Genomic DNA, 55,643 nt, shown 5'->3' with positions numbered 1-55,643 from the left:
CATCAGCCGGTGGAAGCCGCGCCAGAAGCGGCGCACGCACATCGCGGGCGGCTCAAAGTACATCATCGGGACCGTCAGCCACTCCTGGATCGGGTCGGCCCCGCCCAGCTGCGTGCGGTAGAAGCGGTCGATCTCGACCAGCCAGCGGGGCCGGTCGCCGACCGCCAGCCGCTCGAGGGTCTCGTTGGTGGCCTGGTACTGGCGGAACGCCGAGGTCACGTCGCGCAGGCCGTCGGGGGTCCACACCCCGAAGTTGCGGAGCTCGGGGATCGGCTCGGGGTTGGTGACGTCGGCGTCGATGCCCCACATCGACAGGCCGTCCTTGGCGCCGCGGAAGAGCTGGTCGGCGGTCTGGCGGGCCCGGTTGGTGTCCGCGCAGACGAGACGGACCTGGTCACCGTGGTCGAAGCGCCGGGCCAGCTCGTGCCCGCGCCGGTGGGCCTGCCACGCGCCCATCGGCGTCAGCCCGGCGTCGGTCGAGTACCCCTGGGTGATCCCGTGCCGGATGATCGAGATCTCGCAGACGATCTTCTCGGACGCCCGGCGCTCCAGCGGCGCCGCGATCTCCTTGCCGCGGCTGGCCTCGGCCAGCGCGGGGGTGAAGCGCTGGCCGTCGTAGGCCACCGAGGTGTCGACCGCGGCCGGGTGGGTGGGGGACGACGCTGACGGGGCCGCGGGCTCGGCCGCCGTCGTCGCCCGCTCCCGGAACCGCCGCAGGTACAGCGGCGTGCCATCGCCGGGACCGTCGGGACCACCCTCGGCGTCGGGCACCGCCTGGCGTCGGGACCGGTACTTCGACAGGTAGTCCGGGGTCTCGTAGCGGTCGACGGACCGCGGGTCGCGGCCCATCAGGAGTGCACCGTGAAGAAGCGCTCGTTGACCTGCCGGTGGTAGTAGAAGATCGCCCGGCCCATCTCCTCCTCGGTCCAGGTGATCGGCTCGAAGTCCGGGTCCACCCAGTAGCCGCCGGTGAAGAGCTCGTTGCGGTTGCCGGCCGGGTCGAAGAAGTAGGTGGTGTAGCCGCGGGTCACGCCGTGCCGCGTCGGGGCCACGTCGATCGGCACCCCGTGGTAGGCGAGGGTGTCGGCCGCGTCGCGGATGCCGTTCCAGTCGTCCATCCAGAACGCGAAGTGGTGCAGCGCCCCGTTCGGCCCGGTGATCACCGCGATGTCGTGCGGGGTGTGCGAGTGCTCGAGGAACGTGGCCAGCTGGTGGCCGTCGTTCGCGAGGATCTGCTCGGTGAGCCGGAACTCGAGCAGCTCGCAGAAGAACGCGGTGAACGCCTCCACGTCCTCGGCCATGACGAACAGGTGGTCCAGCCGGGGCGGCGCGATCCCGACCAGGTCCTGCGGCCGGGGCGGCGGGTTCGTCATCGGCAGCATGTTGCCCACGCGCTCGGTGCCGTGGGTGAGCTCGACCAGGTGCCCGCTCGGCGCCTCGAACCGGATCGCGTCGCCCCAGCCCGGCCCGAGCTCGCGCGGCGCGAACCGCTTGACCGGGACGCCGGCGGCCTCGAGCTTGGCCGTGAAGTGGTCGAGGTCCTCGGGGGCGTGGAGCTTGAACGACATGTGGTCGAGGCCGTAGGTGGGCGCGGCGCGCAGGATCACCGAGTGGTGCTCGCGCTCGTCCCAGCACTTGAGGAACACGCGCTCGGCGCCGTCGCGCTCGTCGCGGGCGGTCTCGACCAGCCCGAGGACCTCGGTGTAGTAGGCGGTGGCGAGCTCGAGGTCGGGGACGCGGACCTCGACGTGCTGCAGGCGCAGGATGCGGTCGGAGGACGAGTTGTTCGGCACCGGTCGGCCCCTCACGTGTGCATGCGCAGGAAGCGCTGGCTGACGACGTTCTCGTAGTAGAAGAGGCCCTTGCCGAAGTTGTCCTCGGTCCAGGTGAGGATCTCGGTGTCGGGGTCGACCCAGTAGCCGCCGGTGAAGACCTCGTTGCGGATCCCCAGCGGGTCGAAGAAGTAGATGGTGTTGCCGCGCGTGACGCCGTGCCGCGTCGGGCCCTGGTCGATCTGCACGCCGTTGTAGGCGAGCGTGTCGGCGGCCTTGCGGACGTGGTCCCAGTCGTCGAGCCAGTAGGCCCAGTGGTGCAGGGCGCCGTTGGGGCCGTTGACGATCGCGATGTCGTGCGGGGAGTTCGTGCGTCCGGCGAGCCAGACGCCGAGCTGGTGGCCGTTGCCGTCGAGCACCTGCTCGGTCATCCGCAGCCCGAGGACCTCGGTGAAGAAGCGGTGGGCCTCGGCGACCTCCTCGGCGTTGACCAGCATGTGGTCCATGCGGGGCGGGGCGATCCCGGGGAGGTCGGGCGGCGGGACCGGCGCGGGGTTGTGCTTGCCGAGCAGGTTGCCGGTCTTCTCGACGTCCCAGACCAGCTCCATGATCTGGCCGGACGGGACCTCGAAGCGCAGCGACTCGCCCTGGCCGAGCGCCTCGCCGCGGCTGACCCGGCTGGTGGGGCAGCCGTAGGCCTCGACCTTCGACTCGAAGTCGGCGAGGTCGTCCTCGGCCTCCACGCGGAAGGTGAAGGAGTCCATCCCGGTGCGCGGGTGGTAGCGCATCCGCAGCGAGTGGTGGTCCTCCTCGTCCCAGCACTTGAGGTAGACCGCGTCCTCGGTGCGGGCGACCTGCTGGAGGCCCATGACCTCGGTGTAGTAGGCGGTCGACAGGTCCAGGTCGGGGGTCCGCACGTCCACGTGCGCGAGCCGCAGGATGCCCACGTCCGGTCCTCTCGGCAGGGTGTCGGCGGGAACGCCGGTGTGCTTGACGTCACGACGCTAACCGCCCTAGCGTTCCGGAGAGAAGAGCAACCGTTCCGGTGGTCGGAACACGCGATCGACGAGGTGGGGAGGGCGACGTGGCCGACCCGATGGCCATGCGGCGCGCGGTCGCCGGCTACGTCGAGGGCATCCACCGCGCGTACGCCCAGCAGGCGTCGACGTTCCCGCCCGCGGTCCGCGGCCGGATGCCGCTGCTCGCTGCCGGGCGGTTCACCGTCGTCGCGGCCGGCGCCCGCAACCTGCACGTCCTCGCGACGACGGAGCCCCTCGGCCCGCTGCGCGGCGAGGAGGTCGAGCTGCCGGGCTCGCTCGACGGGCTGGACTGGACGGTGCGGTTCTACGACCCGGTGGTCCTGCCCGCCCTCGGGCTGATCGACGAGGGCGAGGCGCCGCGGCCCGACGAGGTCCGGGGCACCCTCGGGATCTCGACGGTGCTCTACCACCTGGTCACCCAGCCGGGCTCGGGCCTGAGTCCGCACCACGCGGGCCACGTCGGGTCGGGCCTGGCCAGCGGGCACTCCGCGGCGGCGCGCGACTTCGACACGCTGCGCTCCCGGGCCCGTGGGCGGGAGGCGCTGGTCGACGAGATGCAGGGCGCGGCCGTGGCCGGGCTCGCCCGCGCGCAGGTCCTGCTGGCCCGCGCGATCGCGCCGCACAACGCGGCGGTGGGCGAGGCCGTGGACGCCGCGCTGCGTCCGGGCACCGCCCCCGACCCCGACGGCGTCCGCCGCGTCCTCGTCGGCGCGCTCGGGGGCACCGTCGCGAGCACGGCGGGGGCGGTCTGAGTGGACGCGACACTGCAGTCGGTCAGCAACGCCGCGCGCCTGCTCAAGGCGTTCCTCTCCCGCGAGGAGACCCTCGGGGTCTCCGAGCTCGCGCGCCGGCTCGGGCTCGGCAAGAGCGCGGTCCACCGCCTGCTCACCACGCTCGCCGCGGAGGGCCTCGTCGCGCGGGATCCCGACGGCGGGTACCGGCTCGGCCTGGTCGTGTTCGAGCTGGGCGAGGCGGTGCGCTCCCACATGGACCTGCACGGGGCCGCCGGCCCGGTGCTCGTCGAGCTGCGCGAGCAGACCGGGGAGTCCTCGCAGGTGGGCGTCCTCGACGACGACGCGGTCGTCTACGTCGACCGCCTCGAGAGCAGCCACTCGCTGCGGCTGATGCACGACGCCGGGCGCCGCGTCCCGCTGCACTGCACCAGCTCGGGGAAGGTGCTGCTCTCGGAGCTCGGGGAGGAGGACCTCGAGCGGATCCTCGCCGGCGGGCTGCGCGCCCACACCCCGCACACGATCGTCGAGCCCGCCGCGCTCCGGGCCGAGCTGGCCACCGTTCGGGAACGGGGGTGGGCGGACGCGGTGAACGAGCGCGAGCTCGGCGTCGCGTCGCTGGCCGCTCCCGTGCGCGGCCCCGGGGGGCGCATCGTCGCCGCGATCAGCGTCGGCGCCCCGATCACCCGCTTCCGCGCCATCCCGCGCCCCCGCCTCGCCCGGTGCGTGGTCGAGGCGGGGGAGGCCGTCTCGCGACGGTTGGGGTGGGTCCCCGAGGACGAACGCGACGGAGCCCGACCATCGACACCACCGGAGGGACGGGGCCGCAGCCGGCCGCCGTCGTCGGGATCCGGATCGTCGCCGTCCACCGCCCGCACGAACGGCCAGGAGGCCGCGCATGTCTGACAGTGCCGACCCCTCGGGGCAGGGACTCGACGCCCCGGGCAAGGCCCGCGCGCTCTACGAGGCGCGGCGCACCCGGGTGCCGATCGCGCCCTTCACCGACGCGGACCCCTCGCTCGGGATGGCCGAGGGCTACGCGATCCAGCGCGAGCTGGTGCCGCTGCTGCTGGCCGACGGCGACCGGGTCGTCGGGTACAAGGTCGGTCTCACCTCGACCGCGATGCAGCGCATGGTCGGCGTCGACTCACCCGACCACGGCCCCGTCCTCGCCTCGACGGTCTACCGCGACGGCGACGCGCTCCCGCTCGACCGCTTCATCGCCCCCAAGGTCGAGGCCGAGATCGTGTTCGTGATGGGGGAGCGGCTGCTCGGCCCCGGCGTGGGCCCGACCGACGCGGCCCGCGCGGTCGCGGGGGCGGCGGCGTCGATGGAGATCGTCGACTCCCGCATCGCGGACTGGCGGATCAAGCTGGCCGACACGGTCGCGGACCTGGCGTCGAACGGCGCGGTGGCGGTGTCCTCGCGGGTGGTGCCGCTGGCGGGCCTGGACACCCGGCTGATCGGGATGACGCTGACGCGCAACGGCGAGCTGATCGACACCGGGGCCGGCGCGGCCGCCCTCGGCGACCCGCTGGCGGTGGTGGCGTGGCTGGCGAACGTGCTCGGCGAGCACGGGGTGGCGCTCGAGCCGGGGCACCTGGTGATGACGGGGGCGCTGCACGCGGCGGTGCCGCTGGCGGCGGGCGAGGTGTACCGGGCGGAGTTCGACCGGCTGGGCCCGGTGTCGATCCGCGTGACGGCGGGAGCGGAGGCAGCGGCATGAGTACCGAGGAGGAGCTCGCGGCGCGGCTCTCGAAGGCCGTCGCGGAGCGCCGGGCGATCGACCCGCTGACCGACGAGTACCCGTCGCTCGACCTCGAGACCGGCTACGCGGTGCAGCGGGTGCTCCGCGACCAGGCGGGGCCGCTGGCCGGGTGGAAGCTCGGGGTGACCTCGCGGGCGAAGCAGGCGCAGGTGGGAGTGTCCGCGCCGGTGTGCGGGTTCCTCCCGGCGTCGGCGGCGCTGGACCTGGGCGAGCCGCTGTCGGCGTCGTCGCTCATCCAGCCGCGGGCCGAGCCGGAGATCGTGTTCGTCCTCGGGCGTGACCTGTCGGGCGCGCACTGCACCGCGGTGGACGTGCTGTCGGCGACGTCGGGCCTCGCCGTCGGGATCGAGGTGCTCGACTCCCGGTTCCGGGACTACCGCTTCACGATGGCCGACGTCGTCGCGGACAACACCTCGGCGGCGCGCTACCTCGTCGGCTCGCCGGTCCCGCCGGCCGGGATCGACGTGCGGCTCGTGGGCGTGGTGCTCGAGAAGAACGGCGAGCTGGTGGCGACGGCGTCCGGGGCGGCCTCGCTGGGGCACCCGGCGGCGGCGGTGGCGTGGCTGGTGCGCCGGCTCGCGGCGTCGGGGGAGGGCCTGCGCGCGGGGGAGGTCGTGCTCTCCGGTGGGCTCACCGCGGCGACCCCGGTGGCGCCCGGCGACGTGGTGACCGTGTCGATCGACCGGCTCGGCACGGTGGAGATGGCTGTCGCCCTGTGAACGGATGTGGTCGTCCCGGCGACCACATCCGTTCACGTGGCGCCCGACGAAGGAGGGCCCTTCCCATGCCCCTGGTCCAGATCACGCTCGCCCGCGGGCGGAGCCCCGAGCAGCTCGCCGCGCTGGGGGAGAAGGTCACCGCGGCGGTGTCCGACGCGGTCGGCGCCCCGGCGGGCAACGTGCGCGTCGTCGTCACCGAGTGCGAGCCCGAGCACTGGTTCGTCGGCGGCGAGTCGTTGGCGCAGCTGCGGGCGTCGGGTCGGCGGTGACACCGTGCTCGTCGACCTCGGCGACCCGGCGGGACGCTCCGCCTGGACGGTGAGCGCCGCCGACGGCCGGACCTTCGCCGTCTTCGTGCTCGACGACGGGTCGGTGCGGGTGACCGACGCCGCCTGCCCGCACAACGCGGGCCCGCTGGTCGAGGGGCAGGTGCGCGGCGCGGAGGTCCGCTGCCCGTGGCACTGGTACCGCTTCGACCTCGACTCCGGCGCGTGCCGCACGACGACGCTCTTCGCGCTCACCGTGTACCCCGTCATCGAGGTGGACGGCCGGCCGCACGCGGACGTCGGGGAGGCCCCGCAGCAGCGGTCGTGGTCGGAGCGGTTGCGCGCCCACGCCCAGGAAGGCTGACACCGCAGGAAAGAAGGACTTCCACCACACCTGTCACTCCTGTACCTCTTGATCTCCGGATCGTGATCCGTCCTACTGGCACCGGACCGATCACCGGGGGGCGGGAGGCGTGATGGGCGGATCGGTACGGGTCGACGGGCTCTCGGGGCCGGACCCGTCGTCGTGACCTCGACCGTGCCGCGGCAGCGTCCGGCGTTCGCGGGGGCGTGGGGCGGCCCCGGAGCCGTGACCCTCGTCCCGCTCACCGTGCGGCCCACCGTCCCGACGACGCGCCGCGTCGTCGCGCCGCCGTCCGCCGACGAGCACGCACCGCATCGGGAACCGCCCGCGCCGCGTCGCGCGCGCCGCGACCGGCGCGTCGTCCCGCTGCTCCGGTTGGGTCTGCTCCTCGTGGTGGTGGCCGCGTGCACGTCCGGTCCCCTCGCGCAGACGCTGCCCGGTCGCGCGTCCCGCCCGCCGTCCGCGGAGACGGACCGTGCCGAAACACCCGACCCGTCGGCCGTGGTCGCCTCGCTCCTCGGCCCCGACTCGCGCGGTCACGTCTCGGTCGCCGCCGTCGACCTGGTGACCGGCCGCTCGTTCGGGGCCGCCCCGCAGACCCCGGTGCACACCGCGAGCGTGGTCAAGCTGGACGTGCTCGAGGCACTCCTCCTCCAGGCGCAGGACGACGGGCGCCGGCTCGGCCCGTCCGTCGACGGCCTGGCGACCGCGATGATCGAGGACAGCGACAACGACGCCGCGACCCGGCTCTGGGACCTGGCCGGCGGTGCCGCGGGGCTGGCCCGGGCGAACACCCGCCTCGGGCTGCACGGCACCCGGCTCGACGACGTCCACTGGGGGATGAGCACGACGTGCGCGGCCGACCAGGTCGCGCTGCTCGGTGACCTCGTGCGCCCGGGTCCGCTCGCGCCGGCGGCCCGGTCCTACGCGACGGGCCTGCTCACCCACGTCGAGGCCGACCAGCGGTGGGGGATCTCGGCAGCGGCCGACCCGGGGGCGGTGACCGGCCTGAAGAACGGGTGGCTGCCCCTCGACGACGACCAGGGCCGCTGGGTGGTCGGCAGCGTGGGCGTGACCACGGTCGCCGGCGACCCGGTCGCGCTCGCGGTGCTCAGCGAGCACCAGCCCACCGAGGAGTCCGGCATCGCGCTGGTGGAGGCGCTGGCCCGGACGGCCGCGCGGGCCGTCGCCGTCGACGCGCGGTAAGCGGGAGCCAACTTTCATTTCAGGTGTACGGTCGATGGTGTCGCCGTCCTGAGGAGCCGCCACCATGTCGATCGACGCCGCCGAGCTCCCGCTCCACGTCCAGCGCGACCGGTTCGATCCGCCGGCCGCGGTCAGCGCGCTGCGCGACCGGCCCGGCCTCGAGCGGGTCACCGACAGCCTCGGCCACCCGGCCTGGCTCGTCACCCGCTACGACGACGCCCGCGAGGTCCTCGGCGACGCGACCCGCTTCTCGAACGAGCGCCTCCCCGCGCTCCGGATGCCCGGCGTCGACCCCGAGGAGATGCGGGCGGGCCAGCTCCTCGCCCTCGACCCGCCCGAGCACACGCGGCTGCGGCGCATGCTGACCGGGGAGTTCACGGTCAAGCGGATCCGGCGTCTCCAGCCGCGGATCGCCGAGATCGTCGAGGAGCACCTCGACGCGATGGCGCAGGCCGGACCGCCCACCGACCTCGTCCCGGACTTCGCCCTGCCGATCCCGAGCCTGGTCATCTGCGAGCTGCTCGGCGTCCCCTACGACGACCGCGAGGCCTTCCAGAGCCGCGCCGGGAAGCAGATCGACCTCACGCTCCCGCTCGAGGAGCGGGCCCGGGTGACGGTCGAGTCGCGGGCCTACATGGGGGAGCTGGTCGACCGGGCGTTCGCCGCGCCCGGCGACGACATGCTCGGCATGCTCGTCCGCGAGCACGGCGACGACCTCACTCGCAACGAGCTGATCGGGATCGCCTCGCTGCTGCTCATCGCGGGCCACGAGACGACGTCGAACATGCTGGCCCTCGGCACGCTCGCCCTGCTGCGCCACCCGGACCAGGCCGCGACCGTCCGGGCCGGCGGCGACGCGATCACGCCCGCCGTCGAGGAGCTGATGCGCTACCTGTCGATCGTCCACGCGGCCGTCCCGCGGGTCGCGGTCACCGACACCGAGGTCGGCGGCGAGCCGATCGCGGCCGGCGACATGGTGCTCGTCCAGCTCGCGGCCGCGGACCGCGACCGGGCGCTCGTCGAGGACCCCGACCGCCTCGACGTCGGGCGCGCCGCGGCGCCGCACGTCGCGTTCGGGCACGGCGTGCACCACTGCCTGGGGGCGCCGCTGGCCCGCATGGAGATGACGACGGCGTTCCCGGCGCTGCTCCGGCGGTTCCCGACGCTGGCCGCGACGACCGACGTCGAGCGGGCCGACTTCCGCGAGGGCACCTTCGTCTACGGGATGCGCAGCCTCCCCCTGACCTGGTAGCCGGCCTCCGGCCTCGCCGCGCACCTTTGGTCTCCTCCCCGCCCGGGTACCTGGTGGGTGGTTCACCCTCCAGCCGCCGACAGGCGCCGTGTGCGCACCCGAAGGCGGGGAGGTCCCACCATGGCCGCACCACGTCGCCCCTCCCGGGTCCTGCTCGGGGTCGCCCGGCTCGCCGCCTGCACCGTCCTGGCCGGCGTGCTGCTGGCCGGGGTGCTGTTCCCGCTGGTCGGCGGGGCGGGTCTCGTCTCGCAGGCGGCCAGCTCGTCCACCGCCACCACCACACCCGGCGTCATGGGCGGGTCGATGCCCTCGACCACCACGGTCACCGACGCCGCGGGCACCCCGATCGCGAGGCTCTTCGACCAGGACCGGCAGGTCGTGCCGTCGTCGGGCATCTCGACGGCGATGAAGGGCGCGATCGTCGCCATCGAGGACCGGCGGTTCTTCGCCGAGTCCGGGGTCGATCCCCGCAGCGTCGGGCGGGCCCTGGTCAACAACGGGTCCGGCGGCTCGACCCAGGGCGCGTCGACGCTGACCGAGCAGTACGTGAAGAACTACGACCAGTACGTCGTGGCGACGACGCCCTCCGAGCAGCTCCGCGCGACCGCGCCCTCGCTCGGCCGCAAGATCCGGGAGGCGCAGGTCGCCGAGCAGCTCGACCGGTCCCTCCCGAAGGACGAGATCCTCACCCGCTACCTGAACCTCGTCTCCTTCGGCAACGGCACCTACGGCGTCGCGGCCGCCGCCCGCACCTACTTCGGCACCACTCCCGACCACCTGACCGTGCCGCAGGGCGCGCTGCTCGCGGGGATGGTGCAGAGCCCGACGGCCTACGACCCGGTCCGCCACCCGCAGGCCGCGACCGGGCGCCGCAACGTCGTCATCGACCAGATGCGGGCCGCCGGCGAGATCGACCCGACGACGGCCCGGGCCGCGGCCGCGGCTCCGCTCGGCGTCGACCCCGCGCTCCCGCAGCCCACCGACGGGTGTCTCGGTGCCGGCGACGCCGGGTTCTTCTGCTCCTACGTGCTCGACTACCTCGACCGCGCCGGGATCCCGCCCGCGCAGCTCCGCCGGGGCGGCTACACCGTCCGCACGACGATGGACCCGGCCGCGACGAGGGCCGCGAAGGCCGCGGTCGACGGGCAGGTCACCCCGACGGCGCCGCACGTCGCCGACGTCCTCGCGACCGTGCTGCCCGGCCCGACGTCGCACCCGGTGACCGCGATGGTCGCCAACCGGACCTACGGGCTGGACTCCGCCACCCGCCAGACCACCTACGACCTGCCCGGCGACCCGGAGAACCTCGGCGCCGGCTCGGTCTACAAGATCTTCACCTCGTCGACGTACCTCGCCCAGGGCGGGGGGATCCACGACGTCCTCCCGGTCCCGCAGCCGACCTACACCTCGGCGCTCACCCCCGGCTACACGATCGGCAACGCCGAGCCGAACCCGCCCACGCTCTCGCTGCAGGACGCCCTCGCGCGCTCGCCCAACACGGCGTTCGTCAAGCTCGAGGAGTCGACCGGCATCGCGCCCGTCGTCGACACCGCCGTCCGGATGGGCCTGCGCTCCCTCGCGGAGCCGACGGCGCCCGGGAAGCCGTCCGCGGCGGACGCGATGAAGTCCGGGAACCAGGCCTCGTTCACGCTCGGCCCCACGCCGACCAGCCCGCTCGAGCTCGCCAACGTCGGCGCGACCCTCGCGAGCCACGGGGTCTGGTGCCCGCCCGACCCGATCGCCGCGGTGACCGACCTGCGTGGCCACCCGGTGCCGGTCTCGACCGAGCCGTGCTCGCAGGCGGTGTCCCCGGCGGTCGCCGACACCGAGATGACCGGCCTCTCGAAGGACGACCAGCCCGGCGGCACGTCGCAGCCGGCGGCGCAGGCCACGCACTGGTCGCGTCCCACCGCGGGGAAGACCGGGACGACCGAGACGGCCGAGTCCGGGGTGTTCGTCGGCGCCACCCCGACGCTCGCCGGGGCCTCGGTGGTCTTCGACGACTCGCCCTCGCCGCGGCCGATCTGCGACGGCACCCCGCCCACGAGCTGTTCGCAGGGCTCGCTGGCCGGCGGGAACGTGCCCGCCCGGACCTTCTACCAGGCCGCCGGCAGCGTCCTCGGGAGCACGCCGCCGCAGCCGCTCCCCGCGCCCGACCCGGCCTACGTCACCGGCGGCCGGCGGATCTCGGTGCCGTCGGTGGTGACGCAGGACCAGACGGACGCCACCGCCGCGCTCCGGCAGGCCGGGTACACGGTCCGCGCGGTCCCCGTCGCCAGCCGCGCCCGGGCCGGCGCCGTGGTGGGGCAGGACCCGCAGGGCGTCGACGCGGTGCGGGGCGAGCAGGTGACGCTCTCGGTGAGCACCGGGCAGATCACGCCGGCGCCGCCGCCGCCGGGCTGACGGTCAGGGGACGACCGTGACGGGCCACTTCCCGGCCTTGATCAGCCGCCCGGCCAGCGACCCGACGAAGCGGTGCCCGGCCTTCATCGAGGCGCCGACGACGACCGCGTCCGCCCGCAGGTCGTCGGCGGCGCGGACGATCTCGAGGTAGGGGTCGCCGTGGACCATCATCAGCCGGGCCTCCATCTCCAGGAGGCGCAGGTACTCCTTGGCCTGCTCGTGGAGGTCGGCGGCGAGGTCGTGCGCGGACTCGGCCAGCACCGTGACGGCGTCGGCGGACAACGACGACATCGCCGGCGTCGTCGTCACCGTGATGACGACGAGCTCGGAGCGCTGGCGGCGTGCCAGGCCCACGGCGTAGGCACCGGCGCGGAGCGAGGTGGTCGAGCCGTCCACCGCGGCGAGGATCAGCGTCGGACCGTCGGTGCCGAGCTCGAACCCGTCCACGGGGTCCAGTCTGCGCCCGGGACCGCCCCCGCGTCGATCACGCCGACGACGACGGCCCGCCGGTCGCCACCGGCGGCAGACCCCGGGCCGCCCGGACCTCGTGCACCATCGCCTCGAGCAGCTCGACCACCTCGCGGTCGTTCCGCCGGGTGGTGCACGACCGCTCGAAGGCCCGGTCGATCCAGGCCTGCTGCTCGCCGTGGGACTCCGCGGCGGGTCGGTCGAGGACGGCGGTGCCGCCGCCCACGCCGGGGTCCACCCGGTCGGGGACCGGCAGGCGGGGCCGCGGGGCGAGCGGGGCGCCGTCGCCCTCGAGGTGACGCCGCAGCACGTCGGCCACCGCCCGCGACGCGGCGTCGGGGTCGGCGTCGGGGTCGGCGGCGCCCGCGGTGCCGATGAGGGCGGGCACCAGCAGGACGAGGGCCGCCCGGGCCTCGTCGCCGACGACGTCGTTGGCACGCCGGGACAGCTCCGCCAGGAGCGGGTGCACCGATCTCGGGTGGTCGGTGTGGGCCTCGCCGCCGAGCAGGGCCGCGTACTCCATCACGCACGCGCCGACCTCGACCGACCGGTGGCAGTTGCGGCTCGGTACCGGCAGGCCGTCCGGCCACACCTCGATCTCGTCCATCCCCGACTCCCGTGACCCATGCCTCACTCGAAAGGGCCAACGCTACCAGGGCTCAGTGCGGGGGCTCGTGGCCGATCGCCGTCTCGCCGGTGGGGGCGATCTCCCCGGTCCAGCCGCACGCCGAGCACCAGCAGTAGAACCGCCGCTGGTCGCCCTCCCAGAACTCGCTGGCGAGGTCGACCGCGGCGGCGCACGCCGGGCAGAAGCGCGGGGCGTCGCGCCGGTGCGCCTCGGCGTCGGCGGCGAACCGTCGGTCCGGGGGCGAGCTCACCCGACGGGTCCCGAGTCGACCTGGGCGTCGACGCCCGGCTCCAGAGTGGCGTCGCCGATCCCGCCGGCGGGCGTGAACGACTCGCGGCCCGCCGCCTTGTCCTTGCCGACCTGCTCGGCGGCGGAGAGGTGGACCTTGCGGATGGTGTCGAGCATCGGCGAGTAGCGGGTCGAGCCCATGTCGCAGAAGTCCAGCGCGAACTGGGCGCCGCCCGCGTGGAACTTGTCCTTCTCGCACGGCAGGTCGATGCGCTCGTGCGGGGTGCGGATCACCCCGAGCGGGTCGTCGCCGTTCTCCACGGCCGCCATCTGCTGCTTGAACATCTTGCGCAGCATCGAGACGCCGATGTCGGAGCGGCCCAGGTGCTCGGTCGTGCGGTCCGTGATCGGACCCTGGGTGCACCAGGCCATGATGTCCTGGCCCTCGACGTAGTTCACGACGTGACGACCGCGCTCGTCGAACACCGGGATCTCGTAGTCGGGGATCGTGGGCTGCTCGAGCGGCTCGTAGCCCTCGGGCGCGTGGACGGTGTAGAGCATGAACCGCGTCGTGGTGCGGTTGATCGGCACCCGGATCTGCATCTGGTGGATGCCGCCGCCGCCGACGCGCATGTTGTAGGGGAAGACCAGCGGGTGGCCGACCTTCCAGTCGTCGTTGTCCTCGCTCGCCCCCGCGAGGATCCGGCGCTTGATGATGCCCCACTCGAACGCGTCGAAGCCGATGCGCTGGTGCTGCTTGCCGAACGACGGCGGGGCGGTGAATCCCTCGTGGTTGCCGATGAACTCGAAGTACCGGCCGTGCAGGTGCTCGACGTGGTGCGGGTCGACCGCGTTCTCCATGACCTGCACGTAGTTGCAGGGGATGTCGGCCCAGCCGATGTCGCGGTAGCCGTCCATCACGTAGACGTCGAAGCGCGGCAGCAGGGGAGCGGGGTCGGGGCCGAGGTAGGCCCACACCAGCCCGCCGAGCTCCTCGACCTTCCCGGCGGTCGCGCGGACGCGGCTCTGGAAGTTGGTGTTGTCCTTCTCGGCGGGCTGGTCGGTGCACGCGCCGTCGGTGTCGAACTTCCACCCGTGGTACGGGCAGCGCAGGCCGTCGCCCTCGACGACGCCGTAGGCCATCGACGCCTTCCGGTGCGGGCAGGGCTCCGGGATGATCCCGTACCGGCCCGACGGCGAGCGCCACAGCGCGAAGAACTCACCGAGCAGCTCGATGCGCTTGACGGGGAACTCGGTCATCTCGCGGGTGAACGCGACGGGGTACCAGTAGCGGCGCAGGACCTCGCCCATGCGGGTCCCGGGCTCGACGGCGGTCAGCTCGTCGTTCTGCTCGGCGGTCAGCACGGCGCCTCCCGGATCGTGGTGGTGCTCACCACGCTAGGGAGCCGACGAATCACGGGGAAGCGCGCTGTGCCGGTGTGCGGGACAGCGGCCCTCCGGGCTACCCGTGGTCGCGGTGCAGGCGGGCGAGCATCCGGTTGTAGGCGGCGAGGGCCTCGTCGTCGTCGTCGAGGTCGTCGTCCCCGGCCCGCGCGTCCCCGGTCTGCTCCGAGTACGCCGAGCGGCGCGCGGACTCCAGCCACGGCCCGAAGTCGACCCGCCCGCTGGGGTCGGAGACCCACAGCCGGCCGAGCAGGACCATGATCACCATCATCAGGCCGTCCCCGCCGACCCACATGATGGCGCCGCCGAGGTGCACGCCCTCGAGGTCGTAGGCGGGGAACATCGACGCGGGCGCGAGCATCAGCACGACGCCGACCAGCGTGTCCACGCCCATCGCGACGAGCATCAGCACGAACCGCGCGAAGTAGGCGGGACGGTGCGGGAGCACGTCCACGCCGATCGCGGTGTGGAAGAAGAGCAGCCCGGCGACCAGGTAGAGCGCCTGCTCGGTGTGGTGCAGGGCCATCGAGGACGCCATCGCCTCCATGAACCCGGTCAGGTGGGTCAGGACGACGACCGCGGCGTAGACCACGAGCACCGTCGCCGGGAACGTCAGCCCGCGCACCACGCGGCTGCCGACCACGGCGTCGAACCGCCGGGCCGCGCCCCCGCGCAGGTGGTGGCGCAGCAGCTCCAGCGGGTGGCCGGCGACCCAGAGGGCCGGCACCACCATGATCAGCATCAGGTGCATGACCATGTGCACGGCGAACGCGCCGTGCCCGAACACCGCGATCCCGGAGTTCCAGGTGAGGACGGCGGCCGCGAGCGCGCCGAGGAACGAGGCGGTGCGCCGGACCGGCCACGAGCCGTGCCGGACCGCCCCGGTGAGGTAGAGCGCGCCGAGCACGAGCAGGACGGCGTCGACCCCCCACGCGATCTCCCACGTGGTGAGCACGTCCACCCACGCCGGCCCCGGCGCGGGCCCCATCGGCCCCATCGTCTGTCCAGCTCCAGCCACGGACACCATGGTGCTCCGCCCGCCCGGCCCCGGCAGCACACCGGCCTGCGCCGGTGGCCACACCCCGGGGCTCGCGGCGCGCCCGGGACCGCGATCGTCGAATTCCCGGTGTCGAATTCCCTCTCGCCCCGAATGGTCCGTTGCGCTTCCGGCGGGCGGCAATGCTCCGTTGTCGGACGGTTCTGCGCGGGGCCGCGGAGTGGTCGAGGTCCGTTGTGTCCAGATCGTGTCGGAACGGTGCGCTGTGCGCGCTCCCGCAGGTCGGACCGCTCTCGGCTTCCTGTGGAGGAGGTGTGAGAGAACTGTGCGCGGTAACGACTCCGCTCTCGATCACGACCAGATCACCGCGACCTCGGGCCGGTGCGCGAGCATTCTCGACCCCGGTCTATGGTCGCCATTCTTCGATGTCGTCGCCGTGCCGAGTGTCGCCGTCCCGGCGATGCGCGACCGCTGTCAGGAGGCCACGTTTTGACCGAAGATTCCGGCCGGCTCCGGCTCGCCACCGACCCGCGCGAGCACGCTGCCCCGTCGCACCCGCCGTTCCCGGCGCCCCCGGAGCACGGCCACGTCCCCGGACCGGACTACCACGGTCCGATCTGGGTGGACGGCACCGGCTGGGTGGTGCCGCGCGGCTGGCACCCGCCGCACGGCTGGCACCCGCCGCAGGGCTGGCACGAGCCGCGCCACTGGGACCACGACGCCTTCCGGCACTGGGTGCACGAGCACTACCGCAGCGACCACGACTGGCGCGGCTGGGAGCGGCACGACGGCCACCACGACCGTCACCACGACGGCCACCACGACCGTCACCACGACGGCCACCACGACGGCCGCGGCCATGAGCGCCCGTGGGAGCACCGCGACGAGCACCGGGCGAGCTGGGAGCACCGCGAGGAGCACCACGACGGCCGCGGCCACGACCGCCCGTGGGAGCACCGCGACGAGCACCGGGCGAGCTGGGAGCACCGCGAGGAGCACCACGACGGCCGCGGCCACGAGCGCCCGTGGGAGCACCGCGACGAGCACCGCGCGAGCTGGGAGCACCGCGACGACCACCGCGGGCCCGACCACCGCGGGGACGAGCACCGCGGGGACGAGCACCGCGGCGGCCACCCGCAGGACCGTGCCTGGGAGCACCGGGACGACCACGGACGTCCGGACCCCCGCGGTCCGCAGCGGCCCGGCCCGGAGCACCGCGGGTCCGAGCATCGCGGGTCCGAGCACCGAGGCTCCGAGCACCACGGCCCGGAGCACCGCGGCTCCGAGCACCGCGGCTCCGAGCACCGCGGCTCCGAGCACCCGCACGGCCGCCCGGGCGAGCACCGGCCGGGTCACCACGAGCCGGGTCGGGGCGAGCCCGGTGAGCACGGGCAGTCCTTCGGCCAGCCACCCGCCGGCCCGCTGGCACCGGGGCTCGCGCCGGCCGCGGCGTTCGGCGGCAGCTCGTTCGGCTCGGCGCCGGGAGCACCGGCGGCCGAGCGGGGTCCGGTCGCGCAGACCGGCGCGGCCGGTGGCGGCGCCGCCGCTCCCGGCGGTGCCACCCCGTTCGACCCGAAGTCGCCGGGGCCGGTCGCGTCCCAGCCGCTCGGTCACAACATCACCCAGGCCGCGGCCGTGAACACGCCCGGGTACCAGCAGGTCGCGGCGCAGGGCACCAGCGCGGCGGCCGGCCACGGCGGCGCTTCCGGCGCCCCGCAGGCCGACCTCGGCGGGCAGTCGGGTGCGGGTGCCGCCGGCAGCTCGGGCACCGGGCCCGGCGCCGGCGCGACGGCGTCGGGTGCGCACGGTGCGACGCCGGGCACGGTCGCGACGCCCGGCACCGGCGCGACGCCGGGGACGGCCACGGGCACGGGCACGGGAACGGCGCCGGGGACCAACCCGGCCGGCGCCGGTGGTGCGGCCGACCCCAACCACGTCCCGACCACCAACAGCACGGCGCCGAGCGGCGCCATCCACTCCGGGACCACGGGCACGACCGGTGCCGTGACGCCGGACAGCCACGCGGGTCTCGGGAGCGGGCTGACCACCCAGGACCCTGCGGCGCACGTGACGCCGACCACGCAGGACCCGGCGCACCACAACCCGGCGACCGACCACACCACGACGCCGCACTGACCGCCCGACCACCCATCGAACGGGAAGGGGATCCGCCCTGTCCGTGATGATCCGTTCCACGGTGAGCGGCAGCGGTGATCTCTCCCGCCTGCTGGAACGGGCCGACCGGCTGGCCACGGCGGCCGGTCGGCCCGACCTGGTGGAGCGGCTCGGGGTGGTCCGGTCGTGGCTGGCCGGTCGCCCGGTGTGCGTCGCCGTCAGTGCCGGTGCGGGGTCGGGCAGCGCGATGGCCCGGTCCCTGGCCCGCGTGTCGGCCCGGACGTTGCCGGGGGCGTCCTACGTGGACGCGCCCGGCTCGTCCGGGGCCGGCCGGTCGGTACCGCCGACCGCCGTCGACGTGGTGCTGTTCGTGACCGATGCCCGGCGCGAGTACGGGCGGGTCGAGCTGGACGCGCTCGCCCGCCTCCGGGCCCAGTACTCCCAGGTCGTCGCCGTGCTGACCAACTACGAGGCCTGCCCGGACCTGGCCACGGTCCAGGCGGTCGACCGGCAGCGGCTCCAGGGCGCCGGGCTCGACGACCCGGCGATCCCGCTCCTGCCGGTGTCGACGGTGATGTGCGACGACGCCTGGCTGCGCAACGACGACGCGTCGCTGGTCGCCTCGGGCGTGCCGCAGCTGGTGGAGTACCTCCGCGACCACGTCGACAGCGGGGTCGACGCCCGGCTCCGCGACGCCGCCCTGGCCGAGATCCGCGGTGTGGTCGAGGCGCTGCTGCCGGGGTGGTCGGCCGAGCTGACCCGGCTGCAGGGCGAGGCCGCGGCGCCGGGCGGACGCCAGCAGGCGGCCTCGGCCGAGCTCGACCGGCGGCAGCGGCTCTCCACGGCCTGGCAGATCGCCCTCGCGGACGGTGTCACCGAGCTGGGCGCCCAGGTCGACTTCGATCTCCGCGAGCGGTTGCGCGAGGTGCTGGAGTCCGCCGACGAGCAGGTCGCCAAGGGCAACCCGTTCGGGGACTGGCCCGCGTTCGACAGGACGGTGCGCGACCAGGTCCGGGCGGCGGTCACCACCGACTACCAGGTCCTCCGCAGCCGCGCGAGCGGGCTGGCGACGACGGTGGTCGCCGAGATGACCGGCACCCCCGAGGGCTCACCGGCCGGGGTGGCGCTGCCGCGGCTGCGGGTGCAGGACCCGGACGACGCGCTGCGGCGCCTCCCCGCCATGCCGGCGCCGGAGGGGGGCGGCAGCCTGCTCTCGCGCATCGTCAACAGCGTGCGCGGCTCCTACGGCGGCATCCTCATGGTCGGCGTCCTCACCAGCCTCGCCGGCCAGCAGCTGATCAGCGTCTACTCCGTGGCCGCCGGGGTGCTGCTCGGCGTCTTCACGTTCTTCGAGGACCGCCGGAGCACCCTCGAGCGGCGGCGGGCCGAGGGGCGGGTGGCGGTGGCGAAGCTGCTCGACGCGGCCAACTTCCGGATCGGCGACGACCAGCGCACGCAGCTGCGCGCGGTCCAGCGGACGTTGCGGGACCACTTCACCGTCGTCAACGACGAGCGGCTGCGGCAGGCGGCCGAGGCGGTCCGGACCGCGGCGTCCGACGACGGCGCCGTTGCGGCGCGCGTCGTGGAGCTCGAGTCCGGCCTCGTCGAGCTCCACGAGCTCCGCACGCAGCTCTCGACCGGGCACGACGGCCAGGGCGGGCGCCGCCTGGCCGCCGTCCGGTCACCGTGACCGGACCGGGTCACACCGGCAGGGCCGACAGCGACTGCCACTCCTGCCAGGTGAGCGACCAGTCGTAGATGTCGGTGCGCGGCATCGGCACCGGCGAGCCCGTGACCTCCACCGGGTCCCCGAAGATCGCGGTGTTGAAGTAGTTCTCCGCGTCCTGGGTGGAGAGGTTGACGCAGCCGTGGGTCACGTTCTCGTTCCCCTGCGCGCCCTCGGAGAGCGGGTTGGCGTGGATGAACTCGCCGTTGTTGGAGATCCGGACCGCCCAGTGCTCCGGCACGTTGTTGTAGCCGTACGCCGGGTTCGACATGAGCACCGTCTGCTGCTTGCTCATCACGACGTGGACGCCGTTGGTCGTGTTGCGGTTCGGATCGGCGCCCAGACCGTAGCTGGCGGGCACGTCCTGGAGGGTCTTGCCGTTCCCGTCGACCACCAGCATGTGGAACGAGTTCACGTCGGCCTTCACGATCTGCGCCCGGCCGATCGTGAAGTGCGAGGTGACGTTCTCGGTGCCCCAGGTGCCCCCGCCGACGTCGACGCCCTGCAGGTTCGCGGCCACGCTGACCTGGGTGCCGGGCTTCCAGTAGTTCTCGGGCCGCCAGTGCGCGCGGGAGCCCTGCTCGGTGTCGGGCAGCCAGGCCCAGGAGCCCGTCGTCGGGACCGAGGTCTGCACGGACAGCGCCCGCTGGGCGGCGGCCTTGTCGGTGACGGTGCCGTCGAACTGGACGATGATCGGCGCGGCGATCCCGACCGTGGCGCCGTCGCCGATGTTGAGGTTGGCGCCGATCTTCTGCTGCGGCGTCACCGTGGTGAACGAGCCGGTCAGGGGCTGCGCGGCGCCGTTGCCGTCGAGGACGAGGCCCTTCCACGTGTAGGTCGCGCCGAAGGCGAGCGTCGCCGTGCTCGTCCAGCCGTCGGGCAGCGGCCGCCCGGGCACCGCCGCACCGTCTGGCCCGACGAGGGCGATGTCGGTGAGCCGGCCGTCCGCGACGTGGACCGCGGCGGGCTGGGCGGGGGCCACCCCGGTGGCACCCGCGGCGGGCGTCGTCGTGATCCGGGCCGGGGGCGCCGATGGCGCCTCCGCCTCGGCGCTCGACCCGGACGCACCGGGCCCGGCCGTCGCGCGGTGGACGTTGCCCCAGACGGTCACGGCCGCCAGGGCCACCGCGAACGCCACCATCACCCCGAGCAGAGCCCGCCCGAGTGCCATCGACCCACACCCCCGAGTCGTCGTCGTCCGGGTACCGCGTCACGGCCCCGCCCCGTCGGACGCCTCGCGTCCGGGCCGGTTCCACCATGGTGCCCCGCGCGTGACACGGAGGTGGTGTGGCGCACCGCTCCCGGGACGATTCGTGACCTCTCCCCGGCGTCGGCGCCCTACCGGCCCGGGATGGGCCTGCCCGAGAACAGGTACTTCTGGGCGAGGGCGACCGGGTCGTAGGCCGGGCCGCCGGGAGGAGATGCCGCGGACACCGCCGGTTCCGGCTCGGCGGTGGTCACCGGGCGGGTCTGGACGATGCAGACCGGGTCGCCCGCCCGACGGTGCCGCCCGATCACCCACTCGACGTCGACCGGGTGCCCGTAGTGCTCCTCGATCGCGGTGACGGCGGCCGCGATCGCGCCGACCTGCTCGTCGTCGAGCACCCGCCGGTCGGCGAGCTTCGCGGGCATCTCGATCTCGGTGACCGCGCCGACCGCGAAGTCGAACGCGCTCACGACCTTCTTGTGGGCCACGTCGTAGCGCAGCACCCGGCCGTCGGCCTTGCCGATCTCGACGTGGTCGGGGTCCACCAGGCCCTGCACGATCGCCTCGCCCCAGCCCCAGCTGGTCTCGACGACGATGCGGTCGCGCTTGCCGGTGACCGGGTGCACCGAGAACGCCACGCCCGAGGCGCGGGCGTGGATGAGCTCGATGACCCCGACGGCGATCGGCATGTCGTGGTGGCTGATGCCGCGGCGCAGCCGGTAGGCCAGCGCCCGTGCCGTGAACAGCGATCCCCAGCAGCGCCGGACCGAGTCGAGGACCCGCTCGATGCCCGAGACGCCGAGGTAGGTGTCGAAGATGCCGGCGAACGACGCGTCGGCGGCGTCCTCGCCCGTGGCCGACGAGCGGACCGCGACCGGGACGTTGACGTCCACGCAGCGCAGGCACAGTTCCTCGTAGGCCTCGGTGAGCCGGGCGGTGAGGTGCTCGCTGATCGGGGTCGACGCGAACAGCTCCCGGACCGCCGCCGAGGCGTGCTCGACCTCGGCGTCCGACGGGTCGGGGCCGACCCGGGAGAGGATCTCGTCGATGCGGCCGTCGAGGCCGGAGTCCCGGCAGTGCCGCCGGTAGGCCTCGACGGTGACCGCGAAGCCCTGCGGCACCTGGACCCCGGAGGCGAGCAGCTCGGCGAGGCGGCCCATCTTGGCGCCGCCGCACGCCACCGCCTCCTCGGGCGCGACCTCGTCGAGCCAGGCGATCGCCTCGCAGCTGTGCCGCTCGGGGGCGGGCTCCACCCCGGCGTCCGCGGGTGCCGCCGTCATGCGGGGACCTCCGGGGACCGGACGGCCGACGCCACGTCGGCGGCCCTGGTGAGGATCGTGACGACGCCGTTGCTGCCGTCGACCTCCACCTCGTCGCCGTCGGCGATGGACAGGGTCGCGACACCGGTCGCGGTCACCGTCGGGACGCCGTACTCCCGGCCGACGATCGCGGCGTGGGAGAGCATCCCGCCGCCGTCGCAGACCGCGCCGGCGATCTTGCCGAAGGCCGGGGTCCAGTTCGGGGAGGTGGACTCGCACACCAGGACCGAGCCGGGCTCGAGGCGGTGGAGCTCGTCGGAGGACTGCAGCACCCGGGCGACGCCTCGCGCCACGCCCTTGGCTGCGGCCACCCCGGAGATCGTGGTCTGCTCGGCCGCCTCCGGGTTCTGCACCGCCTTGATCGACTGCGGGTTCAGCCCGAAGATCTCGATGAGGATCGGGTCCTCGACGGCCTCCGGGATGGTCCCCAGCACCTTCGGCATCTCGCTGCGCCGGGTGTGCCAGTGGTCGAAGTACTGCCGGCGGGCGTCGACGAGGCCGCGCAGGCCCGCGTCGTAGGGCCGGTCGCCGCTGGCGACGTCGCGCAGCTCGGGCCAGAACAGGTAGAGCATGTCGTCCTGGCGGTCCGCCTTCACGCGGTTCGCCAGCTCCTGGCAGCCCCACCGCAGCGGGAGCATGACCTTGAGGTCGATGTAGTAGTTGTGGTCGTCCTGCCACCAGGGGAAGTTGGCCTCCTGGTTGGACGCGAGCCCGGCGTCGAAGACGGCCTGCTCCTCGCGGGTCAGCCCGGCGCGGGCGTTCTCGATCGCCTCCTGCCGCTCGGCCCAGGCGTTCGACGCGGCCGCCTCGAAGTCGTGCGGGTCCCGACGCTGCAGGAACGTCTTCACGAGGTCGAGCGGGATCGTGTTGTCCTCGATCCAGCTCGGGACGCCGACGTCGCACGTCGCCTCGGCCCGCCACCCGTAGATCTGCAGGAAGTCGTCGAACTCGGTCAGCCAGAGCGACGCGGCACCGCCGTGGCGCGCGAGGGCGTCGCGCAGCTGCCCGCCGTCGTGGGCCTGGAAGACCCCCTCGAGCCCGGCCGCGCGCGCCTTGAGCGCCAGCTCGTAGAGCTTGCGGTCGGTCTCCATGATCTTGGTGTCCTCGCCCTGGAGGAACTTGCCGATCTCGTTGGGGTTGATGCCCATGTCCGCGCAGGCCCCGTAGAAGCCGAGGAAGTTCGCGAGCATCGGGTACATGACGCCGAAGTGGATCTCCATGGCCCGCTTGTGGTAGCGGCGGCCCTGGGCGAGGAGGTTCGGGAGCTCGTCGCCGCGGACCTTCGTGAAGTCGATGCCGCGGAAGTACGACCAGGTGTTCTCGAGCTCGTCGCGCCCGGACTCCCAGATGCTGCGGTAGTTCGTGAGGAAGTGGGGGAGGTTCGTCGCGATGCGCCCGGCGCGGGCCTCGATCTCCCGGGGGTCGGTCTCGGGGAGGGCGGACCCGTAGAGGTGGGTGCCGGCGAACCGGGCGGTGACGCCGCGCCCGGGCGGGAGCGGGAGCGTCTCGGCGGCGTGCTGGGTGCCCCAGCAGTAGCCGTCGCCGCTCCACAGCGTCGAGCCCAGGGGCGTCAGCCCACGGGACCAGTGGAAGTCGAGGAACCAGAACTGGTTCTCGTCACCGGGCCGGAACGGGCCCGCGGGATCGACGATCCACGGCATGTCGAAGAACTCCGGCTTGTACCCGGGGTACCACTCACCCGTGCTGTAGGCGTCGACCGGGACGACGTTCGCCATCTGACCCTCCTCGGCGATGAGATCGGGGTGACCGTCATCCAACCGGAGGAGTGACGCAAGCAACACGTTCGCGGGGACGGAACGTTGCGGCCGGGCGAACGGCGGGGCACCGCCGGCGTTCGGAGGGGTCCTAGCCTGCGGACCATGAGCACCCCCCGAGCGCTGCTGCTCGACATCGGTGGCGTCCTGCTCACGTCGGGCCACGAGAGGATGGCCGAGCTCGGGGTGCGGCGGCCCGAGCTGGCGTCCTTCACCGACGTCCGCGGGCTGCTCGGACCGGCGACCGACCCGGCGTGGGACGACGTCCTGGCCGAGCGCTCGCGGGAGCGGGGCTACTGGGCCGCGCGGGCCGCGGAGTACGCGGCGCTGGTGGGGGACTCCTCGGACCGCGGGGTGCCGGCGCTGATGGAGGTGCTCTACCCCGAGGTCGAGGGGATCGAGCACTTCCGCCCCGAGGTCGTCGCGCTCATGGACGACGCCCACGCCGGCGGGCTCGTCGTCGCCGCGCTGACCAACGACCTCGCCGCGTTCCACGGGGAGGCCGACCTCACCGACCACCCGGTGCTGAGCCGCTTCGACACGATCGTCGACGGCTCCGTCACCGGGGTCCTCAAGCCCGACCCCGGCGCCTACCGGATCGCGCTCGAGGCGCTGGGCTGCGCGGCGGACGAGGTGGTGTTCGTCGACGACATCCCCGGCAACTGCGCCGGCGCCCGGCGGGCGGGCCTGGTGACGATCGAGGTCGACCTGCGCGACCCGGGGGTGGCGTTCGGGCGGGTGCGGGACGCGCTGGGGCTGTGGGCGGCGGCGTGAGCGGGAACGTCAGCGGGAACGTCAGCGGTGTCGCATCGCAGACGCTGGACGTCCGGAAAGCCACACCGTCGGGCGGGTCCGCGGCCGCCGTGGTGGTCGGCGCCTCCGGGGCACTGGGCTCCGCCATCGCCGCCCGCCTGGTCCGCGCGGGCCTCGTCGTCGTCGGGGTCGCCCGGAAGGCCCCCGACCCCGCGACGGGCCTCGTCGGGTGTGCCGCCGACATCGGCGACGACGCCGCCGTCGACGCGATCCGCGCGGCCGTGGACGACGTCGGGCTGCCGGTGCGGATGGTCGTGCAGGCGGCCGGGCTGCCGGCGGCCGGTCCGCTGCCGACGATCGACCCGGCCGCGCTCGGCGCCGCGGTGGCGCTCAAGGTCGGCGGGATGCTGCGGCTCGTCCGCGCGGTGTCGCACCGCCTGGGCCCCGGCTCGCGGCTGGTGGCGCTCGGCGGTCACTACGGCAGCGAACCCTCGCCGCACACCTGCGCGGCCGGGGTGACCAACGCGGCGCTCGCGAACCTCGTGCGCCAGCTCGCCGACCACCACGGCCCGAGCGGGGTGACCGCCCACCTCGTCGCCCCCGGCCCGGCCGACACCGACCGGCTGCGACGGCTCTCGCAGGCCCGCGCCGACGACCGCGGCGTGGACGTCGAGGAGATCCTCGCCGAGCGCCGGGCCGAGTCGCCGCTGGGCGCGCTGGTCACCGCGGAGCAGGTCGCGTGGGCGGTCGCGACGCTGCTCGACGACGAGGCCGACGCCCTCACCGGCTCGACGCTGGCCCTCGACGTCGGGGCCCGCCGGGGGCTCTTCTAGGCCGCGGCGACCCCCGGCACATCGTGAGTCGGGATGTCACGCCTCCCGGGTGACCGCACGACCCACCCCACCTCCGGAGGCACCCGATGCCCAGCGCATCCCGTTCGACCACCCCCGTGGCCATCGACCTCGACGTCGTCGAGGGCCGCTACGCCGAGCTCGACGACCACACCGTCGCGTTCGAGACCTTCCGGCAGGACCTCGACGTCGCGCCCTACCTGCGCGGCCTGCCGGGCGACGCCTGCACCTGCCGGCACCTCGGCTACGTCACGGCCGGGCAGATCACCTTCCGCTGGCCCGGCCACGAGGAGACCTACGTCGAGGGCGACGCCTACGTCGCGCCGCCGGGGCACCGGCCCCTGATCCTGGCCGGCACCTCCGTCGTCGAGTTCAGCCGCACCGCCGCGCTGCGGCCCGTCATGGCGGTCATCGACCGCCACGTCACCGCGCTGACCGGGGCCCGGCCGTGAGCGCCGCCGCCGGCACCGCGGTCCGGATGGACGACGGGCACGCCGTGCTGGCCGACCGGCTGGTCGCCTGGCTCGAGACCGGCGGCCGGCCCGGGGATCTGTTCACCGACGACGTCTTCGTCGACCTGTCGCTCCCGCAGTGGCGGGTCCAGGGCCAGGGCGCGGACACGGCGTTCGGGATCCGCGAGGACGGCCATCCCCACCGCGGCCGCGTCCGCGTGGAGGCGCTGGACCGGACCTCCCGCGGCTTCCTGCTCCAGTTCGAGGAGCGGTGGAGCGCCGGCGCCCAGCAGTGGTACTGCCGGGAACTGATCCACGGCGTCGTCCGGGACGGCCGGATCGCCGAGCTGTCGATCTATTGCACCGGCGACTGGGACGAGGCGGTCCAGCGGCGGCACGCCGGGGACGTGTCCCTCCTGCGGCCCTGACCGTAACCTCCGACGATGGATGCGGACGCGGCCTCGGCGGCGGGCATGACCGCCCGCGCCGAGGCGGCGTGGCAGGACGGCGACGGCGAGGCCGCCATGGCCTTCTACGGCCGCGCCGCCGACCTCGCCGCGGCCGCCGACGACCTCGACGGCCGGATCGCCGCCGTGCTCGGCCTCGCGCGCGGGCAGCAGTACAACCTCACGCCCGGCCTGCTCCCCGTGCGCCTGCACGCCGCGTACGAGCTGGCGACCGACCCGGTGGCACGCATCCGGCTGGGCGCCGCCCTGGCGCGCTGCTGGGCCTACGCGAACGAGCCGCTCCGCGCCCGCCCGTTCGCCGACGAGGCCCTCGCCCGCGCCGCGGACCAGGGCGACCCGACGGTGCTCGCCGACGCCCTCGACGCGGCCCTTACCGCCCACTGGGGTCCCGACGACCTCGCCCGGCGGCGCGACTGGGCGGTCCGCCTGGGCGATGCCGCCGCCCACCTGCCCGACCCCGACACCCGGCTCCAGGCCTACCTGTGGGACCTGACGGTGGCCTGGGAGGTGCTCGACCTGCCGCGGATCCACCGCTGCGTCCGGGCGATCGAGATCCTGGGCGACGAGTCGCCGCGGGCGCGCTTCTTCGCGGCCAGCCGCCGGCTGGCCGTGGAGCTGCTCCGGGACCACCGCGAGGTCGGACCGGTGCTGATCGAGCAGGCCGAGACGGCCGCGAAGCGCGCGGCGATCCCCGACGCGGACAGCGTGCTGCACGCCATGCGCGGCTACCTGGCCTGGTGCGGCGGCGACGTCGAGGGCTGCGCGGGCGAGGCCCCGGCCTACGAGCGGTACGCCGTCGAGCACGGCGTCGCCGTCGTCCGGGCCGAGGCCGCCGTCATGTGGGCCGGAGCGGGGCGCCCGGACAAGGTCCGGGAGATGATCGGCGTCTTCACGGCCGAGACCCTGGCCGCGCTCCCGTACGACCACGACTGGCTGCTCACCCTCCAGTGCGTGCTCGAGGGCGCGCTCGCGGTCGGCGACCGCGAGGTGACCGCCGCGGCGGCCGCGCTCGTGGCCGACCATCCCGGGCGGTCCGTCCTCAACGCGGGTGCCGTGATGTGGCACGGCGTCACCGACGACACCCTGGCCCGGGCGGCCGCGCTGCGCGGCGACCACGACGCCGCGGCCCGCCACCGCGCCGCCGCCCTCGCGACCTACCGGCGGATCGGCGCGACGCGGTGGGGCGACCGGCTGCGCGCCGCGACACCGGCCGGGGAGGGGGACGCGGCCGACGTCACGGACGAGGTGGTGGTGCACCTGCACGAGCAGCCCGGCGGGCTGTGGCTCGTCGGGCGCGCGGGCGCCACCGTCGTCATGCCGCGCATGCGGGGGCTCGAACACCTGCAGGTCCTGGTGCGGCACCCCGACACCGACGTCGACGTGCGCACGCTCGCGGGCGCCGAGCTGACCGTCGGCCAGAGCGGCCTCGACGTCCTCGACGACGAGTCGCGGCGCGTCCTGCGGGGACGGCTCGCCGCGCTCGACGCCGAGCTCGCCGCCGCCGACCCCGCCGATGCCGCCGACCTGCGCGACGAGCGCGCCGCGATCGCCGACTACCTCGCGGGCGGGACCGGGCTCGCCGGACGCCGCCGCACCACCGGCTCGCACGACGAGCGCGCCCGGGTCGCCGTCCGGAAGGCGATCGTCGGCACGCTGGCGCGGATCGCCGAGGCCGACCCGTGGTTGGGCCGGCACCTGTACGACCGGGTCCGGACCGGACGCCGGTGCCGGTACCGGTCCGACCCCGACCACCCCGTCCGATGGCTCCTCCGGGGGGACTGAGGCGTGGGTCGCCGGGTCAGGCGTCCGGGACGGGCGCACCGGCCGGTACGCCGACCCCCACGTAGTCCTCGTAGTGGCGCCGCCAGGCCGGGGTGGGGCCGGTGGGCGCGATCGACGGCCGGCCGCCGAGGGCCGCGTCGAGCGCCTCCAGGCAGACCTCCCACCCGGCGGCCGTGCGCGCGGCGGTGTCGCGCTCGCCGAGCAGCGCCGTGAACGTCAGCCGGCACCCGCCGTCGTCGAGCGGGTCGAGGACCAGCCGCAGCTCGTCGGTCGCCCACGTGACCGTGAAGCGGCGCGGTGGTTCGTGGGTGACGACGCGGCCCGTGCCCCCGTCGCCGTCCGCTTCGAACGAGTACCGGACGGCCGCGCCCGGCGCCGGCGCCCCGGCGTCGGGGAAGGCGACGCGGGCGGGGAACCAGGCGGCGAGCTCCGTCGGGTCGGTGACCGCGTCCCACACCCGCTGCGGCGGGTGCGGGTAGTCACGGACGAACCGCAGGGCGGGCCGGCCGTCGATCTCGAGGTAGGTGCCGGTCGTCATCGGGTCTCCTCCGTCGTCGTGTCCAGGTGGTGGCCCAGCGCGTCGAGGGCGTCGCCCCACCGTCGGCGGTACGGGGCGAGCCATGCCTCGAGCTCGCCGAGCGGGCGCGGGTCGAGGGCGTAGACCCGGCGCTGGGCATCGACGGTCGCGCGCACGAGGCCGGCCCGGCGCAGCACCGCGAGGTGCTTCGACGCGGTGGGCTGGGCGAGGTCGAGCCGGGTGACGACCTCGCCGACGGCGTGCGGGCGTTCCCGCAGCAGGTCGAGGATCGCCCGCCGGGTGGGGTCGGCGAGGACGGTCCAGGTGGTCGACACGCCCCGCAGTATGCCTGTTGCGGCATATGCGCGTCGAGGCATGGAGGTGGGGGGCCTCGTTCGGCCCAACCCGGGAACCTGCGACCCTGGGTCCGCGTCCCGAGTGACGGGTCTCCTTGATCGAGACAGCGCCGTGCGGATGGGTCGGGCCTGCGCGGTGGAGCGGCGAGCCGGCGCAGGTGCGGGGGAACTGGCGGTGACGGACCACCGGACGACGGGCACGGACCGGGTCGCGGCGTGGATGACACGCCGTCTCGGGTCGATGGTCACCGTCTACCTGACGGTGAGCCTCTCGGCGGTGTGGATGGTGCTCGGGGCACGCAACGTCCTCGGGTTCGACCCGTACCCCTACCCGGTGCTGCTGTTCGTCGGGAACGTCGTCCAGCTGCTGCTGATCTTCGTGATCCTGGTCGGGCAGCGGACCCTGTCGGAGGCGGGGGAGCGGCGGGCCCAGCAGACCTACGACGACGCCCAGGCGATCCTCGGTGAGTGCCACCGGCTGCAGACGCTGATCGACGACCGCGCCCGGCTGCTCAACCGGGGCGCCCCGTCCGGCGACGAGCTCGACCCCTGCGACACCGCCCCGATCATGATCAGCCCGCCGCTGTCGGTGGAGCCCGCCACGTCCACCCGCAACCGCCGGATCGCCGCGTGGCTGGTGCAGCGGCTCGGGACCGCCTCGGCGATCGTGGTGACCGCGGTGGTGGTCGCCGGGTGGATGGTGCTCGCGCTCCTGGGGGTGATCCCCGACCCCTACCCCTTCTCGTTCCTGCTGTTCTGCTCGAGCCTCGCCCAGCTGGTGTTCATGTTCGTGATCATGGTGGGGCAGGACGTCATCGGCGAGGTGTCCGACCGCCGCGTCGTCGAGACCGCCAACCACACCGCCGTCGTCCTCCAGCAGTGCCGGCACCTGCGCCAGCACCTGCTCGCGCAGGACGAGCTGCTGGCCGCCGTGGTCGAGCAGGCCGTGCGGGCCGAGGAACGGGGTCCCGCCGGTGCCGGTGCCCCGGCTCCCCGCGCGTACACCGACCGGTCCTCGGACGTGGGTTCGGGCAGCCGCTGAGCGGGACTTCGCGAGGGGCACCGCAGGCAGGCCGGGACGCGGCAGGATGCGCGGCATGGACCTCGGTCTCGCGGGACGCACCGCGCTCGTCTGCGCCTCCACCTCGGGTCTCGGCGAGGCCACGGCCCGCGCCCTCGCCGCGGAGGGTGCGCGCGTGGCCGTGAGCGGCCGCCGGGCGCAGCGCGCCGAGGAGATCGCGGCGGAGCTCCCCGGGGCGCTCGGCGTGGGCGTCGACCTCACGGCGGCGGACGGGCCGGACACGCTCGTGTCCCGGACGACGGCGGCCCTCGGCCCGGTCGACGTCCTCGTGCTCAACAGCGGCGGCCCGCCCCCGAGCACGGCCGCGACGATCGACCACGACGCGATCGCCGAGGCGCTCGTCCCGCTGCTCTACGCCCAGCAACGGCTCGTCTCGCTCGTCCTGCCCGGGATGCGGGAGCGCGGGTGGGGCCGGATCGTCGGGATCGAGAGCGTCGGCGTCGTCGCGCCGATCCCCGGTCTGGCCCTGTCCAACCTCGGGCGGGCCGCGACGGCGGCCTACCTCAAGACCCTCGCGGGGGAGGTGGCCGCGGACGGCGTCACCGTGAACGTCGTCCTGCCCGGCCGCATCGCGACGGCCCGCACCGAGGGCATCGACGGGTACATCGCGGAGCGGGAGGGCATCACGCCGGCCGAGGTCGAGTCCCGCGCGGTGGCGGGAATCCCGGCCGGCCGGTACGGGACCGCCGCCGAGTTCGGCGCCGTCGCCACGTTCCTGTGCAGCGCCGCCGCCTCCTACGTGACCGGGAGCGCGGTCCGGTGCGACGGCGGGCTCGTCCAGAGCCTGTGAGCCCTACAGCCGCGAGGAGCGGGCGACGATCTCCTCGCGCCGCCGCGACGAGGCCGGCACCCCGCCGATGCCCCAGTCCTCCGGCGGGACCTGCGCGATCCGGCCGCGCACCCGCGAGCGGGTGGCCCCGAGGACCTCGCACAGCGTGTCGGTGATCTCCGCGAGAAGCCGTTGCCGCTGCTCGGCCGGTCGGCCCTCGAGCACCGCCGCGACGAAGTAGGGCGCCGGGTCGCCGTCGACGGCCGCGGTGACGCCGCCGGTGGACCACAGCTCGGGCGGGTGCATCGTGACGAAGGCGCGGATGCGGGTGATCGGCGACTCGAGCACCGCCGCGTACCGCTCGCTGACCCTCCGCAGGAGCTCCTCGATGCGGGCCGGCGGCTGCTGGCCCTCCACGAGGTGGATCTCGACGACCGGCATCGGGCCTCCTGTGTGATCTCCCGCCCCGACGGTATCCCGTCAGCCCTCCTCGCGGGCGCGCGCCAGCTCGAGGGCCACATCGATGATCATGTCCTCCTGGCCGCCGACGAGGCCGAGCTCGCCGCAGCGGCGCAGGATCTCGTGGGTGGGGACCTTGTAGCGCTCGGCCGCGTGCTCGGCGTGCAGCAGGAAGCTGGAGTAGACCCCGGCCCAGCCCTGCACGATCGCGTTGCGGTCCATCTTCGGCCAGCGGTGCAGGTAGGGGCGGACGACGTCCTCGGCGGCGTCGAGCAGGGCCATGACGTCGAGCCCCGTCGAGACGCCGAGCCGGTCGAACACCGCGGCGAGCACCTCGGTGGGGGAGTTGCCCGACCCCGCGCCCAGCGCGCACAGCGACCCGTCGATCTCCTTGACGCCCACCTCCGCGGCGATCACCGAGTTCGCGACGCCGAAGCTGAGGTTCTGGTGCCCGTGGTAGCCGACCCAGGCCTCGTCGCCGACCTCGGCCACCAGTGCCTCGAACCGTGCGCGGGCCTCGTGCATCAGCAGCGCGCCCGCCGAGTCGGTGACGTAGGGGCACTGGCACCCGGCGTCGACCATGATCCGGGCCTGCTTCGCGAGGTCCTCGGGCGGCGTCCGGTGGGCCATCATGAGGAACCCGACGGTCTCCATGCCCAGCTCGCGAGCGACCCCGAAGTGCTGCGGGCTGACGTCGGCCTCGGTGCAGTGGGTGGCCACGCGGACCACCTCGGCCCCGGCGTCGTGGGCGCGCCGCAGGTCCTCGGACGTCCCGATCCCGGGCACGAGCAGCACGGCGATGCGGGCGGTGCGGGCCTCCTCGCGGGCCGCGGCGATGAGGCGGAGCTCGTCGGTGTGGGAGAAGCCGTAGTTGAACGTCGAGCCGCCGAGCCCGTCGCCGTGGGTCACCTCGATGACCTCGACCCCGGCCCGGTCGAGCGCGCGGACGGTGTCGCGGACCTGCTGTTCGGTGAACTGGTGGGCCTGCGCGTGCGAGCCGTCGCGCAGCGTCGTGTCGGTGATGCGGACGTCGTGGCGGATCTCGGGACGGGTCATGCCGGCACCCCCGTCGTGATGAGCTCCGCCGCGATCAGCTCGCCGACCCGGACGGCCGCCGCGGTCATGATGTCGAGGTTGCCGGCGTACTCCGGCAGGAAGTCGCCCGCGCCGCGCACCTCGAGGAAGGTCGCGACCCGGCCCCGACCACCCCACTCCGGGCGCGGCGGGTCGAACTGCGGGTCGGCGCGCAGGGTGTAGCCGGGCACGTACTCCCGCACCCGGGCGACCATCGCGTGGATCGAGGCCGCCACGGCCGTCGTCGTCGCGTCGTCCCACCGCTCGGCGGGGATCGCGCAGAAGACCGTGTCGCGCATGATCATCGGCGGCTCGACCGGGTTGAGGATGATGATGGCCTTGCCCCGGCCCGCTCCGCCGACCTGTTCGACCGCCCGCGCGGTGGTCTCGGTGAACTCGTCGATGTTGGCGCGCGTGCCCGGCCCGGCCGACCGGGACGCCGTCGACGCGACGATCTCCGCGTACGGCACCTCGACGACCTGCGAGACCGCGGCGACGATCGGGATCGTCGCCTGGCCGCCGCAGGTGATCATGTTGACGTTCGGGGCGTCGAGGTGGTCGGGCATGTTCACCGGCGGGCACACCATCGGTCCGAGGTGCGCGGGCGTGAGGTCGACCGCCCGGATGCCCGCCGCCTCGTAGCGCGGCGCGTTCGCGGCGTGCGCCCGCGCGGAGGTGGCCTCGAAGACGATGCGCGGCAGCGGATCCTGCGCGAGCAGCCAGTCCACGCCCTCCGCCGACGCGGCGATCCCGGCCCGGCGCGCCCGCTCGAGACCCGGCGACTCGACGACGCCGACCATCGCCGTCACCTCGATCGAGGAGGTCCGGGCGAGCTTGGCCAGCAGGTCGGTGCCGATGTTGCCGGGGCCGACGATGGCCGCGGTGGTCCTCGTGCCGGGCGGAGCGCTCATGTCCGGCACGGTGACACGGCTCACCGACAGCGTGGAACAGCCGCGTTCGCGAGGGGGCAAAGCGCGGGGGAGGGCGGGCCCCTGCATCCGGAGGGGATCCACCCCGCGCTGATCGCCCCGACGCCGCCGCCCCTGTCGTCCGGCATCCCCGGCTGCTAGACCAGGCACCATGGCGACCCCGGTGACGGAGCAGGCGGCCGACGCCCGTGCGGCCGAGGAGACGGTGCGCACGGAGGTCGAGGGCGTCGTCGGCCGCGTCGTGCTGACGGCCGCGCGCCGCCGCAACCCGCTCTCCGTCGCGACGATGCGGGCCGTCACGGCCGGGCTGCGCGACGTCTCGGCCCGCAAGGGCGTGCGCGTGGTCGTGATCGCCGCGGAGGGCCCGGCGTTCTCGGCGGGCCACGACCTGTCCGAGATGGTCGACCGCACCCTCGCCGAGGAGCGCGAGGTGTTCGCGGTCTGCACCGAGATGATGCGCGCCGTCCACGAGGTCCCCCAGCCGGTGATCGCCGCCGTGCAGGGGATGGCCGTCGCCGCCGGGTGCCAGCTCGTCGCGACGTGCGATCTCGCGATCGCCGCCGACCACGCCGTCTTCGGCACGCCCGGCGTGAAGATCGGCCTGTTCTGCTCGACGCCGATGGTGGCCGTGAGCCGGGCGATCGGGCGCAAGCGGGCCATGCAGATGCTGCTCACCGGCCAGACGATCGACGCCGCCACCGCGGCCGAGTGGGGCCTGGTGAACGCCGCCGTGCCCGCCGACCAGCTCGACGACGCCGTCCGGGCGCTGGCCGAGAAGGTCGCCGACGCCAGCAGCGTGACGCTGCGGATCGGCAAGGAGGCCTTCTACCGGCAGATCGACCTCTCCGAGGACGACGCGTACACGGAGATGAGCGAGGTCATGGCCACCAACGCCATGACCTGCGACGCCCAGGAGGGCATGTCCGCCTTCCTGGCCAAGCGAGCCCCGGTCTGGCAGGACCGCTAGACCGCGTCACGTCCGGCAGAGGAGCCGCCCGATGACCTTCCCCGGTCTGCAGCACGTCGCCATCACCGTCTCGGACCTGCAGCGCTCCACCGAGTGGTACTCGCGGCTCTTCGGGACCGACCCGGTGCTCGACGAGGACGAGGAGGGCGGCGAGTTCCACCACACCGTCTACGCCCTCGAGGGTGGGCAGCTCTTCGGCCTGCACACCCACCACGGCCGGGAGGCGAAGGACGCGTTCGACGAGCGCCGCACGGGCCTGGACCACGTCGGGTTCGCGCTGCCCGACTCGGCGTCGCTCGAGTCGTGGGGCAAGCGCCTGGACGAGCTGGGCATCGAGCACGGCGGGATCAAGAAGGCCCACTACGGCTCGGGCATCTCGTTCCGTGACCCGGACGGCGTCGCGCTCGAGTTCTTCATCGCGCCCGGTACCTGAGCCGCGCCCGTCCCTGAGCCGCCGTCGACCGAAGGGCACCGTCGCTCGATCTAGTCGAGCGAAGGTGCCCTTCGCTCGTGGCGGCCTGCGCCTCAGCGTTCCGGCGGAGGGCGCTCCTGGCCGATCTATTCGAGCGAAGGTGCCCATCGCTCGACAATGGTCCGACCTCGGACGACGCCTCCTGATGAGGCGACTCACGGTCCTACAAAGTGACTCTTCGGTCGGTCCGGGGTACCGTCACGCGCATGGCACCACGGCGCGACTACTTCGACGGCTGTGCGGCGGCCCACGCCCTCGACCTCGTGGGGGAGCGGTGGGCGCTGCTGGTGGTCCGCGAGCTGCTCCTCGGCCCGAAGCGCTTCACCGACCTGCGCACCGGCCTCCCGCACGCGAGCCCGAACGTGCTGTCCCAGCGGCTGCGCGAGCTCGAGGACGCGGGCGTGCTGCGGCGCCGCCGGCTCCCGCCGCCCGCCGCGTCCGCGGTGTACGAGCTCACCGAGTGGGGCGCCGAGCTGGAGCCGGTGCTGCAGACGCTCGGGCGCTGGGCCTCGCGGTCGCTCCCGGAGGCCGAGCACATCGGCGTGGACTCCCTGGTGCTCTCGATGCGCACGATGTTCTCGGCGGAGAAGGCCGAGGGCGTCGACGAGGTGGTGCAGTTCGTGCTCGCGGAGCAGCCGTTCGTCGCCCGCGTCCACGACGGCGGCTTCACGATGGAGCGGGGCGAGACGGCGGCCGACGCGACCGTCACCGTCGCCGCGCCGGAGGTGTGGGCGGCCGTTCTCTACACCGGGCACCCGCTCGACTCGGCGATCTCCGACGGCGTGCTCACCCTGTCCGGCGACCGCGCGGCGGTAGAGCGGTTGCTGGACCTCTTCCCGATGCCCGAGCCGGTGCACGCCCCGCAGCCGGCGGCCGGCTGAGCCGCGCCGGACCCCGGCCGGTGTCGGGGAGGCGTGCCACGATCACCCCATGAGCAGCGCCGCCCCGACCGACCCGCCCGTCCTCGTCGTGCGCGACGATGCCGAAGCCGTCACCACGGTGCGGCTCAACCGGCCGGCCACGCGCAACGCGCTGACCGAGGAGCTCAAGGTCGCGCTCCGCGACGCTCTCGCCGAGGTCGCCCAGGACGACTCCGCGCGGGCCGTCGTCCTCGCCTCCAGCGGCCCGGCGTTCTGCGTCGGCCAGGACCTGCGCGAGCACGCCGAGCACCTGCGCGCGGGCGGCAGCGGGTCGGCGCTGTCCACCGTCACCGAGCACTACAACCCGATCGCCACCTCGCTCGCCACGATGGCGAAGCCGGTGGTCGCCGCGATCACGGGGACGGCGGTCGGCGCCGGGCTCGGCTTCGTCCTGGCGTGCGACCTGCGGGTGGCCGCCGCCGGCACGAAGTTCGCGACGGCCTTCTCGGGCATCGGCTTCACCGGAGACTCCGGGCTCTCGGCCACGCTCGCGCACTGTGTCGGCTCGTCGCGGGCCACCGAGCTGCTCATGCTCGGCGACACGTTCACCGCGGAGCAGGCGCACGACTGGGGCATCGTCCGGGAGGTCGCGCCCGACGCCGAGGCCACCGAGGAGGCCGCCCTCGCGCTGGCGCGCCGCCTGGCCGCCGGTCCGACGCGGGCCTACGCCGAGATCAAGCGGGCCGTGGCGCTCGGCACCGTGGCGTCGCTGCCCACGGTGCTCGAGCACGAGGCGGCCGCCCAGGTCCGCCTCGGCGCGACGCAGGACCACCGCGACGCCGTGGAGGCGTTCCTGGCCAAGCAGAAGCCGGTCTTCCACGGCCGGTGATCACACCGCCTGCAGCCCCACCACCCGCAGCAGGTCGAGCTTCTCGGCGTCCGGGCTGCCCGGTGCGGCCGAGTAGACGATGAGCAGCTGGTCGTCGTCGGGGACGGCGAGCTGGTCGCAGTCGAGGGTGATCCGGCCGATGCCGCGGACGTCGTAGGACTTCCGGTCCACCCGGCGGTCGTCGACCGGCCGCTCGGCCCACAGTCGCGCGAAGAGCTCGCTGAAGCGCAGCAGGGTGTCGACGGTGCCCCGGAGCACCTCGTCGTCGGGGTAGCGGGCGAGCGCGGCGCGGGCGCCCGCGACCGCCGCGCGGTCGAGGCGCTCGCGGTCGCCGTGCTCGTCGGTGACCAGCGGGTGGTCGGGCATCGGCGGCCCGAACCGCATCCAGAGCAGGTTGCGGCGGTCCCGCGGGATCGTCGAGAGGTCACCCATGAGGGCGTCGGCCAGCGGGTTCCACGCGAGCAGGCTCCGGCGGGCGTCGACGAGCATCGCCGGCAGGTCGGACATCCGGTCGAGCAGGCGGAGCACGCTCGGGCGGACCACGTCGTTCACCCGCCCGCGCCCGGGGAGGGCCACGCCGGCGAGGTCGAACAGGTGCCCGGTCTCGGCCGGCGTGAGCCGCAGGGCGCGGGCGAGCGCCCCGAGCACCGACGACGACGGGTGCGGCCCGCGGTCCTGCTCGAGGCGCACCACGTAGTCCACGGAGACCCCGGCGAGCCGGGCCACCTCCTCGCGGCGCAGGCCCGGCGTGCGACGACGGGGGCCGGCGGGCAGCCCGACGTCGGCGGGCGTCAACCGCTCGCGCCACTGCCGCAGCGCCGCCGCCAGCTCCGTCGAGTCACCCCGGGTCACGACCTCCAGGGTGCCCCTCCGCGCGCGCCCGAGCCTGGTACCGCGGCTCCGTGTCTCCGCGGGAGGACGACCCGGCGCGTCAGCCGTCGTCGCGGGGACGCGTCAGTGCGTCGCGGAGGTCGCGCTTGAGGACCTTCCCGACGGCGTTGCGGGGGAGCGGCTCGGTCGTGGTCGTGATCCGGGTCGGGGCGGCGAAGGCCGCGATGCGGGTGGCGACCCGCTCGCGCAGGGCCGTCCCGTCGGGGACGGCACCGGGCGCGTGCACGACGACGGCCGCGACCTCCTCGCCGAGCGTCGGGTGCGGCACCCCGACCACGGCCACGTCGAGCACGCCGTCGACCTCGAGCAGCTCCGCCTCCACCGCGGCGCAGTAGACGTTCTCGCCGCCGCGGATGACGACGTCCTTGAGCCGGTCGACCACCCGGATGAGGCCGTCGTCGACGCGGCCGAGGTCGCCGGTGCGGAACCAGCCGTCGACGAACGCGGCCGCGGTGGCGTCCGGGGCGTTCCAGTACCCGCGCACCACGTTCGGGCCGCGGAACCACAGCTCGCCCACCGTGCCCTCGCCGAGATCCGCCCCCGTCTCCGGGTCGACCACCCGCACGTCCGCGCTCGGCACCGGACGGCCGACCGAGTCGGGGGAGGCGAGGTACTGCTCGCCGGCGTTGAACGCGATTCCCGCGGTGGTCTCGGTGAGCCCGTACCCGTTGGAGGGCGCGCCGAGCGGGGCGACACGGCGCACCAGCTCCGGCGGGATCGGGGCGCCGCCCATGCCGACGCCCGCCAGGGAGGACAGGTCGGCGCCCGGGGTGTCGGCGGCCGCCCGCACGAGATCCCGCGCGACCGTCGGCACCCCGGCGAGCGAGGTGAGCCGCTCCGCGGCGATCACCTCGAGAGCCTGCGCCGCGTCCCAGCGGTAGAGCGTGGCGAGCACGGAGCCGGCCGCTGTCGCGTTCACCATCGCGCACAGCCCGGCGACGTGGAAGATCGGGAACGCCAGCAGCGCGCCGGGCGTGGCCGGGGGCGCCGTGCCGGTGAGCCGCGCGCCGAGGGCCGCGATCAGGCGGCGGTTGTGGACGTCCGTGCAGAGGTTGCGATGGGTCCCGACGGCGCCCTTGGGTCGCCCCGTCGTGCCTGAGGTGTAGAGGATGAACGCGTCGTCCTCGGGGTCGAGCGCCACGTCCGGCAGCACGTCGTCGGTCACCTCGCCGAGGAGGTCCGCGAAGGACGGCCCGCCCTCGCCGCGCACCACCACGACCGGGACGTCGGGCGGGGTCACCTCCCGCAGCACCGGCGCCCGCTCGCCGTCGGCGACGACGAGCCGCGGGCCGGCGTCGGCCACCGCGTGCGCGAGCTCCCCCGCCTGCCACCAGGCGTTGAGGGGTACGACGACGAGGCCCGAGACCCAGGCCGCCCAGCACAGCGGGGCCCACTCGGGGTAGTTGCGCAGGCAGATCGCGACCCGGTCGCCCCGGCGCAGCCCGGCCTCGGCGTAGCGGCGGGCGAGCGCGGCGACCCGGGCGCGGTGCTCGGCGAAGGTGACCCGCTCGCCGTCGTACACGGTGAAGGTGCGGTCGCCGAAGGCCGCGGTGCCGTCGTGGAGGTCGCGGAGGACCTGCGGCGCCGTCACGTGGACCCGCAGGCGCACGCCGCGGACCACGGCCTCGCCCAGCTCGGCGGGCCCACCCGCGCCGGTGAGCTCCGCGATCACCTCGCCGCGGGTCGGACCCGCCTCGACGCCGGCCATGGACCGCAGTCTCACCCCGATCGGGCGCTCCCGCCGGTCGTGCCGTCACGGTGTCCGGATCTCGGGCGTGATCCCTCGCACGATCGGGTATCGGGAGATCAGCACGCGGACCCCGGCGCGAGCCGCGGACCCCCGACCGCGTGACCGACCCTTCCCGGGGCCCCGGCCGGGCGCCTCCGGTGAGGAGGCAGCCTTGACGCTGGACGCGATCACCACCCGCCGGGTCGGCCTGCCGGTCGACGGCCGTGGCGACCTCCCCGACGCCGCGACCTTGTCGGCGCGCCTCGACGACGCCGTCGACCGCGCGGTCGGCGCGCGGCTGGACGTGGAGCTGCACGTCTCGCCCGGGTGCGAGGTGCTGCCCGCCGCGGCCGCCGAGGTGGTCGCCGCGGCGCGGGAGAGCGCGGCGCGGCGCGGGGTGGACCTGCGCGTCGTGTCCTGAATCACGGCGCCACTCGATCGGGCGACAGAGCATCGTGACCAGATCGTGACCACGCCGAGATTCATGAGAAGTCCTCAGAAAAGCCCGGCGTGTCGCCCCCGTCGTCACGCGTCGTCGCCTAGGTCCGCTTCGTCCGGTACGTCATCTTGACGACGATTTCGGAGGAGATCCGCAGGTCCAGGGCGTGACCCCTGCTCCCCGACCCGGTGATCGCGCCGTGCACACTCCTCGCCGTCGTACCGCAACGAATCCGGTCCGTGACCGTTGAGAGACCGGAACCCGCGCATCACCGACCGCGAAAGGGCCACACCATGGGTCGTCACCACGCGAGCGCCCGTCCCCGATCCGGGGGACGTGGCCTGCGACTCGGCGTGGGCAGCGCCGGCGCCGTCGGTGCCGTGGGCGTCGGGCTGCTCCAGCTCGCCGTGCCCGCTCTGGCCGCCCCCGCTCCCGCGCCCGCCGCCCCGGCACCGGCTCCGGCCGCCGCCCCGGCGCCCGCGACCAAGAGCGCCACCCCGTGCGCGATCACCGCGAAGGCCTGCGTGTCGATCTCGCAGAAGAAGGCCTGGCTCACAGACGGCAAGGGCCACGTCATCGACGGACCGGTCGCCATCACGACCGGCGGCCCGGGCTACCCGACGCCGACGGGGACCTTCAGCGTCATGTGGAAGGACAAGAACCACAAGAGCGACGAGTACGACCACGCGCCGATGAACAACTCGGTGTTCTTCGCGCCCGGCGACGCCTTCCACGAGGGCAGCCTGCAGAAGAACTCCGCCGGCTGCGTGCACCTCTCGGCCGCCGACTCGGAGAAGTTCTTCGACAACCTCAACGTCTACGACCAGGTGCAGATCCTCCGCTGATCGACGGGCCTGGGAGGCTCTCCGCCATGCCAGGCAACCCCGACGAGGGCGACGAGCGCATCGCGCTCCTGCTCGACTACGAGAACCTCGCGATCGGGGCCCGGGAGGGCCTCGGCGTCAGCCCGTTCGACCTGACGCCGGTGGCCGACGCCCTGGCGGTCCGCGGGCGGGTGGTCGCGCGGCGCGCGTACGCGGACTGGTCGTCGTTCGACGACGACCGCCGCCTGCTCGCCCGGGCCCAGGTCGAGCTGATCGACATCCCCCAGCGCCTCGGCGGCTCCCGCAAGAACGCCGCGGACATCAAGATGGCCGTCGACGCCGTCGAGATCGCCTACGAACGGTCCTGGGTCACGACCTTCGCCATCGGGACCGGCGACTCCGACTTCACCCCGCTCGTGCACAAGCTGCGCGAGCTCGACAAGCGGGTCATCGGGATCGGGGTCGCCTCGTCGACGTCACGGCTCCTGCCGCCGGCCTGCGACGAGTTCCTCTACTACGACCGGCTCCTCGACGCCGCGGCGCCGCCCGCCGAGCCGGCGCCGGCCACGCAGCCGGAGCCGGCCGCCGACGAGGAGACCGCGGCGGGCCCGGACACCCCCGACGACGAGGCCGTGGGGCGCCTGGTGACCCGGACGCTGTCCGGGCTGGCCCGGCGCGGCGACGGGCCGGTGCTGGCGTCCCGGCTCAAGCGGGCGATCCTGCGGCAGGACCCGACGTTCGACGAGGCCGAGCACGGGTTCCGCGGGTTCGGGGAGCTGCTGCGCCACCTGCAGGACCAGCGGATCGTCGAGCTCGCGGCGGGGTCGGCGAGCGGGGACCCCGAGGTCTCGTTCCCGGAGAACGAGCCCGCCGAGGACGACGCGTTCCGGCTGCTCGCCCAGGTCGTCGGCGACGAGTCCCGGGCGGGCGGCGGGGTGCCGCTGTCCGGGCTCAAGGACCGGGTCCGCAAGCGGCGCCCGGACTTCTCGGAGAAGACCTACGGGTTCGCCTCGTTCCTCAGCTTCGCCAAGGCCGCCCGCGCCCGCGGCGTGGTGCGGATGGCCTGGGACGCGGCGGCGGGGGACTGGCGCCTCGAGCCGGCCTGACGCCGGCGGCCCGGGCCCGGCGTCCTGTTCAGCGCTCACCCTCAGCGCTCGCCCTCAGCGCTCGCCCTCAGCGCTCGCCCTCAGCGCTCGTCGAAGACGTCGATGTCCGAGGACGCGGTGAGGCGTCCGAGCGTCTCCTGCGCGACCCGGCGGGGGAGCGGACCGGTGGCCTCGCCGTCGTCGTGGAGCGAGAACCAGCCCGCATCGGCGGCGGGCTCCGGGACGGCCCGGACGTGGCGGCCGTCGCCGTCCGGGCCGTCGCCGTCCGGGCCGGCGTCGTCCGGGCCCGCGGCGGCGAGGGCGACGACGATGCGCCCGCCCGAGGGCGTCGGCCCGGCGTCGACCGGGCCGTCGGCGTCGTCGGCGTGGGCCAGGGCCGCGTGCAGGTCCCCGATCGGGAAGGGCCGGGCGCGCGTGGTGGTCGTCGCGATGCGCGCCTCCAGCGGCACCCCGGGGTAGCCCTCGGAGGCGAGCACGAGCCCCTCGGTGATCCGGTCCGCCAGCTCGGCGAGGTGCCGCGACGAGGCCCCCGGCACCACGACCACGAACGTCCGCTCGTCCAGACGTACCGCGACGTCGACCGGGCCGAGGGGCTCGCTCAGCGCGGCCGCCACCCGGTGCCCGGCGTGGTAGGCGGCGCGCGGGTCCTGCAGGGCGGGCTCGTCGAAGGCGGGGACGTCGAACAGGGCCAGCCCGACCTGCAGCGCCCCCGGGCCGCCCCGCGGCGTCCAGCGCTGGAGGAACTCGGCGGTGGGGAGCCCGCTCGCCGGGTCGGTCGGCACCGTCGCGCGGGTGCCCGCCGCGGCGTGGGCGTCCGCGAGCTGGTCCCGGAGCTCCCGGGTGCCCGCGTGCGCGTCCCGCATACGGTCGATCATGTGGTAGAGCGACGTCGTCGCCCACGTCTCGCCGGGGGTGCCGGCCGAGCTGGCCTGCTGGCCGCCCGAGGGCATCGTCCGGGCCAGCAGGTCGTCGACGGTGCGGGCCACCGCCGGGTCGAGGCGGGAGCCGAGCGCGAACCGCAGGCGGGCGAGCTCGGACGCCGCCTGGGTGCGGGAGAAGCCCCAGCGGCCGTCGAACACCCGGCTGAGCTCGACCGCGCGGTCCGCCGGGTCGTAGGCGTGCTGGTCGGTCGCGACGAGGAAGGCGCCCGCCTGCGGCCCGAGCGCGACGACCGTCCACTCGTCGGCCATGGGCTCGTCGGGTGTCAGCTCGACGACGTCGACCCCGCGGGGCGGTTCGTGGTCCTCCCCGGTGACGAACCCGACGACGACGGTGACCCCCGCCTGTGCCATCCGCTCGTAGACGGCCCGCTCCCGGTCGAAGTGGGCGAGGCGCTGGAAGAGGGCGACCACGACCGTCGGGGGCTCGACCCGGCCCGCCATCACGGCCTTCTCCACCGCGTGCGAGATGTCGACGAGCAGGCGCTTGGACAGCCGCTCCGGGCGCGACCCGGCGGCCCGGTCCTGCGCGACCCGCGTGGTGTCGCCCAGGGTCGCGACGAAGGCGTGCTCGGCACGCGTCCGGGCGGCGTGGGTCAACGGACCTTCCACGACTGACCTCCCTCGAGCCCGGTCGGGCGCGTCCAGCAGACCGAGATCCGACGGCGCTCGAATACCGCTGGACGGTGGCACCCACGCCGCCGGACGGGCACACGCGGCCGAGCGGTCGTCACCCGTCGGTGGACGGGTTCGGGCGGGGGTGTTCCCGACGGGTCCGCGCCGGTCAGGCCCGGGTCAGCAGCGTCAGGCAGACGTAGGGGTAGGCCACGGTCTCCCGGCCCGCCGTAGCCGGATCCTGCGCGAGGTGGTCGCGCAGGATGTCGAGGACCTCGGTGCGTCGGCGCGGGGGGAGGGTGCTCACGCGGCTGAAGGTCGAGAAGAGCAGCACCAGGTCCTCCGGCGGCAGCTCCTGCGTCCACCGCGTCTCGAAGACCGTCGGTGCGGGGAAGCCGTCGAGGTCCGGGAGCGGCCCGGTCGTCGTCGTGTCCGGCTGCCCCGAGAGGCGGTTGAGCTCCGCGACCCAACCGACCGAGAAGTCGGGCCGGTTCCACAGCAGGGCGAGCGCGCCACCGGGCGCCAGGACCCGCCGGGCCTCCCGGGCCGCGGCGACCGGTTCGACCCAGTGCCACGCCTGGCCGTAGACGACGGCCGCCACCGTGTCGTCCGCCACCGGGAGCCGCTCGCCGCTACCCGCGCGGACCTCGACACCGGGGAGGGCGCGGCCTTCGAGGACCGCCCGCATCTCCGGGTCGGGCTCCACCGCGACGACCGGCCGGCCCGCCCCCACCAGCACGGAGGTCAGCTTCCCCGTACCCGCGCCGACGTCGGCGACCGGGCCCGGGGGCAGGCCTGCCAGGGCAGCGGGCGGGTAGCCGGGGCGGACGCGGTCATAGTCGGCCGCGAGGCGTCCGAACGACCGGGCACGCACCGCCCGCGGTGCCTGCTCGTCCCCGGCCGCCGTCACCCCGGCAGCCTCCCGGACGGACCCGCGCGGCGACCGCGGGGGTCAGTCGAACGACAGGTCTCCGGTCCGGGTGCGCTTGAGCTCGCAGAACGCGGGCTCGCGGGCGAGCGCCACCGCGCCGTCGAGGACGTCGAGGGCGTCCCCTCCCCGTGGCACCGCGCCGAGGACGGGTCCGAAGAAGGCGACGTCGTCGACGTGGACCACGGGGGTCCCGACGTCGAGCCCGACCGGTCCCGTGCCCTCGGCGTGGCCGCGCCGGATCTCCGCGTCGAGCTCGTCGGAGTCCGCCGCGGCGTGCAGGTCGCCCAGGCCGAGCGCGGCCAGCGTGCGCCGGAGGACCTCGTCGCGACCCCGGACCCCGTCCCGGTGGTAGCGGGTCCCGAAGTCGGTGACGAAGGCCCGCAGTCCCTCCGGGCCCTCGCGACGGGCGACCGCGGCGCCGACCCGGACCGGCCGCCAGGCGCTCTCGGTCCCACGGCTCGACTCCGGGGGGCGGGCCGGATCGGACTCGCCGAGGATCGCAAGGCTCATGAGGCGGACCTCGACCGCGACCGGCCGCTGCCGTGCCACCTCGTCGAGCCAGCGCAGCGCGAGGTGCGCGAACGGGCAGACCGGGTCGGCGTAGAGGCGGATGTCGGGTCCCACGGCGAGCATCATGGAGCCGGCAGCACGTCCGCACGCGAGGAGGAGTCGATGGCCGAGCAGACGACCGAGGCGGAGCGCCGCACCGGCGACCCGGACGTCGTCGACGTCGAGGGCCGGCAGCGCTACGAGATCCGCCTCCAGGGGGAGACGGTCGGCTACGCGGAGTACCACCGGCGCGCGGGCGGCCCGACGATCTCGTTCACCCACACCGTGGTCGACGACGCCCATGCCGGACAGGGGCTCGCCGGCCGCCTCGCCCGGGCCGCCCTCGACGACGCCCGCGAGCGAGGCCTCGCCGTCCTGCCGTACTGCCCGTACATCCGCGGCTGGATCGGCAAGCACCCGGAGTACGTCGACCTGGTGCCCGAGGACCGACGGGCCGAGTTCGAGCTCTGACCGACGTCCGGCCCGGCCCGCCCGCCGAGTGGGCTCACATGGCTCGCCCGACAGCCCTCCGCGCCCACTCGGTGATCCCGACTGGCCCGCGCGGCCGCCGAGTGGGCTCCTATGGCTCGCCCGACAGCCCTCCACGCCCACTCGGTGATCCCGACTGGCCCGCGCGGCCGCCGAGTGGGCTCCCACGGCGGGCCCGACAGCCCTCCACGCCCACTCGACGAGATGACCCCGCCCCGAGACCCGGCCTGCGGAGCACCGAGCGTGGTCGCCTGCTGACGCGGGGCACACGTCCGGGGTAGTTTCTCGTGCTCACGACATCGGAGTCGGACGAGCGCGGGAGGCGGGACCATGGCGACCGACGCGGGAGCACCGACCACCGGGGGCGCGAGCGCGGTCCTCGAGACCCTGCCGCTCTCCCGCTGGCACCGGCTGATCGTCGTGCTGGTGGGGATCGGGTCGTTCTTCGACCTCTACGAGGTGTTCCTCGGCGGCGTGCTCGCCCCGATCCTCGCCAAGGAGTTCGCGCTCGGCTCCCTCGGCAAGGCGGCCGTCGTCGGGAGCGGGTTCCTCGGCATGTTCGTCGGGGCCAACCTGCTCTCGATCGCCGCCGATCGGCTCGGCCGGCGCCGGGTGTTCATCCTCAACCTGCTGACCTACTCGCTGTTCAGCCTGCTCGCCGCGTTCTCCCCGAACATCGAGGTCTTCCTCGTGCTGCGCTTCCTCGCGGGCATCGGGCTGGGCTGCGAGCTGGTCCTCGTCGACACCTACCTCGCCGAGTTCCTCCCGGCCCGGGTCCGCGGCCGCTACATCGCCTGGGCGTACACCGTCGGGTTCCTCGGGGTGCCGGTCGCGGCGCTGCTCGGCGGGAAGCTGGTGGCTGCCCAGACGATCGCCGGCGTCGACGGGTGGCGCTGGTTGCTGGTCGCCGGGTCGCTCGGCGCGCTGTTCGTGCTGTGGATGCGGCGGGTCCTGCCCGAGTCGCCCCGCTGGCTCGAGTCCCGGGGACGCCGCGAGGAGGCCGAGCAGGTGGTGCGCGGCGTCGCCGCGAAGGCCGGGGCGCCGGAGGCCGCCGACCACATCCCGGAGCAGGCCGCCGCCCCGCCGACCACGGGGCCGCGGGCGAGGACCACCGGCGAGGTGCTCAAGATCGCCTTCACCGGCGTCTACCGCACCCGGACGATCATGCTGTTCGTCTTCCAGGTCCTCCAGACGGTGGCCTACTACGGCTTCGGCACCCTCGCGCCGCTGGTGCTCGTCGCCAAGGGCTTCACCATCACCGACTCGCTGGGCTACGCCGCGCTGAGCTTCGCCGGCTACCCGATCGGCTCGCTGATCTCCGTGCCCCTGGTGGAGCGCTTCGAGCGGAAGTACCTGATCATCGCCGCCGCGCTCGCCATCGCCGTGTTCGGCATCGTGTTCGCCGCCGCGTCCTCGCCGTGGCTCATCGTCCTCGCGGGCTTCCTGCTCACCAGCGCGAGCAACGTCTTCTCCAACGGGTTCCACATCTACCAGGCCGAGATCTTCCCGACGGCGATCCGCTCGACGGCCAGCGGCGTGGCCTACTCGCTGTCCCGCGCGACGTCCGCGGTGCTGCCGTTCATCGCGGTGCCGCTGCTCGCGAGCGCGGGGCCGGTCTGGGTGTTCGGCGGGTCCGCCGTGCTGATCGTGGTCCTCTGTCTCGACGTCGGGCTCCTCGGCCCGCGCTCGACCGGCCTGGTCCTGGAGGAGATCCACTGACCGGGCAGGATCGGCGGGCGTGACCTCGATCGACCCCGCCCTCCCCGCCTGGCGCCGCGCCACCACCGAGGAGCGGCGCTGGCCGGTGGCGCTCGCGATCCTCGGGGCCGCGGGGCTGCAGCTGAGCCTGCCCGACGACGTCGTGCTCGGCTCGCGCTGGCTGCTGCCGCTGCTGGAGATCGCCGTGCTCGCGGTCCTCCTGGTCGCCAACCCCGGCCGGTTCGAGCACGAGCCGGGCTGGCGCCGGACGGTGAGCCTGGCCCTGACCGCCCTCGTCAGCGTCGCCAACGGCGCGGCGGTGGTGCGCCTGATCGACCACCTCGTCGCCGGGCGGGGCGGCGACGACGCCGGCACGCTGCTCGCGACCGGCGCCGCGATCTGGGCGACCAACGTCATCGGGTTCGCGCTCTGGTACTGGCAGTTCGACCGCGGCGGGCCCTCCGCCCGGGCCCGGGGCGACCGCGCCGTCCCCGACCTCCTCTTCCCGCAGATGCAGTCCCCGGACATCGACCCGGAGTGGGAGCCGACGTTCGTCGACTACCTCTACGTGTCGTTCACCAACGCCACGGCCTTCAGCCCCACCGACACCATGCCGCTCTCCCGCTGGACCAAGCTGACGATGCTCGTGCAGTCCGCGGTGTCGCTCGCGACGGTCGCGCTCGTCGTCGCCAGGGCGGTGAACGTGCTGCGCTGAGGTCCTCAGTTCACGCAGGGCACCGTCGGGGCGGCGGTGCCGGCGTCGGACGCCGGGACGGCGGGGGTGGGGCTCTTCGTGGCCGCCGGCGCCGCCGCGGCCGACGACGAGGACGACCCGGAGGAGCTGCCCGCGGCCTGCGACGAGCCCGACCCGGACGACGTGGAGGCGGTCTTCCCGGACACCGTGTCGGAGATGTACTTCTGCACGGCCTTCGGGTCGACCTTCACCGCCTCGCCGTCGTCGGGGGAGTCGTAGCTCGCGGTGACGATCGGGATGGTGTGGAAGCCGATCGACCCGGAGCTCACGCCCTGCAGCTGCGAGGCCAGGCTCAGGATGTCGAGCGAGCGGTCGACCGTGATCGCCTTGTCCACCGCGGCCACGAGCGCGTCGCGCTTGGTCGAGTCGGTGAGCGTGTTCCCGGACAGCACGGTGTGGGCCATGCTCGAGAGGAACACCTGCTGCCGGCGGGCGCGGTCGAGGTCGCCGCCGGGCAGGCCGTGGCGCTGGCGCACGAACGCGAGCGCCTGCGCGCCGGCGACCGTCTGCTGGCCGGCGGGGAACTTGGCCCCGGAGAACGGGTCGTTCACCTTCGCGTTGAGACAGACCGGCACGCCACCGATGGCCTGGCTGATGTCGGCGAACCCGGCGAGGTTGACCGCGCCGTAGTGGGTGATGGTCAGCCCGGTCAGCGACTCGACGGCGCCGATGGTGGTCTTCGCCCCGGCCGCCCCGGCCTGGACCGTGAGGTCGTTCCCGGTGACCCCCTGCTTGGCCAGCTCGGGGCGTGCCGCGTTGGACCCGTACGCGTACGCCGAGTTGATCTTGTGCTGGCCGAAGCCGCCGGGCAGGTCGACGAAGGAGTCGCGCGGGATGGAGAAGCCCGTCGCGGGGCCGCCCCCGCCCGGGATGTGCAGCACGATGATCGTGTCGGTCGAGTCGCCGCCGGAGTCGCTGGCGCCCGCGTGCAGGGCCGCGAGCTGGTCTTTCGGGAGCGGGTTGCCGAAGCTGTCGGTGCGGCTGTCGAGGCCGACGAGCAGGATGTTCTGGTCGGTGCCGAACACCGAGCCGAACGAGGTCCCGATGACGTCGACCCGGCTCAGCCCGGAGTCGATGGACCGGGCCGCGAGGACCGTGCCCCCGCTGATGAGCAGCAGGAGCACCGAGGCGGCGGCGAGGACCAGGACGAGCACCCGCGTCGTCACCGACGCCCGGACGCGGTCGAGGAACGCCCGGGCGCCCGCGCCACCGGACGGTCCCGGGTCGGGGGCCCGCGCCGGCGCCTCCTCGGGCTCGACGGCGGGCGCGACCTTGGTCGGGTTCGGGGCCGGGCGCCCACCGGGCGGGGGGCCCGACGGCGGCCGCGGCGGCGCCGGCCGCCCGCCGTCGGGGGGTGGCGGACCGGCGGGGGGTCCCGGCCGCGGCGCGGGCCGGCGCCCGGGCGGCGGCGCGGCCGGGCGGGGTGCGGCGGGCGGGGGACCGGGGCGCGGACCGGGTGCGGGCGACCGCCCGGCATCGGGGCGGGTGTCGCCCCGGCGCGGCATCCGGAACCCGCCCGGGCGGTCGTCCCCGGGCGGCATCAGGCCGCCCCCGACCCGCGCAGGGCACCGAGCGGTGACCACCCGGGGCGGATCTGCCGGAATCGTAGGAATCCGACGACGACGCACGCGAGCGTCGCCACGAGCATCCACCAGAACAATTCCGCGAGGGGTGCGAGCACACCGATCAGGAACAGCGTCGTGCTCGCGGTGTCGCCGGTGATGACGGCCGCGATGACGAGTCCGAGGAACGCGACGACCGGCGGTGCGAGGGCGGGCACGACGACGGCCTCGGCGCGCACCATCGCCACGCCCAGCATCGACACCACGAGGTAGCCGACCGGGAACATCAGCCCGAGCAGCCCCGCGCGGTGCAGCAGCAACCACGCGAGCAGCCCGGTCACCACGACGGCGCCGATGGCGACGACGGGCCATGGGTAGCCCGGCCCGACCGCGAACGTCCCCGTCTGCCGAGGTCGCGGGGACCGCGAGGAGCCGCCGCCGTCGGCGCGACCCGGCCCGCGCCCCCACGAGCCGCTCGACCAGCGGGACGGTCCGCGCCCGGACCGGTCGGGTCCCGACGGCGGGCGTGCCGCCGGGGGCGGGGGCGCGGCGGACCGCGACGGCCCTCGCCCACGCGGTCGCGGGTCCCAGCGGTCGGACACGGCGACACGATAGCCGAGCGCCCACCGGGGCCCTCGGCGGCGTCGCGGGAACTATTTCCCCGCGATCCTGACGATTCCCTGAACAGCGCGCCGGCGGACCCGCGCATTCGTCCCGGCCGCGGTTGCCTGGTCGGTGTCCGGCGCGGCGGAAAACGGCCGGAGCCCACTCCCGCCGCGCATCGTCGTCGAGAGGAACCGGAACCCCACCATGCGCACCTCCTGGGCCCGTCCCGCGCTCGTCGCGGCCGTCGTCGTCGCCCTCGCCGGCGGCGGGACGGCCGTCGCGCTCGCGGACACCAGCGCCCCGCCGACCACCACCTCCGCCCCGGCCCCGGCGGCGAAGCACCCCGCGGGGAAGGCCCGGCGGGCGCTCGCCGCCCGCGCCGAGCACGGCGAGGTCGTCCTCCGCGGCAGGGGCGGCGACCGGACCGTCGACGTCCAGCGCGGGGTCGTCACCGCCGCCTCGCCGAGCTCGGTGACCGTGCGCAGCGCCGACGGCTACACCGCGACCTACGGCTTCGGCCCCAGCTCGAAGGTCCGCAAGCAGAAGGCGGCGAGCCGGCCCTCGGCGGTGGCCGTCAACGACCGCGTCGGCGTGGTCGCCACGAAGGACCCGCAGGGGCTGACCGTGACCAGGCTGCGCGACGCGGGGCCCGCCAAGTAATGCCGTCATCCTTCCGGGTCGTCGCCCCGGTCGATCACTCCTCGCGCTCCTAGGCTGCACGGGCTAACCGTTTGAGACACATGACTTACGGAGCCCGCGCGTGCGTCCCCCTCGTCGTGCCCGGAGCCGCGCGCTCGCCGCCGTGCTCGCGGCGCTGGCCGGCGTCGTCGTGCTGGGCGTCCTCGTGCTGGTCCTCGTGCTGGGCGTCCCCGCCCTCGCGGCGACCCCGACCCCGCCACCCCCGTCCGGCCCCGGGTCGACGACCCGGTCGGCCACCGTCGACCCCCGGGCCGGCCGGGCCGCCAAGGACCGTCTCGACGACCGCCGGGCGGCGGTGCCGGACGACGTGAGCGCCTGGTGGCTGGACCCGGCCACCCACCAGACCGTGGTCGCCGTCGTCGGCCCGGCCTCCCGCGAGGCCCGGGCCTTCGCCGCCGACCAGGACCCCACGGCGGTGCGCCTCCAGCCGATGTCCGCCCCGGTCCGGCCCCTCGCCGGCACCCCCGGGCCACTCGTGGGGGGCACCGCGATCACCACCACCGGCACCCGCTGCTCCGACGGCTTCTCGGCGCGGCGGGGCGCCACGACCTACCTGCTCACCGCCGGGCACTGCACCGCCGAGGGCCGGACGTGGACCGGGCCGGACCGGCGGCCGATCGGCACCGCCGTGCGGACCGCGTACCCCGGCGAGGACTTCGGGATCGTCCAGGTCACCGACGCCACCGCCTGGCGGGGGAGCGGGCGCGTCCAGGGCGGGCCGACCGTCGCGGGCGACACCGCGGCACCCACCGGCAGTCAGGTGTGCCGCTCCGGGTCCACGTCCGGCTACCACTGCGGCGTGGTGACGGCCACGGACGTCACCGTCAACTACGGCAGCGGCACCGTCATCACCGGCCTCACCCAGACCACCGTCTGCGCCGAGCCCGGGGACTCCGGCGGCCCGTTCGTCACCCCCGACTCCGCCCAGGCCCAGGGCACTCTCTCCGGCGGCACCGGGGACTGCACCCTCGGCGGCACGACCTACTTCCAGCCGCTCGGGCCGGTCCTGGACGCCATGGGCCTCACGCTGGTGACGGGGGACTGACCCCCAGCACCACGTCGACGAGCGCGCGGCGGGCCTCGCGCGCCGTGGTCCAGCGGCGGTGGTCCCACTCCTCGCCGGCGAGCGAGTCGCCGGCGAAGAGCACCTGGGCGAACGCGACCCCGCGGTAGCGGGCCACGGCGATCAGCGCCGCGGCCTCCATCTCGACGGTCAGGCAGCCCTCGTCGCGGCGCCGGTCGGTGCGCCCCCGGGTCTCGCGGTAGACGGCGTCGGTGGTCCAGGTGCGCCCGACCGTGTGGGCGACGTCCGCCGCGTGCAGCCGGGTGACGAGGGCCGAGACCCCGTCCGGGTCGGCCGCCACGATCCGGCCGGCCGGCAGGTAGTGGAACGACGTGCCCTCGTCGCGCAGCGCGGAGTCGACGACGACGGCGTGCCCGAGGACGAGCTCGGGCACCAGGACGCCCGCGCCGCCGACGGCGGTGAAGCGCCGCCCGCCGAGCACGATCAGCTCCTCCAGCGTCACCGCGGCCATCGGGGCGCCGACGCCGGGGTGCACGACGCCGATCTCGGTGCCGTCGGGGCGGTCCAGGACCAGCACCGGCGAGCGGCCGTTCTCCGAGTGCAGGACCGCGGCCTCCCGGGCGTGCTCCGCGAGCCCGGCCACGACCTCGGGGAAGAAGCACAGCACGACGTCCGGCGGGACCGATCCGTGCGTGCGCATGGCGCCCGGCGCGATCAGCCCGGGGTCGGCGAGGTCGTCCTCGGCGAGGGGGAGGGTCACCCGCCCATCCTGGATCAGGCGGCCCGGCTCGCCGTCGCGTAGGCCGCCCGGACCGCCCGCGCGGCCTCCCGGGCCTCGTCGTCCGCCTCGACGACGGCCTCGCGCTCGATCCGCCACGCCGGTTCCTCGTCGTGCAGGGCCCAGGCCGCCTGCCGGGCGGCGCCGAGCGCCACGTACTCCGCGGGCGCCAGCACCTCGACGTCGGTGCCGAACACCGCGGGCGCGATCCCGGCGACCGCGCGGGACCGGCTGCCGCCGCCGATGAGCAGCACCCGCTCGCCGGTCACCCCGACGTCGGCCAGCGCGTCGACCCCCGCCGCGAGCCCGCAGAGCATGCCCTCGACGGTCGCCCGGGCCAGGTTCTCCCGGGTCCCGTTCGCACCGGTCAGCCCGGCCAGGTGCCCCGTCGCGTCCGGCCGGTCCGGCGTCCGCTCGCCCTCGAGGTAGGGCACGAGCACCAGCCCGCCCGCGCCCGGCGCGGCCGCCAGCGCCAGGTCGTCGAACCCGTCGGGGGCCACGCCGAGCAGGCTAGCCCCGACGCCCAGGACCCGGGCGGCGTTGAGCGTGCACACCAGCGGCAGGTAGTGCCCGCGGGCGTCGGCGAACCCCGCGACCAGCCCGGACGCGTCTGCGGTGGGCTCGTCGGCGGCGACGAACACCGTGCCCGAGGTGCCGATGGAGACGATCAGCTCGCCCGGGCCGGCCCCGATCGCGAGGGCGGCGGCCATGTTGTCGCCGGTGCCCGGCCCGACGACGAGGCCCTCGGCGGGACCCGTGCCCGGCCCGAGCGCCTCCCCGGGGGCGGCCACGCGCGGGAGGTCCGGGGTGCGCCCGAAGGCGAGCTCGAGCAGGTCGGGCCGGTAGCGCCCCTCGCGCGGCGACCAGTACCCGGTGCCCGACGCGTCACCCCGGTCGGTCACCGGGCCGGCGCCGTCCCCGCGGAGCTTGCAGGTCAGCCAGTCGTGGGGCAGCAGCACCGAGCGGGCCCGGTCGGCGACCTCGGGCTCGTGGCGCGCGGTCCAGCGCAGCTTGGTGGCCGTGATGCTCGCGACGGGGACGGTGCCCACGGCGTCGGCCCAGGCCTGCGGTCCGCCGAGCTCGGTGATCAGGTCCGTGGCCGCGTCGGCGGAACGGGTGTCGTTCCACAGCAGCGCGTCGCGGACCGGCTCGCCGTCCTCGCCGCAGAGCACCATCCCGTGCTGCTGGCCGGCGACCGCGATCGCCGCGACGTCGTCGGTGCCCACCTCGCCCAGCGCCTCGCACAGCGCGGTCCACCAGGCCCGCGGGTCGACCTCGGTGCCCTCGGGGTGCGGGCGGCGGGCCTCCCGGACGACACGCCCGTCGGCCGGGTCGACGACCACGACCTTGGTGGCCTGGGTGGAGGAGTCGACGCCGACGACGTGGGAGGGCATGCCGCCCATCATGTGCGCTCAGGGCGCCGCGGCGCAGCCACACGACTCCCGCACCACGAACGACGGCGGCAGTCGCAGCACCTCGACCGGCGCGTCGGCCTGGTCGCGGCGGCGCAGCAGCAGCCGCACCGCCTCCGAGGCGATCTGCGCGAACGGCTGCGCCATCACCGTCAGCCGGGGCGCGAACAGGTCCGCCCAGGCGAAGTCGTCGAAGGCGACCACGGCCACGTCGTCGGGCACCTTCGCCCCGGCGTCGCGCAGCGCCGCGATCACGCCGATCGTCATGCTGTTGTTCCCGACGACGACGGCCGTGGGCGGCTCGGGCAGCGCCAGCAGGCCGGCCATGGCGGCCCGCGCCGGCTCGGTCGCGGACTCCCCGGAGACCTCCAGCGCGGGGTCGCGCGGGAGACCGGCGGCCCCGAGCGCCGCGACGAACCCGGCGCGGCGCTCGTCGGTGGTCGCGAGCCCGGCCAGGCCCGCCACGAGGGCGATCCGCCGGTGGCCGTGCGCCTCGACGAGGTGGCGGGTGAGCGTCGCGGTGGCCTGCGAGTTCTCGCTGCCGACCTGGTCGAGCCGGGCCGCGAGCCCGCCGGAGAGCAGCCGGTCGAGCAGCACCGTGGGGACGGCGTGGCGCGCGAGGTACTCCAGCGCCGCCTCGGGGTGCGCCGACGGCGCGAGGACCACCCCGTCGACGCGGTGGTGGTGCAGCCGCGCGACGACCGTGCGCTCGTAGCCCGGGTCCTCGTGCGGGTCGACCAGCAGCAGCGTGTAGCCCGCGGCGGCCGCGGCCCGCTCGGCGGCCGAGAGCAGCTCGCCGAAGTAGGGGTTGGAGATCGCGGAGAGGACGAGGCCGAGGGTGGTCGTGCGGGAGGTGGCGAGCGAGCGCGCGACGGTGTTCGGGGTGTAGGCGGTCTCCTCGACGGCGGCGAGGACCGCGGCCCGGGTGTCGTCGCTGACCGCGCGGGTGTTGTTGAGGACGTGCGAGACGGTCGCGGTGGAGACGCCGGCCCGTCGAGCGACATCGGCCATGGTGACCACCGCTGGACCTCCCGCACCCGTTCGCGCCGCTACCCGCCGTCGCATGATGCTCCTGTGCGGGCCTTCCGGCGCCGGAAGATCGCCGGACGGCGCGTTCGCGCCCGGTGCCGGAATCGTCGCGCAGATGTGTGTCAAGCGCTTGCGTGCATACGGTCCGCCGCTCTACGGTCGCCCGACGTGACGACGGCGTGAACCACGTCACTCGTTCACGGAGTCCGTACACCACGGCTCGGGGAGGCGGCGTGCGACGCAGCGCAGCTGACGGAACGACGGGGCCGCCCGCTCCGCACCCCCGCCGACGGGCACGGCTCCCGCTGCTCGCGCTCCTCGGTGTCGTTCTGCTCGGCGTCGTCGCGGGCTGCTCGGGCGCCGGGGCGCTGGGCGGGGAGCCGGGCACGCAGACCGTCACCGTCGCCATCGTGTCCAACGACCAGATGAAGGACGCGATCACGCTGTCGCCGCAGTTCGAGGCGGAGAACCCCGGCATCCGGATGCGGTTCGTCTCGCTGTCGGAGAACGAGGCCCGGGCCAAGATCACCGCGAGCGTCGCCACCGGCGGTGGCGAGTTCGACGTCGTCATGATCTCGAACTACGAGACCCCGCAGTGGGCGCAGAACGGGTGGCTGACCGACCTCCAGCCGCGGATCGACGGCACGCCCGGCTACGACGGGAACGACTTCATCCCCACGGTCCGTGACTCGCTGTCGTACCAGGGCCACATGTACTCGGTGCCGTTCTACGGCGAGTCGTCGTTCCTCATGTACCGCAAGGACCTGTTCGCCCAGGCCGGGCTGACGATGCCGCCCAACCCGACGTGGCCGCAGGTCGCCGACATGGCGGCGAAGCTCACCGACCGCGCACATGGCCGGGCCGGCATCTGCCTGCGCGGCAAGCCCGGCTGGGGCGAGATGCTCGCGCCGTTCGACACCGTGCTGAACACCTTCGGGGGCCGGTGGTACGACCCGCAGTGGCACGCGCAGCTCACCAGCCCGCAGGTCGAGCAGGCGGCGCAGTTCTACGTCGACACCGTGCGCAACTACGGCGAGCCCGGGGCCGCGCAGGCCGGCTTCTCCGAGTGCGCCACGCAGTTCGGCCAGGGCAACGCAGCGATGTGGTACGACGCCACGTCGGCGGCCGGCACCGTCGAGAACCCCGACAAGTCCACCGTCGTCGGGAAGGTCGGCTACGCCCCGGCACCCGTCGTCGCGACCCCGAGCTCGGGCTGGCTGTACGCGTGGTCGCTCGCGATCCCGAAGACCTCCGAGCACCCCGACGCCGCCTGGAAGTTCATGAGCTGGATGACGTCGAAGCAGTACATGCAGCGGGTCGGCACCCAGCTCGGGTGGACGTCGCTGCCGCCGGGGTCGCGGCTGTCGACCTACCAGATTCCGCAGTACCAGCAGGCGGCCGCCGCGTTCGCGCCGACGGTGGTCAACGCGATCCGGACGGCGAACCCGCAGCAGCCCACCGTCGGGCCCGTGCCCTATCAGGGCGTCCAGTTCGTGCGGATCCC

57 protein-coding genes (2 of these 57 running past the window's edge) are annotated in these 55,643 nt (G+C 74.8%); 31 read left to right on the top strand and 26 right to left on the bottom strand.

Annotated elements, in window-relative coordinates; genetic code table 11:
* The 3 genes in view from HH311_RS14895 to HH311_RS14885 are tightly spaced (at most 11 nt apart) and all read right to left on the bottom strand, a layout consistent with a single transcriptional unit that may run on beyond the window.
* Positions 1 to 849, bottom strand: the 5' portion of a protein-coding gene (locus HH311_RS14895; RefSeq protein ID WP_169184444.1) for a histidine phosphatase family protein. 243 nt of this gene lie to the left of the window's left edge; the window shows 849 of its 1,092 coding nt (coding positions 1-849); it begins with the start codon at positions 847 to 849; its stop codon lies off the left edge, out of view.
* Entirely contained in the window at positions 849 to 1,793 is a 945-nt protein-coding gene (locus HH311_RS14890) for a catechol 2,3-dioxygenase (RefSeq protein ID WP_169184443.1), read from the bottom strand. Before HH311_RS14890 ends, HH311_RS14895 begins: the two co-directional genes overlap by 1 nt.
* Positions 1,794 to 1,804: 11 nt before the next feature.
* Positions 1,805 to 2,719: a catechol 2,3-dioxygenase gene (locus tag HH311_RS14885; RefSeq protein ID WP_169184442.1), complete on the bottom strand. Its 915-nt coding sequence runs from the start codon at positions 2,717 to 2,719 to the stop codon at positions 1,805 to 1,807.
* A gap of 137 nt (positions 2,720 to 2,856) precedes the next feature.
* On the opposite strand from HH311_RS14885, the gene HH311_RS14880 reads away from it, so the two are divergent.
* From HH311_RS14880 to HH311_RS14840, 9 genes are all read left to right on the top strand, one after another.
* A complete protein-coding gene (locus HH311_RS14880; RefSeq protein ID WP_169184441.1) occupies positions 2,857 to 3,564 on the top strand; it encodes a hypothetical protein in 708 nt (235 codons plus the stop codon).
* Positions 3,565 to 4,449 carry an IclR family transcriptional regulator gene (locus tag HH311_RS14875; RefSeq protein ID WP_169184440.1) on the top strand — a complete coding sequence of 295 codons (885 nt, stop codon included), beginning with the start codon at positions 3,565 to 3,567 and terminating at the stop codon, positions 4,447 to 4,449. It abuts the gene before it with no gap.
* Entirely contained in the window at positions 4,442 to 5,269 is an 828-nt protein-coding gene (locus HH311_RS14870) for a 2-keto-4-pentenoate hydratase (RefSeq protein WP_169184439.1), read from the top strand. Before HH311_RS14875 ends, HH311_RS14870 begins: the two co-directional genes overlap by 8 nt.
* A complete protein-coding gene (locus tag HH311_RS14865; RefSeq protein ID WP_169184438.1) occupies positions 5,266 to 6,030 on the top strand; it encodes a 2-keto-4-pentenoate hydratase in 765 nt (254 codons plus the stop codon). The genes HH311_RS14870 and HH311_RS14865 overlap by 4 nt, the downstream gene beginning before the upstream one ends.
* Complete coding sequence (locus HH311_RS14860) at positions 6,027 to 6,299, top strand: 2-hydroxymuconate tautomerase (RefSeq protein WP_312030162.1); 273 nt, start codon at positions 6,027 to 6,029, stop codon at positions 6,297 to 6,299. The genes HH311_RS14865 and HH311_RS14860 overlap by 4 nt, the downstream gene beginning before the upstream one ends.
* 4 nt (positions 6,300 to 6,303) lie before the next feature.
* Entirely contained in the window at positions 6,304 to 6,660 is a 357-nt protein-coding gene (locus tag HH311_RS14855; protein WP_169184436.1) for a Rieske (2Fe-2S) protein, read from the top strand.
* 162 nt (positions 6,661 to 6,822) lie between these two features.
* Positions 6,823 to 7,866 carry a serine hydrolase gene (locus tag HH311_RS32685; protein WP_169184435.1) on the top strand — a complete coding sequence of 348 codons (1,044 nt, stop codon included), beginning with the start codon at positions 6,823 to 6,825 and terminating at the stop codon, positions 7,864 to 7,866.
* 64 nt (positions 7,867 to 7,930) lie between these two features.
* Positions 7,931 to 9,118, top strand: a complete 1,188-nt coding sequence (locus HH311_RS14845; protein WP_169184434.1) for a cytochrome P450 — start codon at positions 7,931 to 7,933, stop codon at positions 9,116 to 9,118.
* Positions 9,119 to 9,238: 120 nt separating this feature from the next.
* Positions 9,239 to 11,521 (top strand): penicillin-binding protein, encoded by a 2,283-nt coding sequence (locus tag HH311_RS14840; RefSeq protein WP_169184433.1) that lies wholly within the window; start codon positions 9,239 to 9,241, stop codon positions 11,519 to 11,521.
* 3 nt (positions 11,522 to 11,524) lie between these two features.
* Here HH311_RS14840 and HH311_RS14835 read toward each other — a convergent pair whose 3' ends face one another.
* The 5 genes from HH311_RS14835 to HH311_RS14815 all read right to left on the bottom strand — a co-directional run bounded on the left by HH311_RS14835 (position 11,525) and on the right by HH311_RS14815 (position 15,267).
* A complete protein-coding gene (locus HH311_RS14835; RefSeq protein WP_169184432.1) occupies positions 11,525 to 11,968 on the bottom strand; it encodes a universal stress protein in 444 nt (147 codons plus the stop codon).
* A gap of 37 nt (positions 11,969 to 12,005) precedes the next feature.
* A complete protein-coding gene (locus HH311_RS14830) occupies positions 12,006 to 12,596 on the bottom strand; it encodes a hypothetical protein (protein ID WP_169184431.1) in 591 nt (196 codons plus the stop codon).
* A 52-nt stretch (positions 12,597 to 12,648) separates the two neighbouring features.
* A complete protein-coding gene (locus HH311_RS14825; RefSeq protein ID WP_169184430.1) occupies positions 12,649 to 12,867 on the bottom strand; it encodes a hypothetical protein in 219 nt (72 codons plus the stop codon).
* On the bottom strand, positions 12,864 to 14,210 hold the full coding sequence (locus tag HH311_RS14820) for a Rieske 2Fe-2S domain-containing protein (RefSeq protein WP_169184429.1): 1,347 nt from the start codon (positions 14,208 to 14,210) through the stop codon (positions 12,864 to 12,866). The genes HH311_RS14825 and HH311_RS14820 overlap by 4 nt, the downstream gene beginning before the upstream one ends.
* 97 nt (positions 14,211 to 14,307) lie before the next feature.
* A complete protein-coding gene (locus HH311_RS14815) occupies positions 14,308 to 15,267 on the bottom strand; it encodes a cytochrome c oxidase assembly protein (protein WP_169184428.1) in 960 nt (319 codons plus the stop codon).
* A gap of 468 nt (positions 15,268 to 15,735) precedes the next feature.
* On the opposite strand from HH311_RS14815, the gene HH311_RS14810 reads away from it, so the two are divergent.
* Both HH311_RS14810 and HH311_RS14805 read left to right on the top strand, forming a co-directional pair.
* Positions 15,736 to 17,382 carry a hypothetical protein gene (locus HH311_RS14810; protein WP_169184427.1) on the top strand — a complete coding sequence of 549 codons (1,647 nt, stop codon included), beginning with the start codon at positions 15,736 to 15,738 and terminating at the stop codon, positions 17,380 to 17,382.
* Positions 17,383 to 17,428: 46 nt separating this feature from the next.
* Complete coding sequence (locus HH311_RS14805; protein ID WP_169184426.1) at positions 17,429 to 19,051, top strand: hypothetical protein; 1,623 nt, start codon at positions 17,429 to 17,431, stop codon at positions 19,049 to 19,051.
* A gap of 10 nt (positions 19,052 to 19,061) precedes the next feature.
* Here HH311_RS14805 and HH311_RS14800 read toward each other — a convergent pair whose 3' ends face one another.
* The 3 genes from HH311_RS14800 to HH311_RS14790 form a co-directional block, all read right to left on the bottom strand.
* Positions 19,062 to 20,258 (bottom strand): Ig-like domain-containing protein, encoded by a 1,197-nt coding sequence (locus HH311_RS14800; protein ID WP_169184425.1) that lies wholly within the window; start codon positions 20,256 to 20,258, stop codon positions 19,062 to 19,064.
* 167 nt (positions 20,259 to 20,425) lie between these two features.
* Complete coding sequence (locus tag HH311_RS14795; RefSeq protein ID WP_169184424.1) at positions 20,426 to 21,574, bottom strand: PEP/pyruvate-binding domain-containing protein; 1,149 nt, start codon at positions 21,572 to 21,574, stop codon at positions 20,426 to 20,428.
* The gene (locus tag HH311_RS14790; protein ID WP_169184423.1) at positions 21,571 to 23,349 is read right to left on the bottom strand and encodes a PEP-utilizing enzyme; all 1,779 of its coding nucleotides are present in this window, start codon (positions 23,347 to 23,349) and stop codon (positions 21,571 to 21,573) included. Before HH311_RS14790 ends, HH311_RS14795 begins: the two co-directional genes overlap by 4 nt.
* 144 nt (positions 23,350 to 23,493) lie before the next feature.
* On the opposite strand from HH311_RS14790, the gene HH311_RS14785 reads away from it, so the two are divergent.
* The 5 genes from HH311_RS14785 (at position 23,494) to HH311_RS14765 (ending at position 27,693) form a co-directional block, all read left to right on the top strand.
* The gene (locus HH311_RS14785) at positions 23,494 to 24,162 is read left to right on the top strand and encodes an HAD-IA family hydrolase (RefSeq protein WP_169184422.1); all 669 of its coding nucleotides are present in this window, start codon (positions 23,494 to 23,496) and stop codon (positions 24,160 to 24,162) included.
* Positions 24,159 to 24,974, top strand: coding sequence for an SDR family oxidoreductase (locus tag HH311_RS14780; RefSeq protein ID WP_312030161.1), 816 nt, complete (start codon positions 24,159 to 24,161; stop codon positions 24,972 to 24,974). The genes HH311_RS14785 and HH311_RS14780 overlap by 4 nt, the downstream gene beginning before the upstream one ends.
* 86 nt (positions 24,975 to 25,060) lie before the next feature.
* A complete protein-coding gene (locus HH311_RS14775; protein WP_169184421.1) occupies positions 25,061 to 25,444 on the top strand; it encodes a cupin domain-containing protein in 384 nt (127 codons plus the stop codon).
* The gene (locus tag HH311_RS14770) at positions 25,441 to 25,872 is read left to right on the top strand and encodes a hypothetical protein (RefSeq protein ID WP_211190263.1); all 432 of its coding nucleotides are present in this window, start codon (positions 25,441 to 25,443) and stop codon (positions 25,870 to 25,872) included. Before HH311_RS14775 ends, HH311_RS14770 begins: the two co-directional genes overlap by 4 nt.
* Before the next feature lie 15 nt (positions 25,873 to 25,887).
* Positions 25,888 to 27,693 carry a hypothetical protein gene (locus HH311_RS14765; RefSeq protein ID WP_169184420.1) on the top strand — a complete coding sequence of 602 codons (1,806 nt, stop codon included), beginning with the start codon at positions 25,888 to 25,890 and terminating at the stop codon, positions 27,691 to 27,693.
* A gap of 16 nt (positions 27,694 to 27,709) precedes the next feature.
* Here the strand turns inward: HH311_RS14765 and HH311_RS14760 are convergent, their stop codons facing one another.
* A complete protein-coding gene (locus HH311_RS14760) occupies positions 27,710 to 28,231 on the bottom strand; it encodes an SRPBCC domain-containing protein (protein WP_169184419.1) in 522 nt (173 codons plus the stop codon).
* Entirely contained in the window at positions 28,228 to 28,545 is a 318-nt protein-coding gene (locus HH311_RS14755; RefSeq protein WP_169184418.1) for a helix-turn-helix transcriptional regulator, read from the bottom strand. The genes HH311_RS14760 and HH311_RS14755 overlap by 4 nt, the downstream gene beginning before the upstream one ends.
* Positions 28,546 to 28,741: 196 nt before the next feature.
* On the opposite strand from HH311_RS14755, the gene HH311_RS14750 reads away from it, so the two are divergent.
* Both HH311_RS14750 and HH311_RS14745 read left to right on the top strand, forming a co-directional pair.
* The gene (locus HH311_RS14750; protein WP_169184417.1) at positions 28,742 to 29,608 is read left to right on the top strand and encodes a DUF1003 domain-containing protein; all 867 of its coding nucleotides are present in this window, start codon (positions 28,742 to 28,744) and stop codon (positions 29,606 to 29,608) included.
* Positions 29,609 to 29,663: 55 nt separating this feature from the next.
* Positions 29,664 to 30,437, top strand: coding sequence for an SDR family oxidoreductase (locus HH311_RS14745; RefSeq protein ID WP_169184416.1), 774 nt, complete (start codon positions 29,664 to 29,666; stop codon positions 30,435 to 30,437).
* Positions 30,438 to 30,440: 3 nt separating this feature from the next.
* Here the strand turns inward: HH311_RS14745 and HH311_RS14740 are convergent, their stop codons facing one another.
* Genes HH311_RS14740 through HH311_RS14730 form a run of 3 tightly spaced genes read right to left on the bottom strand, consistent with a single transcriptional unit; the run spans position 30,441 to position 32,860 of the window.
* Positions 30,441 to 30,857: a tautomerase family protein gene (locus HH311_RS14740; protein WP_169184415.1), complete on the bottom strand. Its 417-nt coding sequence runs from the start codon at positions 30,855 to 30,857 to the stop codon at positions 30,441 to 30,443.
* A 39-nt stretch (positions 30,858 to 30,896) separates the two neighbouring features.
* On the bottom strand, positions 30,897 to 31,931 hold the full coding sequence (gene dmpG / locus HH311_RS14735; protein ID WP_169184414.1) for a 4-hydroxy-2-oxovalerate aldolase: 1,035 nt from the start codon (positions 31,929 to 31,931) through the stop codon (positions 30,897 to 30,899).
* On the bottom strand, positions 31,928 to 32,860 hold the full coding sequence (locus HH311_RS14730; RefSeq protein WP_169184413.1) for an acetaldehyde dehydrogenase (acetylating): 933 nt from the start codon (positions 32,858 to 32,860) through the stop codon (positions 31,928 to 31,930). The genes dmpG and HH311_RS14730 overlap by 4 nt, the downstream gene beginning before the upstream one ends.
* A 169-nt stretch (positions 32,861 to 33,029) precedes the next feature.
* Between HH311_RS14730 and HH311_RS14725 the strand changes: the two genes are divergently transcribed.
* The 4 genes from HH311_RS14725 (at position 33,030) to HH311_RS14710 (ending at position 36,066) form a co-directional block, all read left to right on the top strand.
* The gene (locus tag HH311_RS14725) at positions 33,030 to 33,845 is read left to right on the top strand and encodes an enoyl-CoA hydratase (RefSeq protein ID WP_169184412.1); all 816 of its coding nucleotides are present in this window, start codon (positions 33,030 to 33,032) and stop codon (positions 33,843 to 33,845) included.
* 31 nt (positions 33,846 to 33,876) lie between these two features.
* Positions 33,877 to 34,278: a VOC family protein gene (locus HH311_RS14720; RefSeq protein ID WP_169184411.1), complete on the top strand. Its 402-nt coding sequence runs from the start codon at positions 33,877 to 33,879 to the stop codon at positions 34,276 to 34,278.
* Between the two features lie 245 nt (positions 34,279 to 34,523).
* Positions 34,524 to 35,198, top strand: a complete 675-nt coding sequence (locus HH311_RS14715) for a helix-turn-helix domain-containing protein (RefSeq protein ID WP_169184410.1) — start codon at positions 34,524 to 34,526, stop codon at positions 35,196 to 35,198.
* Between the two features lie 49 nt (positions 35,199 to 35,247).
* Positions 35,248 to 36,066 (top strand): enoyl-CoA hydratase/isomerase family protein, encoded by an 819-nt coding sequence (locus HH311_RS14710; RefSeq protein WP_169184409.1) that lies wholly within the window; start codon positions 35,248 to 35,250, stop codon positions 36,064 to 36,066.
* Here HH311_RS14710 and HH311_RS14705 read toward each other — a convergent pair whose 3' ends face one another.
* Together HH311_RS14705 and HH311_RS14700 are read right to left on the bottom strand one after the other, a co-directional pair.
* A complete protein-coding gene (locus HH311_RS14705; RefSeq protein WP_169184408.1) occupies positions 36,067 to 36,918 on the bottom strand; it encodes a helix-turn-helix domain-containing protein in 852 nt (283 codons plus the stop codon). It lies immediately after the preceding gene.
* Positions 36,919 to 36,997: 79 nt separating this feature from the next.
* Positions 36,998 to 38,665 carry a class I adenylate-forming enzyme family protein gene (locus HH311_RS14700; protein WP_169184407.1) on the bottom strand — a complete coding sequence of 556 codons (1,668 nt, stop codon included), beginning with the start codon at positions 38,663 to 38,665 and terminating at the stop codon, positions 36,998 to 37,000.
* A 193-nt stretch (positions 38,666 to 38,858) separates the two neighbouring features.
* Between HH311_RS14700 and HH311_RS14695 the strand changes: the two genes are divergently transcribed.
* The 3 genes from HH311_RS14695 to HH311_RS14685 all read left to right on the top strand — a co-directional run bounded on the left by HH311_RS14695 (position 38,859) and on the right by HH311_RS14685 (position 41,055).
* On the top strand, positions 38,859 to 39,107 hold the full coding sequence (locus HH311_RS14695; protein ID WP_169184406.1) for a hypothetical protein: 249 nt from the start codon (positions 38,859 to 38,861) through the stop codon (positions 39,105 to 39,107).
* Positions 39,108 to 39,478: 371 nt separating this feature from the next.
* Positions 39,479 to 39,970, top strand: a complete 492-nt coding sequence (locus HH311_RS14690; RefSeq protein ID WP_312030160.1) for a L,D-transpeptidase — start codon at positions 39,479 to 39,481, stop codon at positions 39,968 to 39,970.
* 26 nt (positions 39,971 to 39,996) lie between these two features.
* Positions 39,997 to 41,055, top strand: a complete 1,059-nt coding sequence (locus tag HH311_RS14685) for a PIN domain-containing protein (protein WP_169184405.1) — start codon at positions 39,997 to 39,999, stop codon at positions 41,053 to 41,055.
* Between the two features lie 80 nt (positions 41,056 to 41,135).
* On the opposite strand, the gene HH311_RS14680 is transcribed toward HH311_RS14685, so the two are convergent.
* The 3 genes from HH311_RS14680 to HH311_RS14670 all read right to left on the bottom strand — a co-directional run bounded on the left by HH311_RS14680 (position 41,136) and on the right by HH311_RS14670 (position 44,172).
* Positions 41,136 to 42,605: a DICT sensory domain-containing protein gene (locus HH311_RS14680; protein WP_169184404.1), complete on the bottom strand. Its 1,470-nt coding sequence runs from the start codon at positions 42,603 to 42,605 to the stop codon at positions 41,136 to 41,138.
* 172 nt (positions 42,606 to 42,777) lie between these two features.
* Positions 42,778 to 43,518: a class I SAM-dependent methyltransferase gene (locus HH311_RS14675; RefSeq protein ID WP_211190260.1), complete on the bottom strand. Its 741-nt coding sequence runs from the start codon at positions 43,516 to 43,518 to the stop codon at positions 42,778 to 42,780.
* Positions 43,519 to 43,560: 42 nt separating this feature from the next.
* Positions 43,561 to 44,172 (bottom strand): DsbA family protein, encoded by a 612-nt coding sequence (locus HH311_RS14670; protein WP_169184513.1) that lies wholly within the window; start codon positions 44,170 to 44,172, stop codon positions 43,561 to 43,563.
* Between the two features lie 39 nt (positions 44,173 to 44,211).
* Between HH311_RS14670 and HH311_RS14665 the strand changes: the two genes are divergently transcribed.
* The 3 genes from HH311_RS14665 (at position 44,212) to HH311_RS14655 (ending at position 46,990) form a co-directional block, all read left to right on the top strand.
* A complete protein-coding gene (locus HH311_RS14665) occupies positions 44,212 to 44,559 on the top strand; it encodes a GNAT family N-acetyltransferase (protein ID WP_169184403.1) in 348 nt (115 codons plus the stop codon).
* Between the two features lie 348 nt (positions 44,560 to 44,907).
* Complete coding sequence (locus tag HH311_RS14660; protein WP_169184402.1) at positions 44,908 to 46,296, top strand: MFS transporter; 1,389 nt, start codon at positions 44,908 to 44,910, stop codon at positions 46,294 to 46,296.
* A gap of 19 nt (positions 46,297 to 46,315) precedes the next feature.
* A complete protein-coding gene (locus HH311_RS14655) occupies positions 46,316 to 46,990 on the top strand; it encodes a DUF1345 domain-containing protein (RefSeq protein WP_312030158.1) in 675 nt (224 codons plus the stop codon).
* 5 nt (positions 46,991 to 46,995) lie between these two features.
* Here the strand turns inward: HH311_RS14655 and HH311_RS32680 are convergent, their stop codons facing one another.
* Both HH311_RS32680 and HH311_RS33330 read right to left on the bottom strand, forming a co-directional pair.
* Positions 46,996 to 48,570 (bottom strand): LCP family protein, encoded by a 1,575-nt coding sequence (locus HH311_RS32680; RefSeq protein WP_282439612.1) that lies wholly within the window; start codon positions 48,568 to 48,570, stop codon positions 46,996 to 46,998.
* Entirely contained in the window at positions 48,570 to 49,193 is a 624-nt protein-coding gene (locus HH311_RS33330; RefSeq protein WP_312030157.1) for a DUF6542 domain-containing protein, read from the bottom strand. The genes HH311_RS32680 and HH311_RS33330 overlap by 1 nt, the downstream gene beginning before the upstream one ends.
* A 208-nt stretch (positions 49,194 to 49,401) precedes the next feature.
* Here HH311_RS33330 and HH311_RS14640 point away from each other — a divergent pair, with 208 nt between their 5' ends.
* Positions 49,402 to 49,857, top strand: a complete 456-nt coding sequence (locus tag HH311_RS14640; protein ID WP_169184400.1) for a hypothetical protein — start codon at positions 49,402 to 49,404, stop codon at positions 49,855 to 49,857.
* Between the two features lie 100 nt (positions 49,858 to 49,957).
* A complete protein-coding gene (locus HH311_RS33325) occupies positions 49,958 to 50,941 on the top strand; it encodes a S1 family peptidase (protein WP_169184399.1) in 984 nt (327 codons plus the stop codon).
* Here the strand turns inward: HH311_RS33325 and HH311_RS14630 are convergent.
* The 3 genes from HH311_RS14630 to HH311_RS14620 are packed head-to-tail and all read right to left on the bottom strand — an operon-like array spanning position 50,919 to position 54,121.
* Positions 50,919 to 51,680: a nucleoside phosphorylase gene (locus tag HH311_RS14630; protein WP_312030156.1), complete on the bottom strand. Its 762-nt coding sequence runs from the start codon at positions 51,678 to 51,680 to the stop codon at positions 50,919 to 50,921. The two genes, HH311_RS33325 and HH311_RS14630, sit on opposite strands and share 23 nt — an antisense overlap.
* 14 nt (positions 51,681 to 51,694) lie before the next feature.
* Positions 51,695 to 53,092, bottom strand: coding sequence for a xylulokinase (gene xylB, locus HH311_RS14625; protein WP_169184398.1), 1,398 nt, complete (start codon positions 53,090 to 53,092; stop codon positions 51,695 to 51,697).
* An 18-nt stretch (positions 53,093 to 53,110) separates the two neighbouring features.
* Positions 53,111 to 54,121 (bottom strand): LacI family DNA-binding transcriptional regulator, encoded by a 1,011-nt coding sequence (locus HH311_RS14620; protein ID WP_211190259.1) that lies wholly within the window; start codon positions 54,119 to 54,121, stop codon positions 53,111 to 53,113.
* Positions 54,122 to 54,444: 323 nt separating this feature from the next.
* Here HH311_RS14620 and HH311_RS14615 point away from each other — a divergent pair, with 323 nt between their 5' ends.
* Positions 54,445 to 55,643: the 5' portion of a sugar ABC transporter substrate-binding protein gene (locus HH311_RS14615; RefSeq protein ID WP_211190284.1), read on the top strand. It continues 130 nt past the right edge of the window; only the first 1,199 of its 1,329 coding nucleotides appear in the window; the start codon lies at positions 54,445 to 54,447; the stop codon falls past the right edge of the window.

The sequence above is a fragment of the Actinomycetospora sp. TBRC 11914 genome (assembly GCF_012933465.1).
Classification (GTDB): Bacteria; Actinomycetota; Actinomycetes; order Mycobacteriales; family Pseudonocardiaceae; genus Actinomycetospora.
The sequence above is the reverse complement of the archived record's forward strand: the minus strand, read 5'-3'. Positions and strand labels throughout refer to the sequence as shown.

What these genes read in the sequence shown, in the direction of transcription:
- HH311_RS14640 (WP_169184400.1), top strand. Translation starts at nt 49,402, where the DNA reads ATGCGCACCTCCTGGGCCCGTCCCGCGCTCGTCGCGGCCGTCGTCGTC.
- HH311_RS32680 (WP_282439612.1), bottom strand. Translation starts at nt 48,570, where the DNA reads ATGCCGCCCGGGGACGACCGCCCGGGCGGGTTCCGGATGCCGCGCCGG.
- HH311_RS14685 (WP_169184405.1), top strand. Translation starts at nt 39,997, where the DNA reads ATGCCAGGCAACCCCGACGAGGGCGACGAGCGCATCGCGCTCCTGCTC.
- HH311_RS14745 (WP_169184416.1), top strand. Translation starts at nt 29,664, where the DNA reads ATGGACCTCGGTCTCGCGGGACGCACCGCGCTCGTCTGCGCCTCCACC.
- HH311_RS14715 (WP_169184410.1), top strand. Translation starts at nt 34,524, where the DNA reads ATGGCACCACGGCGCGACTACTTCGACGGCTGTGCGGCGGCCCACGCC.
- HH311_RS14710 (WP_169184409.1), top strand. Translation starts at nt 35,248, where the DNA reads ATGAGCAGCGCCGCCCCGACCGACCCGCCCGTCCTCGTCGTGCGCGAC.
- dmpG (WP_169184414.1), bottom strand. Translation starts at nt 31,931, where the DNA reads ATGACCCGTCCCGAGATCCGCCACGACGTCCGCATCACCGACACGACG.
- xylB (WP_169184398.1), bottom strand. Translation starts at nt 53,092, where the DNA reads ATGCCCTCCCACGTCGTCGGCGTCGACTCCTCCACCCAGGCCACCAAG.
- HH311_RS14845 (WP_169184434.1), top strand. Translation starts at nt 7,931, where the DNA reads ATGTCGATCGACGCCGCCGAGCTCCCGCTCCACGTCCAGCGCGACCGG.
- HH311_RS14665 (WP_169184403.1), top strand. Translation starts at nt 44,212, where the DNA reads ATGGCCGAGCAGACGACCGAGGCGGAGCGCCGCACCGGCGACCCGGAC.
- HH311_RS14720 (WP_169184411.1), top strand. Translation starts at nt 33,877, where the DNA reads ATGACCTTCCCCGGTCTGCAGCACGTCGCCATCACCGTCTCGGACCTG.
- HH311_RS14660 (WP_169184402.1), top strand. Translation starts at nt 44,908, where the DNA reads ATGGCGACCGACGCGGGAGCACCGACCACCGGGGGCGCGAGCGCGGTC.
- HH311_RS14760 (WP_169184419.1), bottom strand. Translation starts at nt 28,231, where the DNA reads ATGACGACCGGCACCTACCTCGAGATCGACGGCCGGCCCGCCCTGCGG.
- HH311_RS14870 (WP_169184439.1), top strand. Translation starts at nt 4,442, where the DNA reads ATGTCTGACAGTGCCGACCCCTCGGGGCAGGGACTCGACGCCCCGGGC.
- HH311_RS14740 (WP_169184415.1), bottom strand. Translation starts at nt 30,857, where the DNA reads ATGCCGGTCGTCGAGATCCACCTCGTGGAGGGCCAGCAGCCGCCGGCC.
- HH311_RS14725 (WP_169184412.1), top strand. Translation starts at nt 33,030, where the DNA reads ATGGCGACCCCGGTGACGGAGCAGGCGGCCGACGCCCGTGCGGCCGAG.
- HH311_RS14775 (WP_169184421.1), top strand. Translation starts at nt 25,061, where the DNA reads ATGCCCAGCGCATCCCGTTCGACCACCCCCGTGGCCATCGACCTCGAC.
- HH311_RS14790 (WP_169184423.1), bottom strand. Translation starts at nt 23,349, where the DNA reads ATGGCGAACGTCGTCCCGGTCGACGCCTACAGCACGGGTGAGTGGTAC.
- HH311_RS14865 (WP_169184438.1), top strand. Translation starts at nt 5,266, where the DNA reads ATGAGTACCGAGGAGGAGCTCGCGGCGCGGCTCTCGAAGGCCGTCGCG.
- HH311_RS14830 (WP_169184431.1), bottom strand. Translation starts at nt 12,596, where the DNA reads ATGGACGAGATCGAGGTGTGGCCGGACGGCCTGCCGGTACCGAGCCGC.
- HH311_RS14805 (WP_169184426.1), top strand. Translation starts at nt 17,429, where the DNA reads ATGATCCGTTCCACGGTGAGCGGCAGCGGTGATCTCTCCCGCCTGCTG.
- HH311_RS14795 (WP_169184424.1), bottom strand. Translation starts at nt 21,574, where the DNA reads ATGACGGCGGCACCCGCGGACGCCGGGGTGGAGCCCGCCCCCGAGCGG.
- HH311_RS14700 (WP_169184407.1), bottom strand. Translation starts at nt 38,665, where the DNA reads ATGGCCGGCGTCGAGGCGGGTCCGACCCGCGGCGAGGTGATCGCGGAG.
- HH311_RS14840 (WP_169184433.1), top strand. Translation starts at nt 9,239, where the DNA reads ATGGCCGCACCACGTCGCCCCTCCCGGGTCCTGCTCGGGGTCGCCCGG.
- HH311_RS14800 (WP_169184425.1), bottom strand. Translation starts at nt 20,258, where the DNA reads ATGGCACTCGGGCGGGCTCTGCTCGGGGTGATGGTGGCGTTCGCGGTG.
- HH311_RS14730 (WP_169184413.1), bottom strand. Translation starts at nt 32,860, where the DNA reads ATGAGCGCTCCGCCCGGCACGAGGACCACCGCGGCCATCGTCGGCCCC.
- HH311_RS14765 (WP_169184420.1), top strand. Translation starts at nt 25,888, where the DNA reads ATGGATGCGGACGCGGCCTCGGCGGCGGGCATGACCGCCCGCGCCGAG.
- HH311_RS14670 (WP_169184513.1), bottom strand. Translation starts at nt 44,172, where the DNA reads ATGCTCGCCGTGGGACCCGACATCCGCCTCTACGCCGACCCGGTCTGC.
- HH311_RS14785 (WP_169184422.1), top strand. Translation starts at nt 23,494, where the DNA reads ATGAGCACCCCCCGAGCGCTGCTGCTCGACATCGGTGGCGTCCTGCTC.
- HH311_RS14620 (WP_211190259.1), bottom strand. Translation starts at nt 54,121, where the DNA reads ATGGCCGATGTCGCTCGACGGGCCGGCGTCTCCACCGCGACCGTCTCG.